This window comes from Promicromonospora sp. NPDC050262 (assembly GCF_040655935.1).
Classification (GTDB): domain Bacteria; phylum Actinomycetota; class Actinomycetes; order Actinomycetales; family Cellulomonadaceae; genus Promicromonospora.
In genome coordinates, this window is sequence record NZ_JBFAKX010000013.1 from 1 (window position 1) to 57,068 (window position 57,068).

General features: G+C 71.2%; 52 protein-coding genes, 2 rRNA genes and 1 riboswitch (1 of these 55 running past the window's edge). Of the genes, 15 read left to right on the forward strand and 39 right to left on the reverse strand.

Going from position 1 to position 57,068, the window contains the following annotated elements; all coding sequences use genetic code 11:
- Positions 1-20 precede the first annotated feature (20 nt).
- The 7 genes from AB0I29_RS18915 to AB0I29_RS18945 form a co-directional block, all read right to left on the reverse strand.
- Positions 21-3,150: ribosomal RNA gene (locus tag AB0I29_RS18915) — 23S ribosomal RNA — on the reverse strand.
- A 543-nt stretch (positions 3,151-3,693) separates the two neighbouring features.
- Positions 3,694-5,216: ribosomal RNA gene (locus tag AB0I29_RS18920) — 16S ribosomal RNA — on the reverse strand.
- The 16S and 23S rRNA genes sit together here, the layout of an rRNA operon.
- Positions 5,217-6,000: 784 nt before the next feature.
- The gene (gene glmS / locus AB0I29_RS18925) at positions 6,001-7,824 is read right to left on the reverse strand and encodes a glutamine--fructose-6-phosphate transaminase (isomerizing) (RefSeq protein ID WP_357484308.1); all 1,824 of its coding nucleotides are present in this window, start codon (positions 7,822-7,824) and stop codon (positions 6,001-6,003) included.
- A gap of 59 nt (positions 7,825-7,883) precedes the next feature.
- Positions 7,884-8,147 carry a hypothetical protein gene (locus AB0I29_RS18930; protein WP_285101660.1) on the reverse strand — a complete coding sequence of 88 codons (264 nt, stop codon included), beginning with the start codon at positions 8,145-8,147 and terminating at the stop codon, positions 7,884-7,886.
- 200 nt (positions 8,148-8,347) lie between these two features.
- Complete coding sequence (gene tyrS, locus AB0I29_RS18935; RefSeq protein WP_357484311.1) at positions 8,348-9,607, reverse strand: tyrosine--tRNA ligase; 1,260 nt, start codon at positions 9,605-9,607, stop codon at positions 8,348-8,350.
- 120 nt (positions 9,608-9,727) lie between these two features.
- Positions 9,728-10,165, reverse strand: a complete 438-nt coding sequence (locus AB0I29_RS18940) for a VOC family protein (protein ID WP_357484314.1) — start codon at positions 10,163-10,165, stop codon at positions 9,728-9,730.
- A gap of 153 nt (positions 10,166-10,318) precedes the next feature.
- Positions 10,319-11,020 (reverse strand): YafY family protein, encoded by a 702-nt coding sequence (locus AB0I29_RS18945; RefSeq protein ID WP_357484317.1) that lies wholly within the window; start codon positions 11,018-11,020, stop codon positions 10,319-10,321.
- 158 nt (positions 11,021-11,178) lie between these two features.
- Here AB0I29_RS18945 and AB0I29_RS18950 point away from each other — a divergent pair, with 158 nt between their 5' ends.
- Positions 11,179-11,772, forward strand: a complete 594-nt coding sequence (locus tag AB0I29_RS18950) for an extracellular solute-binding protein (RefSeq protein WP_357484320.1) — start codon at positions 11,179-11,181, stop codon at positions 11,770-11,772.
- Complete coding sequence (locus AB0I29_RS18955) at positions 11,769-12,641, forward strand: amidohydrolase family protein (protein WP_357484323.1); 873 nt, start codon at positions 11,769-11,771, stop codon at positions 12,639-12,641. Before AB0I29_RS18950 ends, AB0I29_RS18955 begins: the two co-directional genes overlap by 4 nt.
- Here AB0I29_RS18955 and AB0I29_RS18960 read toward each other — a convergent pair.
- Genes AB0I29_RS18960 through AB0I29_RS18975 form a run of 4 tightly spaced genes read right to left on the reverse strand, consistent with a single transcriptional unit; the run spans position 12,631 to position 15,749 of the window.
- Positions 12,631-13,902, reverse strand: a complete 1,272-nt coding sequence (locus AB0I29_RS18960; protein ID WP_357484326.1) for a PP2C family protein-serine/threonine phosphatase — start codon at positions 13,900-13,902, stop codon at positions 12,631-12,633. The genes AB0I29_RS18955 and AB0I29_RS18960 overlap by 11 nt on opposite strands.
- Positions 13,857-14,336 carry a hypothetical protein gene (locus tag AB0I29_RS18965; RefSeq protein ID WP_357484329.1) on the reverse strand — a complete coding sequence of 160 codons (480 nt, stop codon included), beginning with the start codon at positions 14,334-14,336 and terminating at the stop codon, positions 13,857-13,859. Before AB0I29_RS18965 ends, AB0I29_RS18960 begins: the two co-directional genes overlap by 46 nt.
- 31 nt (positions 14,337-14,367) lie before the next feature.
- Positions 14,368-15,081: a GntR family transcriptional regulator gene (locus tag AB0I29_RS18970; RefSeq protein ID WP_285101653.1), complete on the reverse strand. Its 714-nt coding sequence runs from the start codon at positions 15,079-15,081 to the stop codon at positions 14,368-14,370.
- The gene (locus AB0I29_RS18975) at positions 15,078-15,749 is read right to left on the reverse strand and encodes an SGNH/GDSL hydrolase family protein (protein ID WP_357484332.1); all 672 of its coding nucleotides are present in this window, start codon (positions 15,747-15,749) and stop codon (positions 15,078-15,080) included. Before AB0I29_RS18975 ends, AB0I29_RS18970 begins: the two co-directional genes overlap by 4 nt.
- Before the next feature lie 120 nt (positions 15,750-15,869).
- Between AB0I29_RS18975 and AB0I29_RS18980 the strand changes: the two genes are divergently transcribed.
- Both AB0I29_RS18980 and AB0I29_RS18985 read left to right on the forward strand, forming a co-directional pair.
- Positions 15,870-16,325: a hypothetical protein gene (locus AB0I29_RS18980; protein ID WP_357484335.1), complete on the forward strand. Its 456-nt coding sequence runs from the start codon at positions 15,870-15,872 to the stop codon at positions 16,323-16,325.
- Positions 16,326-16,394: 69 nt separating this feature from the next.
- A complete protein-coding gene (locus AB0I29_RS18985; protein ID WP_357484338.1) occupies positions 16,395-16,688 on the forward strand; it encodes a hypothetical protein in 294 nt (97 codons plus the stop codon).
- 55 nt (positions 16,689-16,743) lie between these two features.
- Here the strand turns inward: AB0I29_RS18985 and AB0I29_RS18990 are convergent, their stop codons facing one another.
- Together AB0I29_RS18990 and AB0I29_RS18995 are read right to left on the reverse strand one after the other, a co-directional pair.
- Entirely contained in the window at positions 16,744-17,595 is an 852-nt protein-coding gene (locus AB0I29_RS18990) for a fumarylacetoacetate hydrolase family protein (protein WP_357484341.1), read from the reverse strand.
- A 36-nt stretch (positions 17,596-17,631) separates the two neighbouring features.
- Positions 17,632-18,438, reverse strand: a complete 807-nt coding sequence (locus tag AB0I29_RS18995) for an SDR family oxidoreductase (protein ID WP_357484344.1) — start codon at positions 18,436-18,438, stop codon at positions 17,632-17,634.
- Positions 18,439-18,691: 253 nt separating this feature from the next.
- On the opposite strand from AB0I29_RS18995, the gene AB0I29_RS19000 reads away from it, so the two are divergent.
- From AB0I29_RS19000 to AB0I29_RS19010, 3 genes are all read left to right on the forward strand, one after another.
- Positions 18,692-18,910 (forward strand): hypothetical protein, encoded by a 219-nt coding sequence (locus tag AB0I29_RS19000; RefSeq protein ID WP_357484347.1) that lies wholly within the window; start codon positions 18,692-18,694, stop codon positions 18,908-18,910.
- An 83-nt stretch (positions 18,911-18,993) separates the two neighbouring features.
- Positions 18,994-20,316, forward strand: coding sequence for an MFS transporter (locus tag AB0I29_RS19005; protein WP_285101648.1), 1,323 nt, complete (start codon positions 18,994-18,996; stop codon positions 20,314-20,316).
- Positions 20,317-20,373: 57 nt separating this feature from the next.
- Complete coding sequence (locus AB0I29_RS19010) at positions 20,374-21,351, forward strand: alpha-L-glutamate ligase (protein ID WP_357484350.1); 978 nt, start codon at positions 20,374-20,376, stop codon at positions 21,349-21,351.
- 73 nt (positions 21,352-21,424) lie between these two features.
- Here the strand turns inward: AB0I29_RS19010 and AB0I29_RS19015 are convergent, their stop codons facing one another.
- The 12 genes from AB0I29_RS19015 to AB0I29_RS19070 all read right to left on the reverse strand — a co-directional run bounded on the left by AB0I29_RS19015 (position 21,425) and on the right by AB0I29_RS19070 (position 33,354).
- A complete protein-coding gene (locus AB0I29_RS19015; protein WP_357484353.1) occupies positions 21,425-22,834 on the reverse strand; it encodes a permease prefix domain 1-containing protein in 1,410 nt (469 codons plus the stop codon).
- On the reverse strand, positions 22,834-23,196 hold the full coding sequence (locus AB0I29_RS19020) for a helix-turn-helix transcriptional regulator (RefSeq protein WP_020016599.1): 363 nt from the start codon (positions 23,194-23,196) through the stop codon (positions 22,834-22,836). The genes AB0I29_RS19015 and AB0I29_RS19020 overlap by 1 nt, the downstream gene beginning before the upstream one ends.
- Before the next feature lie 62 nt (positions 23,197-23,258).
- Positions 23,259-23,936: a DNA-3-methyladenine glycosylase gene (locus tag AB0I29_RS19025; protein ID WP_357484357.1), complete on the reverse strand. Its 678-nt coding sequence runs from the start codon at positions 23,934-23,936 to the stop codon at positions 23,259-23,261.
- 40 nt (positions 23,937-23,976) lie between these two features.
- Positions 23,977-24,528, reverse strand: coding sequence for an AAA family ATPase (locus AB0I29_RS19030; RefSeq protein WP_285101644.1), 552 nt, complete (start codon positions 24,526-24,528; stop codon positions 23,977-23,979).
- 107 nt (positions 24,529-24,635) lie between these two features.
- Positions 24,636-26,066, reverse strand: coding sequence for an argininosuccinate lyase (gene argH, locus AB0I29_RS19035; RefSeq protein ID WP_357484644.1), 1,431 nt, complete (start codon positions 26,064-26,066; stop codon positions 24,636-24,638).
- Between the two features lie 44 nt (positions 26,067-26,110).
- Positions 26,111-27,358 (reverse strand): argininosuccinate synthase, encoded by a 1,248-nt coding sequence (locus AB0I29_RS19040; protein ID WP_285101643.1) that lies wholly within the window; start codon positions 27,356-27,358, stop codon positions 26,111-26,113.
- A 52-nt stretch (positions 27,359-27,410) separates the two neighbouring features.
- Positions 27,411-27,929 (reverse strand): arginine repressor, encoded by a 519-nt coding sequence (locus AB0I29_RS19045; protein ID WP_357484360.1) that lies wholly within the window; start codon positions 27,927-27,929, stop codon positions 27,411-27,413.
- Positions 27,929-28,858 carry an ornithine carbamoyltransferase gene (gene argF, locus AB0I29_RS19050; RefSeq protein WP_357484363.1) on the reverse strand — a complete coding sequence of 310 codons (930 nt, stop codon included), beginning with the start codon at positions 28,856-28,858 and terminating at the stop codon, positions 27,929-27,931. The genes AB0I29_RS19045 and argF overlap by 1 nt, the downstream gene beginning before the upstream one ends.
- On the reverse strand, positions 28,855-30,135 hold the full coding sequence (locus AB0I29_RS19055) for an acetylornithine transaminase (RefSeq protein ID WP_357484366.1): 1,281 nt from the start codon (positions 30,133-30,135) through the stop codon (positions 28,855-28,857). Before AB0I29_RS19055 ends, argF begins: the two co-directional genes overlap by 4 nt.
- Positions 30,132-31,082, reverse strand: coding sequence for an acetylglutamate kinase (argB, locus tag AB0I29_RS19060; RefSeq protein WP_285101639.1), 951 nt, complete (start codon positions 31,080-31,082; stop codon positions 30,132-30,134). Before argB ends, AB0I29_RS19055 begins: the two co-directional genes overlap by 4 nt.
- On the reverse strand, positions 31,079-32,260 hold the full coding sequence (argJ, locus tag AB0I29_RS19065) for a bifunctional glutamate N-acetyltransferase/amino-acid acetyltransferase ArgJ (RefSeq protein ID WP_357484369.1): 1,182 nt from the start codon (positions 32,258-32,260) through the stop codon (positions 31,079-31,081). Before argJ ends, argB begins: the two co-directional genes overlap by 4 nt.
- Complete coding sequence (locus tag AB0I29_RS19070; protein ID WP_285101637.1) at positions 32,257-33,354, reverse strand: NAGSA dehydrogenase family protein; 1,098 nt, start codon at positions 33,352-33,354, stop codon at positions 32,257-32,259. Before AB0I29_RS19070 ends, argJ begins: the two co-directional genes overlap by 4 nt.
- 102 nt (positions 33,355-33,456) lie before the next feature.
- Here AB0I29_RS19070 and AB0I29_RS19075 point away from each other — a divergent pair, with 102 nt between their 5' ends.
- The 3 genes from AB0I29_RS19075 (at position 33,457) to AB0I29_RS19085 (ending at position 37,105) form a co-directional block, all read left to right on the forward strand.
- A complete protein-coding gene (locus tag AB0I29_RS19075) occupies positions 33,457-34,440 on the forward strand; it encodes a quinone oxidoreductase (RefSeq protein WP_357484373.1) in 984 nt (327 codons plus the stop codon).
- Positions 34,441-34,849: 409 nt separating this feature from the next.
- Positions 34,850-36,259: a family 43 glycosylhydrolase gene (locus tag AB0I29_RS19080; RefSeq protein WP_357484376.1), complete on the forward strand. Its 1,410-nt coding sequence runs from the start codon at positions 34,850-34,852 to the stop codon at positions 36,257-36,259.
- A gap of 69 nt (positions 36,260-36,328) precedes the next feature.
- Positions 36,329-37,105, forward strand: a complete 777-nt coding sequence (locus tag AB0I29_RS19085; RefSeq protein WP_357484379.1) for a methyltransferase domain-containing protein — start codon at positions 36,329-36,331, stop codon at positions 37,103-37,105.
- Here the strand turns inward: AB0I29_RS19085 and AB0I29_RS19090 are convergent.
- On the reverse strand, positions 37,089-37,520 hold the full coding sequence (locus AB0I29_RS19090; RefSeq protein ID WP_285101631.1) for an SRPBCC family protein: 432 nt from the start codon (positions 37,518-37,520) through the stop codon (positions 37,089-37,091). The two genes, AB0I29_RS19085 and AB0I29_RS19090, sit on opposite strands and share 17 nt — an antisense overlap.
- Before the next feature lie 92 nt (positions 37,521-37,612).
- On the reverse strand, positions 37,613-38,383 hold the full coding sequence (locus tag AB0I29_RS19095; protein ID WP_357484384.1) for a TenA family protein: 771 nt from the start codon (positions 38,381-38,383) through the stop codon (positions 37,613-37,615).
- Positions 38,375-38,467: riboswitch (TPP riboswitch) on the reverse strand. It overlaps the preceding gene by 9 nt.
- 64 nt (positions 38,468-38,531) lie before the next feature.
- On the opposite strand from AB0I29_RS19095, the gene AB0I29_RS19100 reads away from it, so the two are divergent.
- On the forward strand, positions 38,532-39,311 hold the full coding sequence (locus AB0I29_RS19100; protein ID WP_285101627.1) for an LLM class F420-dependent oxidoreductase: 780 nt from the start codon (positions 38,532-38,534) through the stop codon (positions 39,309-39,311).
- Here AB0I29_RS19100 and AB0I29_RS19105 read toward each other — a convergent pair.
- Together AB0I29_RS19105 and AB0I29_RS19110 are read right to left on the reverse strand one after the other, a co-directional pair.
- Complete coding sequence (locus AB0I29_RS19105; protein WP_357484388.1) at positions 39,257-41,083, reverse strand: glycoside hydrolase family 15 protein; 1,827 nt, start codon at positions 41,081-41,083, stop codon at positions 39,257-39,259. The two genes, AB0I29_RS19100 and AB0I29_RS19105, sit on opposite strands and share 55 nt — an antisense overlap.
- Positions 41,084-41,221: 138 nt before the next feature.
- Positions 41,222-42,556: a hypothetical protein gene (locus AB0I29_RS19110; RefSeq protein WP_357484391.1), complete on the reverse strand. Its 1,335-nt coding sequence runs from the start codon at positions 42,554-42,556 to the stop codon at positions 41,222-41,224.
- Between the two features lie 245 nt (positions 42,557-42,801).
- On the opposite strand from AB0I29_RS19110, the gene AB0I29_RS19115 reads away from it, so the two are divergent.
- Positions 42,802-44,043 carry a GDSL-type esterase/lipase family protein gene (locus AB0I29_RS19115; RefSeq protein ID WP_357484395.1) on the forward strand — a complete coding sequence of 414 codons (1,242 nt, stop codon included), beginning with the start codon at positions 42,802-42,804 and terminating at the stop codon, positions 44,041-44,043.
- 222 nt (positions 44,044-44,265) lie between these two features.
- Here the strand turns inward: AB0I29_RS19115 and AB0I29_RS19120 are convergent, their stop codons facing one another.
- From AB0I29_RS19120 to infC, 10 genes are all read right to left on the reverse strand, one after another.
- A complete protein-coding gene (locus tag AB0I29_RS19120; RefSeq protein ID WP_285101620.1) occupies positions 44,266-45,144 on the reverse strand; it encodes an SDR family oxidoreductase in 879 nt (292 codons plus the stop codon).
- Positions 45,137-47,689, reverse strand: coding sequence for a phenylalanine--tRNA ligase subunit beta (gene pheT, locus AB0I29_RS19125; protein ID WP_357484399.1), 2,553 nt, complete (start codon positions 47,687-47,689; stop codon positions 45,137-45,139). Before pheT ends, AB0I29_RS19120 begins: the two co-directional genes overlap by 8 nt.
- Position 47,690: 1 nt before the next feature.
- Positions 47,691-48,758 carry a phenylalanine--tRNA ligase subunit alpha gene (pheS, locus tag AB0I29_RS19130; protein WP_285101616.1) on the reverse strand — a complete coding sequence of 356 codons (1,068 nt, stop codon included), beginning with the start codon at positions 48,756-48,758 and terminating at the stop codon, positions 47,691-47,693.
- A 578-nt stretch (positions 48,759-49,336) separates the two neighbouring features.
- Entirely contained in the window at positions 49,337-49,933 is a 597-nt protein-coding gene (gene thpR / locus AB0I29_RS19135) for an RNA 2',3'-cyclic phosphodiesterase (protein ID WP_285101614.1), read from the reverse strand.
- A gap of 44 nt (positions 49,934-49,977) precedes the next feature.
- Positions 49,978-50,424 (reverse strand): hypothetical protein, encoded by a 447-nt coding sequence (locus AB0I29_RS19140; RefSeq protein WP_357484404.1) that lies wholly within the window; start codon positions 50,422-50,424, stop codon positions 49,978-49,980.
- Between the two features lie 78 nt (positions 50,425-50,502).
- Positions 50,503-51,084, reverse strand: coding sequence for a VanZ family protein (locus AB0I29_RS19145; RefSeq protein ID WP_357484407.1), 582 nt, complete (start codon positions 51,082-51,084; stop codon positions 50,503-50,505).
- A 44-nt stretch (positions 51,085-51,128) separates the two neighbouring features.
- Entirely contained in the window at positions 51,129-51,977 is an 849-nt protein-coding gene (locus AB0I29_RS19150; RefSeq protein ID WP_285101608.1) for an RNA methyltransferase, read from the reverse strand.
- 50 nt (positions 51,978-52,027) lie between these two features.
- Positions 52,028-52,411, reverse strand: coding sequence for a 50S ribosomal protein L20 (gene rplT / locus AB0I29_RS19155; RefSeq protein ID WP_285101606.1), 384 nt, complete (start codon positions 52,409-52,411; stop codon positions 52,028-52,030).
- Between the two features lie 69 nt (positions 52,412-52,480).
- Complete coding sequence (rpmI, locus tag AB0I29_RS19160) at positions 52,481-52,675, reverse strand: 50S ribosomal protein L35 (RefSeq protein WP_020016628.1); 195 nt, start codon at positions 52,673-52,675, stop codon at positions 52,481-52,483.
- A gap of 103 nt (positions 52,676-52,778) precedes the next feature.
- On the reverse strand, positions 52,779-53,870 hold the full coding sequence (gene infC / locus AB0I29_RS19165) for a translation initiation factor IF-3 (RefSeq protein WP_357484413.1): 1,092 nt from the start codon (positions 53,868-53,870) through the stop codon (positions 52,779-52,781).
- A 290-nt stretch (positions 53,871-54,160) separates the two neighbouring features.
- Here infC and AB0I29_RS19170 point away from each other — a divergent pair, with 290 nt between their 5' ends.
- From AB0I29_RS19170 to AB0I29_RS19180, 3 genes are all read left to right on the forward strand, one after another.
- Positions 54,161-54,625 carry a Fur family transcriptional regulator gene (locus AB0I29_RS19170; protein WP_357484416.1) on the forward strand — a complete coding sequence of 155 codons (465 nt, stop codon included), beginning with the start codon at positions 54,161-54,163 and terminating at the stop codon, positions 54,623-54,625.
- A 71-nt stretch (positions 54,626-54,696) separates the two neighbouring features.
- Positions 54,697-56,145, forward strand: a complete 1,449-nt coding sequence (locus AB0I29_RS19175) for a catalase (protein ID WP_357484419.1) — start codon at positions 54,697-54,699, stop codon at positions 56,143-56,145.
- Positions 56,146-56,389: 244 nt separating this feature from the next.
- Positions 56,390-57,068 carry the 5' portion of a glycosyl hydrolase family 18 protein gene (locus AB0I29_RS19180; protein WP_357484422.1) on the forward strand. Its footprint extends 296 nt past the window's final position, so 679 of the gene's 975 nt are visible here — the first part of the coding sequence; its start codon is at positions 56,390-56,392; the stop codon falls past the right edge of the window.

The following is a 57,068-nucleotide window of genomic DNA, read 5'->3' on the forward strand; positions in this document are numbered from 1 at the left end:
TTTTGACTCGTGTGAGTGTGGTTGTGAAGTTATCGGCAGGTTAGTACCGGTCAGCTCCACAGGTCTTCAGTCCCTGCTTCCACATCCGGCCTATCAACCCAGTGGTCTGCTGGGTGCCTCTCACACACAAGGTGTATGGAAACCTCATCTCGAAGCAGGCTTCCCGCTTAGATGCTTTCAGCGGTTATCCCTTCCGAACGTAGCCAACCAGCCATGCTCCTGGCGGAACAACTGGCACACCAGAGGTTCGTCCGTCCCGGTCCTCTCGTACTAGGGACAGCCCTTCTCAAGTTTCCTACGCGCGCAGCGGATAGGGACCGAACTGTCTCACGACGTTCTAAACCCAGCTCGCGTACCGCTTTAATGGGCGAACAGCCCAACCCTTGGGACCTACTCCAGCCCCAGGATGCGACGAGCCGACATCGAGGTGCCAAACCATGCCGTCGATATGGACTCTTGGGCAAGATCAGCCTGTTATCCCCGGGGTACCTTTTATCCGTTGAGCGACGGCGCTTCCACAAGCCACCGCCGGATCACTAGTTCCGACTTTCGTCCCTGCTCGACCTGTCGGTCTCACAGTCAAGCTCCCTTGTGCACTTGCACTCGACACCTGATTACCAACCAGGCTGAGGGAACCTTTGAGCGCCTCCGTTACATTTTAGGAGGCAACCGCCCCAGTTAAACTACCCACCAGGCACTGTCCCTGATCCGGATCACGGACCGAGGTTAGACATCCGAAGCGATCAGAGTGGTATTTCAACAATGACTCCACCCGAGCTGGCGCCCGAGCTTCACAGTCTCCCACCTATCCTACACAAACCGCACCGAACACCAATACCAAGCTATAGTAAAGGTCCCGGGGTCTTTCCGTCCTGCTGCGCGTAACGAGCATCTTTACTCGTAGTGCAATTTCGCCGAGTTCGCGGTTGAGACAGCGGAGAAGTCGTTACGCCATTCGTGCAGGTCGGAACTTACCCGACAAGGAATTTCGCTACCTTAGGATGGTTATAGTTACCACCGCCGTTTACTGGGGCTTAAATTCTGGGCTTCGCCGAAGCTAACCCGTCCTCTTAACCTTCCAGCACCGGGCAGGCGTCAGTCCGTATACATCGTCTTGCGACTTCGCACGGACCTGTGTTTTTAGTAAACAGTCGCTTCTCCCTGGTCTCTGCGGCCCTCCCCGCGTCCCCCAGCAAGTGGGTTAACGGTTCAGGCCCCCCTTCTCCCGAAGTTACGGGGGCATTTTGCCGAGTTCCTTAACCACGATTCTCTCGATCGCCTTAGTATTCTCTACCTGACCACCTGAGTCGGTTTAGGGTACGGGCGGCTAGTCCCTCGCGTCGAGGCTTTTCTAGGCAGCATAGGATCACCAGATTCCCGCATACACGGTCACTATCAGCTCTCACCCTCAATGACACCCGGATTTGCCTAGGTGTCGGGCTACAACCTTGGACGTGGACAACCATCGCCACGCCTGGCTACCTTCCTGCGTCACCCCTGTTAACACGCTTACCTACTACCGGATCAGGTCCCACGCCTCCCCAACGGTCCGGTCCGAAGACCAGTGTGCTGGATTGGGATGGTTAGTATCACCGGACTCGGTATGGGCGGTACTTCGCCGGTAGGAGAATATCAACTCCTTGTCCATCGACTACGCCTGTCGGCCTCGCCTTAGGTCCCGACTTACCCAGGGCGGATGAACCTGGCCCTGGAACCCTTGGTCATTCGGCGGACGGGATTCACACCCGTCATTCGCTACTCATGCCTGCATTCTCACTCGTGTAGGCTCCACCGCTGGATCACTCCGCGACTTCACTGCCCACACGACGCTCCCCTACCCACCCACACACCTGAACACACACCACAAGGGCGCATGCTGGGCTTGCGATCAAACGCAATGTGAGTGCCACGGCTTCGGCGGTGTGCTTGAGCCCCGCTACATTGTCGGCGCGGAATCACTTGACCAGTGAGCTATTACGCACTCTTTCAAGGGTGGCTGCTTCTAAGCCAACCTCCTGGTTGTCTGTGCAACTCCACATCCTTTCCCACTGAGCACACGCTTAGGGGCCTTAGCCGGTGATCTGGGCTGTTTCCCTCTCGACCACGGAGCTTATCCCCCGCAGTCTCACTGCCGCGCTTGCACTTACCGGCATTCGGAGTTTGGCTGACGTCAGTAACCTGGTGAGGCCCATTAGCCATCCAGTAGCTCTACCTCCGGCAAGAAACACGCGACGCTGCACCTAAATGCATTTCGGGGAGAACCAGCTATCACGAAGTTTGATTGGCCTTTCACCCCTAACCACAGGTCATCCCCCAGGTTTTCAACCCTGGTGGGTTCGGTCCTCCACGCCGTCTTACCGGCGCTTCAACCTGCCCATGGCTAGATCACTTCGCTTCGGGTCTAGACCCGGCGACTATAAACGCCCTATTCGGACTCGCTTTCGCTACGGATACCCCACACGGGTTAACCTCGCCACCGAGCACTAACTCGCAGGCTCATTCTTCAAAAGGCACGCCGTCACCCCTACCAAGGAGGCTCCGACGGATTGTAGGCACACGGTTTCAGGTACTATTTCACTCCCCTCCCGGGGTACTTTTCACCTTTCCCTCACGGTACTTGTCCGCTATCGGTCACTAGGTAGTATTTAGGCTTAGCAAGTGGTCTTGCCAGATTCACACGAGATTTCACGGGCCCCGTGCTACTTGGGATCCCCTCCACCAGGCCGCATCATTTCGTCTACGGGACTCCCACCCACTACGGTCCGGTATTCAACCCGGTTCGACTATGACACGACTTTCTTACTGGCCGGAAGACTGTCAGATCTTCCCGGAAGGTCCCACAACCCCGCACACGCAACGCCTGACAGCTTGACACGCATACGGTTTGGCCTCATCCGCTTTCGCTCGCCACTACTCACGGAATATCTCTTCCTGTCGGTACTGAGATGTTTCACTTCCCGACGTTCCCTCCACACGCCCTATACATTCAGGCGCGGGTAACCGAACATGACTTCGGCTGGGTTCCCCCATTCGGAGACCCTCGGATCACAGCTTGTCTGCCAACTCCCCGAGGATTATCGCAGGCTACAACGTCCTTCTTCGGCTCCTAGTGCCAAGGCATCCACCAATGTGCCCTTAAAAACTTCAGCAACACTACAATCACAGAAACCAAGACAACATGCCCCACAACAACCAACCGAACAAGAGCGAACCCTCACCGGCGATCATCACAGAGCAGTCTTGGAAAAATTCAAAGATGCTCGCGTCCACTATGCAGTTCTCAAGCAACGGACGAACCCACCCAGGCAATCCGCACACGCCAACACCGGCAAGCCGGCTGGTCCGCGTACAACCCAGTGACCCGTGTCCTTCCAGAAACACCCAACCCTCCACACCCGCACCCACCGGTTCGAAGAACCACCAGGAGCGCAGCATGAGGCGGCCGGTTGCCTCAGGACCCAACAGTGTGCTTGGCAAGCCCCGCCGGCGTCGACCCCCACGTTCCAACCAGTGACAAGCACCGGCGTACTAGCGTTGGCCACCACCGAAGGCGACTCTTCGTCAATGTTCCACCCATGAGCAACCACCCCAGACGCGTACGGCCTGAGCATGGCCTCTGCCACCAGCACCCACCACCCACAGGGCGGCACGGCATCCCCGGTGTCCGGGGCCTGATGGAGATGAGCTCCTTAGAAAGGAGGTGATCCAGCCGCACCTTCCGGTACGGCTACCTTGTTACGACTTAGTCCCAATCGCCAGTCCCACCTTCGACCACTCCCTCCCACAAGGGGTTAGGCCGTGAGCTTCGGGTGTTACCAACTTTCGTGACTTGACGGGCGGTGTGTACAAGGCCCGGGAACGTATTCACCGCAGCGTTGCTGATCTGCGATTACTAGCGACTCCGACTTCACGGGGTCGAGTTGCAGACCCCGATCCGAACTGAGACCGGCTTTTTGGGATTCGCTCCACCTCACGGTATCGCAGCCCTCTGTACCGGCCATTGTAGCATGCGTGAAGCCCAAGACATAAGGGGCATGATGATTTGACGTCATCCCCACCTTCCTCCGAGTTGACCCCGGCAGTCTCCCATGAGTCCCCGGCATAACCCGCTGGCAACATAGGATAAGGGTTGCGCTCGTTGCGGGACTTAACCCAACATCTCACGACACGAGCTGACGACAACCATGCACCACCTGTGTACGAGTGTCCAAAGAGAACCCCATCTCTGGGGCTTTCTCGTACATGTCAAGCCTTGGTAAGGTTCTTCGCGTTGCATCGAATTAATCCGCATGCTCCGCCGCTTGTGCGGGCCCCCGTCAATTCCTTTGAGTTTTAGCCTTGCGGCCGTACTCCCCAGGCGGGGCACTTAATGCGTTAGCTGCGGCACAGAACCAGTGGAACTGGCCCCACACCTAGTGCCCAACGTTTACGGCATGGACTACCAGGGTATCTAATCCTGTTCGCTCCCCATGCTTTCGCTCCTCAGCGTCAGTAACTGCCCAGAGACCTGCCTTCGCCATCGGTGTTCCTCCTGATATCTGCGCATTCCACCGCTACACCAGGAATTCCAGTCTCCCCTACAGCACTCTAGTCTGCCCGTACCCGATGCAAGCCCACAGTTGAGCCATGGGATTTCACACCAGACGCGACAGACCGCCTACGAGCTCTTTACGCCCAATAATTCCGGACAACGCTTGCGCCCTACGTATTACCGCGGCTGCTGGCACGTAGTTAGCCGGCGCTTCTTCTGCAGGTACCGTCACTCTCGCTTCTTCCCTGCTGAAAGAGGTTTACAACCCGAAGGCCGTCATCCCTCACGTGGCGTCGCTGCATCAGGCTTTCGCCCATTGTGCAATATTCCCCACTGCTGCCTCCCGTAGGAGTCTGGGCCGTGTCTCAGTCCCAGTGTGGCCGGTCGCCCTCTCAGGCCGGCTACCCGTCGACGCCTTGGTAGGCCATTACCCCACCAACAAGCTGATAGGCCGCGAGCCCATCCCCCACCGAAAAACTTTCCAACACCCACCATGCGGCAGATGCTCATATCCGGTATTAGACCCCGTTTCCAAGGCTTATCCCGAAGTGGGGGGCAGGTTGCTCACGTGTTACTCACCCGTTCGCCACTGATCCACCCAGCAAGCTGGGCTTCACCGTTCGACTTGCATGTGTTAAGCACGCCACCAGCGTTCGTCCTGAGCCAGGATCAAACTCTCCGTAAAAGAGAAACATCCACACCCACCCACAAAGGGCGAGCGCGAACAATGATACTGGCCAGACCAAAACCAAACTGGTTAATTGATCCGATCCAAAAACAACCCCCACCGATCCCGACCACACCACCATGCTGGTGATACGACCCGAAACGTGAGAGTCAAATAATTGGCATTGACTATCAAGCACACTGTTGAGTTCTCAAACAACCGACGCACACCGTCAGAGCCGCGACCTTCTCGTTCGCTTCCCTGTCCGGGGCAGTTCCTCAAACTTACCAGGCCCTTTCGGACTTTTCCAAATCCCCGCCGGCCGCAGTGGCCGAGAGAATTCTTCGAGCAACCGAAGGAATTCTGATCCCATTTTTCGCCGACCATGAAAGGCATAAACCTTGATGATCCGCAGAGGAAGGGAACCATCCGAAGCGGACCGCAGTACGAACCGCGCCATCCCCGTTCGGAGGCAACCTCTGTAACTTACCCTACCACGCTCCCCGGCGCAAGCATCCTGGTCAGGATCACTGCAACGAGGCGCCAGTCGGCAAGCCCAACCCAGAACCGAAGCGCACAAAGCCACCTCGAAGATCTGGGATGGTTCCCGCCCCGGGACCGGCCAGTCACGCTCTTCGCGCTCCCTGTCCGTCTCTCCCTGCCGGGCGAACAACGGGAACAGTACACAGCGATCGGTGTCCACGCAAAATCAGCGTGCGCGCGACGTGCGCGGCGGTGCGCGGGGCCCGTCTCACCGACGTCACCGGCGGCGACACGGGCGCCCGCACACGCGGAACCGGCGTCACTCCACGGTGACGGACTTCGCCAGGTTCCGCGGCTTGTCCACGTCGTGCCCCAGGGAGAGCGCAGCGTGGTAGGCCAGCAGCTGCAGCGGCACGGTCAGGAGCAGCGGGTCGAGCTCGCGCTCGTTGCGCGGCACGTCGATGCGCTCCGCCCGCAGCTCGCCCAGGTCCACGCCTTCGTGCGTGACGACCACGAGGGGGCCGCCGCGCGCGGCGATCTCGTGCAGCGCGGCCACGTTCCGGTCGGTCAGCTCGTCGTCCGGCACGATCGCGACCGTCGGCACCTCGGGCGAGATGAGCGCCAGCGGTCCGTGCTTCAGCTCGGACATCTGGTACGCCTCGGCGTGCCGGTAGCTGATCTCCTTGAACTTCTGCGCGCCCTCGCGCGCCACCGGGTATCCCCGCACCCGGCCCACGAAGAACAGGCTCTCGGCCGCGGCGAGCGCCTTCGCGGCCTGCGCGATCCGCTCCTCGCCGTCGAGCACCTGCTCGATCTGAGCCGGCAGGCTCTGCAGCCCGGCCACGAGGCGGCGCCCGTCCGCGACCGAGAGGTCGCGCACCCGCCCGAGCTGGAGGGCCAGCAGGGCGAAGCCCACGAACATCGTAGTGAGCGCCTTGGTGGAGGCGACCGCGATCTCGGGTCCCGCGTGCAGGTAGATCCCGCCGTCGCAGGCCCGGGCGATCGCGGAGCCGACGACGTTGACCAGGCCGATGACCCGGCCGCCCTTGCGCTTGATCTCCTCGACCGCGAGCAGCGTGTCGATGGTCTCGCCGGACTGGCTCACCGCCACGTACAGGGTGTCGGGCTCGATGACGGGGTCGCGGTAACGGAACTCGCTGGCAGCCTCGGCGTCGGCGGGGACGCGGGCCAGCTCCTCGACGAGCGACGCGCCCATCTGTCCCACGTAGTACGCCGAGCCGCAGCCCAGGATCTTGACGCGGCGGACGGCGCGCAGGGCGCGGGCGTCCATCTCGAGCCCGCCCAGGTGGGCGGTCGCGAACCGCTCGTCCAGCCGGCCCCGCAGCGCGCGCTCCACGCTGGCCGGCTGCTCCAGCATCTCCGTGTACATGCGCGGGCGGCCGTCGATCTGGCCGTGCTCGTAGGCGCTGGGGTCGACGTCGACCTCGCGCGCCGTGGTCTGCGTGCGCGTCAGGTCCCGGCGGAACGTGGTGAAACCCGCCGCCGTGACGGTGGCCAGCTCGCCGTCGGCCAGGTGCGCCACCGTGGTGGTGTGGCGCACGAGGGCGGCCAGGTCGGAGGCCACGAACATCTCCTTCTCCCCCACGCCGACCAGCAGGGGGCTGCCGTTGCGCGCCACCACCACCCGGTCCGGGAAGTCCGCGTGGACGACGGCGAGCCCGTAGGTGCCCTCGACGGCGTCGAGCGCGTCGATCACCTTGCCCTCCAGCGTGTCCGCGGCGGACAGGGCGACGAGGTGGGCGAACACCTCCGTGTCGGTGTCGCTCGCGAGCTCCACGCCCTGGCCGGTGAGCCGGGCGCGCAGTGCGGCGGCGTTGTCGATGATGCCGTTGTGCACCACCGCTACCGTGCCGGTCGCGTCCGTGTGCGGGTGGGCGTTCACGTCGGTCGCGGGGCCGTGGGTCGCCCACCGGGTGTGGCCGATCCCCACGCGTCCGGTCATCCGCTTGGGCAGCACCTCGGCGAGGTCCCGGACCCGGCCGGCACGCTTGGTGACCTTGAGCTGGGAGCCGACGACGGCGACGCCCGCCGAGTCGTACCCCCGGTGCTCCAGCCGGCCGAGGGCCTCGACGAGCAGGGGGGCGGCGTTCTGGCCGCCGACGTAACCGACGATTCCACACATGATGGTGCTCCTTCAGGAGTACGGAGGGGCGGGCGGCGCGGCCCGCGGGAGGCGCCGGCTCAGCCGTAGATCATCCGGCGCAGCTGTCGCTCGCTGAGCTGCGGTGCCGCGACGACCCGCTGCTCCAGCTCGGCGGCGATGCGCGCGAAGATCTCGGGGTTCTTCGCGCCGTGGGTCTTCAGCTCGGCGTGCCGGCGCCGGACGACGTCCTCCACCGGTTCGGCGAAGTACGCGACGACGTCGCCGACCACGCGCGCCGCCTCGGCGGGCGTGAGTCCGGTGGTCGCCGCCACCTGGGCGACGAGATCGGGAGACGTCCTCATGCCGCTGAGCGTGGCCCATCCGAGCGGGTAACGACAACTTCTTGCCCGGAATCGGGCAAGATCCGGCTCCGCAGGAGACCAGAGGCGGGCGAAAAGTGTCCGGGCAGACGAAACGGCGGCCGCCCGCTGGTGAGCGGGCGGCCGCCGTCGTGCTCCGGACGTGCCGGTGGAGCGGCCGGGTGGAACCGTCGGTCAGGCGGTCACTCCGAGGCGGCGACCGCCAGGGTCTTCTTGCCCCGGCGCAGCACGGCGTACCGCCCGTGGAGCAGGTCCTCGCCGGCGAGCGCGGCGTCGTCCGACGTCACCTTCACGTTGTTCACGTAGGCGCCGCCCTCCGCGATCGCGCGCCGCGCGGCGCCCTTGGACGCCACGAGCCCCGAGCCCACCAGCAGGTCGGCGACCAGGTCGCCGGCCTTGGCCGTCACGCGCGGCAGCTCGGCCACCGCACCCGCGAGCGTCCGGGCGTCTAGGTCGTCGAGCGAGCCGCGGCCGAACAGCGCCTGGCTCGCCGCGATGACCGCCTCGGTCGCCCCGGCGCCGTGAACCAGGGTGGTCACGTCACCCGCGAGCGCCTTCTGGGCCTCCCGCGCGAACGGCCGCTCGGCCACCTCGCGCTCGAGCTCCGCGATCTCCTCGCGCGACCGGAACGTGAACACCTTGAGGTAGTTCACGACGTCGGCGTCGGCCTGGTTGAGCCAGAACTGGTAGAAGGCGTAGGGGCTGGTCATCTCCGGGTCGAGCCAGACGGAGCCGCCCTCGGACTTGCCGAACTTGGTCCCGTCGGCCTTGGTGATGAGCGGCGTGGTGAGCGCGTGCGCGCTCACGCCCTCGGCCTTGCGGATCAGCTCGACGCCGGCCAGCAGGTTGCCCCACTGGTCGTTGCCGCCGAGCTGCAGGGTGATGCCGTGCCGCCGGTACAGCTCGCGGTAGTCCATGCCCTGCAGCACCTGGTAGCTGAACTCGGTGAAGCTGATGCCCTCGTCCGAGGCGAGCCGCCGGGCCACGATGTCCTTGGACAGCATGGTGCCCATCCGGAAGTGTTTGCCGATGTCGCGCAGGAACTCGATCGCGGACATCGGAGCGGTCCAGTCGAGGTTGTTCACCATGCGCGCGGCGTTGGCGCCCTCGAAGGACAGGTGCGGCTCGATCTGGGCGCGGATGCGCTCCACCCAGCCGGCGACCACCTCGGGCGAGTTGAGCGTGCGCTCGCCCGAGTCGCGGGGGTCGCCGATGAGGCCCGTCGCGCCGCCGACCAGCAGGTAGGGCCGGTGGCCGGCGTCCTGCAGCCTGCGTGCCGTGAGGATCTGGACGAGGTTGCCGATGTGCAGCGACGGGGCCGTGGGGTCGAAGCCCACGTAATAGTCCACGGTGCCCTCCGACAGTGCAGAACGCAGCGCGGCCTCGTCGGTGGACTGTGCCACCAGGCCTCGCCATTGCAGCTCGTCGAGGATGTCGGTCACCGTGGGTGCTCCTTGCTTTCGTGGGACTGCTTCGTGGCGCGCGGCCCGGGCGGGCCGCTCGCCGGGCTCGTCGTGGGCCCGCACGTCATAGTCTGCCCGACGGCGGCGCGGGGCTCGCCCTCATTCCATCCCGCTGCGTTCCGTCCCGCTGCGTTCCGTCCCGCTGCGCTCGCGCGCCTCCGGGCTCACGGGCGTGAACAGGTTCACCAGGGTGCCGTCGGGGTCGCGGACGAGCAGCGAGCGGTTGCCCCACGGCATGGTGGTCGGCGGGGTCACGGTCTCGACCGTGTCGCCGAGCCCGGCGAACAGGGCGTCCACGTCGTCGACGAGGAACTCCACGATCGCCGTGCGATTGGCCGCCGGGGCCGCGGAGCCGGGGCCGAAGAGCTGGACCGTCCGCGTGCTGCCGATGGCGAGGGTGCCCCGGTCGGTGCGTAGCTCGGCGAAGTCGGGCGACGGCCGCTGCGCCGCGGTGCCGGTGACGCGTTCGTAGAAGGCCGTCAGCCGGTCGACGTCGTCGGTGATGAGGCGTACGGAGGCGAGGGTGGCGTGGTGCATGGTGATGGACCTCCAGGTCGCGGGGGGGGGGGGGGGCGGGGGGGGGCCCCCCCCCCCCCCCCCCCCCCCGCGACCAGCCTCCGCCCGCCGCGCGACACCCCTGTGTCGGTGTTTCCGCGCCTGTGTCTCCGCAGTGGACCGGGGAGCGCGCGGTCAGCCCAGGAGCGTCAGGGTGCGCAGGTCACCGTCGGGCACCTGGACGTCCTCCGGCCGGACCACCCGCCGGGGTGCGCGCTCGCTGGTGGCCGTGACCCGGTCGACGCGGTCGAGGCGGAAGGCGCGGATCCCGTCGCGCAGCCGGCACCAGGCCAGCAGGTACCACGCCGTGGACGACCCGACGAAGCCGAGCGGCTCGACGTCGCGCGTGGTCGCGACGCCCGCCCGGTCGGTATACCGCAGGCGCAGGACGCGGCGTGCTGAGATCGCGTCGGTGAGGACGGCGGGGACCGGTGGCACCTGCGGCGGCGCCCCGAGGAGGTGCACGCGTCCGGCGAGGTCGTGAGCGGCGGTCGCGTCGTCGTCCCGCATGGCCGCGAGGATCTTGCGGAGCGCCGTCGCGCCCGCGCCCGCGAACGGCGTCCCGGCCAGGCCGCCGAGCGCGACGGCGACGGCGACCGCCTCGTCGGGGCTGAAGTTCACCGGCGGGAGCGTCCGTGCGCGGTCGAGGCAGTAGCCCCCGGTGCGGCCCGGCTCGGCCCAGACGGGCACACCGGTCTGCTGCAGCGCGCTGATGTCGCGCTCGATGGTCCGCCGGCTGACCTCGAACCGATCTGCCAGCCACGACGCGCTCCGCGGACGCGGCGAGACGGCCCGCAGCTCCTCGACGATCGCGTACATGCGGTCGGTCCGGTTCACCCCGCGAGCCTATGCGGCGTGGGACGGGACCCACCTTCTTCCCAATCCAACGATTATCGATTACTCTCCCCGAGACGTCACTCCACAGTCGTAGGCCGTACGCCCAGGCCAACGCACAGCACCCCCTGGAACGCTGCGGCAACCCGAGAGGATCAACGATGATCAAGCACCGCACCCTGGCGAGCGTGGGCACGCTCACGGCGGCCGCCCTCACCCTCGCCGGCGCCGAGGGCGTGGCCGCCGCCCTGCCCCGGCTGCTGACCGCGGGCGACGCGCCCGACGTCGTGCAGTCGATGCCGCCCACGGTCGACCTGGCGCCCGAGCTGGTGGACCTGTCGCAGTACGACTGGGCCACCGGCGGCCCCCTGGCCGACCAGTACTCGATCGACGGCAAGTACTACATGGCCGGCATCGGCTTCCAGCTGCAGAGCCTGTGGTTCTACAACAAGACCGCCTTCGAGGAGGCGGGCATCACCGAGACGCCGGGCACCGTGGAGGAGCTCACCGCCGCGCTCGGCAAGCTCAAGGACGCCGGCTGGACCCCGATCCAGACGGGCGGCGACTGGATGACCAGCCACTCCCTGCAGGCGGCGGCGCGGTACCCGCTGCGGGTCGCGGGGGTCGAGGCCGTCGTGGTGGGGGCGCGCACCCCGGCCGAGGTCGGCGTCTTCGCCGACGCCGCGGCGGCCGACGTGCCCGAGGACCTGTGGGCCGCGCTCGACGCCGCGCGGTCCGCACCGGCACCGGCATGAGCGCGGGCCTCTCCTCGGGCGGGGCGGTTCCGGACGGGATCGTCGACGCGCACGTGCACCTCTGGGACACCGGCGCGATGCGGATCTCCTGGTTCGCCGAGCGCCTGGGCCTGCCGCGGCGCGTCGGCCCGGACGACCTGGCCCGCGCCACGGCGACGTCCCCGGTACCCGTGCGCGCCGCCGTCGCCGTCCAGGCCGCGGACACCGAGGGCGAGGCACGCTGGCTCGCCGCCTGGGCCGCCGCGCACGGCCCGCTGCCCGGGCCGGTGGTGCTCCAGTACGACGCCCGCCCCGGCGACCCGGCCGCCTGGGCGGGCATGGCCCAACCGCTGCTCGACGACGGCGTTCCCGTCGCCGGCGTCCGGCTCGCCGTGCCGGGCGGGGCCGCCGACCTGTCCGACGTCGCCGGGCTGGACGCCCTGTGCGCCGGGCTCGCCGGCACGGGACGGCTGCTGGAGACGCTCGTGCGCCCCGAGCAGCTCCCCGCCGTCGCGGCCCTGGCCGACCGCCACCCGGCGCTCGACGTCGTCGTCTGCCACCTGGGTCTCGGTACCGGGGCGCCCGACGAGGCGTGGCGCGCCGCGCTGGCGGACGTCGCCGCGCGGCCGCGCGTGCACGCCAAGCTCTCCGGCCTCCACACGGCGGGCCCGGACGACGCCGGCCGGGTCGCACTGATCGCCCGCGCCGCCGTCGACCTGCTCGGGCCGGGGCGTCTGCTGTTCGGCAGCGACTGGCCGGTGTCCGCCCGGGTCGCGCCGTACGCGGAGGTCGTCGGGCGCACCGCCCGCGCGCTCCCCCGGCTCGACGACGCCGCGGTGTCGGCCCTGTGGTCGGGTACCGCCGCGCGCCTCTACGGGATCACCGGTTGACGGGAGCGCCCGGCCGGGCGCTGCACCGCACCATCACGATCGCGACGTCGTCGTCGGCCGTGACGGAGAGCATGCCGCTCAGGGCCGTCTCGACGACGGTCCCCAGGTCCGCGGTCTGCGTTCCCTCGAGCACCTCGGCGAGCTTGTCCAGGCGGGCGCGCAGGCGGTCGTCCCGCGTCTCGATCAGGCCGTCGGTGTAGAGCACCAGCGTGTCACCAGGCCGGAGGTCGGTCACGTGGTCGCGGCGCAGGGTCCCCGGATCCATGCCGAGCAGCAGGTCGTTGCGGATCCGCAGGACCTCCGTCGTGCCGTCGGCCCGGACCAGGATCGGTGGCAGGTGACCCGCGCTGGACCAGCGCACCGTGCGGGCCTCGTCCCCGCCCGGCCGGGCCGGCCGCTCGACGCACGCCACCAGTGCGGTGGCCGTGGCGGAGCTTCCCAGGGCGAGGCCGTCGATGGCGGCGTCGACCCGCTCCAGCACCCGTGCGGGCGTCTCCTGGCTGTCGTACCCGATGGCCCGCACGAGCGACCTGATCTGCCCCATCGCCACGGCGGCGTCCAGGTCGTGCCCGATCACGTCGCCGATCACCACGGTGGTCGCGCCGTCGCGCCGCGTGAACGCGTCGTACCAGTCGCCGCCGATGTTCCGCTCGACGGCGGCGGGCTGGTAGTGCACGACCACCTCCAGGTCGTCCAGGCGCGGCGGGTCGGTCAGCACGGCCCGCTGCAGCGCCAGGGACACCTCGGAGGCCCGGGCCCGCTCCTCCTCGGAGTGCACGGCCCTCAGCCGCAGCGCGTCGTCCTGCACCCGGCGGCGGACGACGTCGCGCAGCGCGGAGGTGACCGTGGTCGACAGGACCACCATGAAGCGGGCATGGTCCGCGTCCCACGGCCGTGCCGCGGTGCCGCGCAGGACGAGCGCGGCGATGACGCCGCTGCCCTGGCCGGACCGCACGGGCTTGACCACCGTGCCCGGGACCACCTGACGCCGACCGGAGCGCAGTGCCCGGACGACCAGGCGCAGCTCGCTGGGCTCCGGCTCGTCCCCGGCCTCCAGGACCACCTCGGGACCGCTCGCGGCGTAGAGGGCGACCCGGGCGACGTCCGGGCTCGCCGCCAGCAGGCCGATCACGGGCTGGGCGAAGGTCCGCAGGTCGGTGAACGTGCCGGGCAGGACGCCGTGCACCTCACCCAGCAGGGCCAGCCGCCGCTGGTTCACGACCGCGCGCGTGGTCTCGGTCGCGATGTCCAGCACGCCCACGACGCGCCCGTCGTCGTCCAGCAGCGGGCTGTAGGAGAAGGTGAAGTAGGTCTCCTCGGCGTACCCGACCGGTTCATCAGCAGGTACAGGTCCTCGTTGAGCGTCGGCTTCCCCGTGGCCAGCACCGTGTCGAACAGCGGACCGATGTCGTCCCAGATCTCGGCCCACACGACCCGGGCCGACGCACCCAGTGCGGCGGGGTGCTTGGCCGTGCCGAGCATGTCCCGGTAGCCGTCGTTGTAGATCAGCGTCAGGTCCGGGCCCCAGACCATCATCACGGGGAACCGCGTGGAGAAGCACAGCCGCACGGCATGCCGCAGGGACTCCGGCCACGTGCTGGGCGGACCGAGCGGCGTGGCCTCCCACGCGACGGTCCGGGCCTCGTGGCCGACGGCGCTGCGTGCCGTCGCCTCCTCGAACCACCCCGATCTCACATGCGAATCGTAACGAGGATGCCTCGCCGGGCTAGCCTTCGGAGGGGGTGAGCCCGGCTTGTCCTGTTTTGCTCTGGAGGCCGTCGGCGTCGGCGTCGAGCAGGGTCCCCGCGGCGTGTGCCTCGAAGAGGGCCGAGGCCGCGTCTGCGTCGCCGCCGTCGAGGACGTCGAGCAGGCTGCGGTGCCAGTCGGCCACCTGGTGCCAGTCGCCGGTGAACTCGGGGTCGCCGAGCAGGTGCATCGAGCGCAGGCTCGGCTCGATGATGTCCCACATGCGCGGCAGGTAGGTGTTGCCACTGGCCTCGATGACCGCGCGGTGGAACCCGAAGTCGAGCTCGCGGAACGCGGGCAGGTCCTGCGCGTCGACCGTGCCGTGCATGGCGACGATGAACTCCTCGAGCCGCGCCCGGGTCTCGGCCGTGAGCCGCCCGCAGGCGAGCCGGCCCGCGAGCGCCTCCAGCGCCACGCGGGCCTGCTTGGCCTGCTGGGCCTCCTCGTCGGAGTGCTTGGTCACGAAGTTGCCCTGGTGACGCACGTGCGTCACCAGGCCCTCGTGCGCGAGCTGCTTGAGCGCGTCGCGCACGGGGGCCTGGCTCACGCGCAGGCGGCGGGCCAGCTGTGACTCCACGAGCTGCTCGCCCGGGGCCAGCTGCGACGACTTGATCATCGACTTGACCAGGTCGTAGATCTGGTCGGACAGCAGCCCGCGCTCGAGGCCCGAGATCCCGCTCAACGCATCAGTCATCCGCCCAGCCTAGCGGCATTATCGACAATCGTTTGTGCACCGGAGCGGTAGGCCGCGAGCCAGGCGTCGGCGATGATCCGTGACCCCGCGGGCGTGGGGTGCACGCCGTCCGGGGCGAGGGCGACGGCGCCCTCCGTCCCGCCGAGCGCGTCCGCGGCGGCCGTGAGCAGGGAGTGCAGTGGCACCAGCGCGGCGCCCGCCTGCTCCGCCAGGCGTGCGACGACCGCCCGCTTGCCCGCGAGGTCGCCGAGCCAGTCGCGCTGCTCCGGCCGCACCGGCAGGAGGAACGGCTCCACGAGAACCAGGCGCGGGCTGCCGGGCACCCGGTCCAGGAGCCGCAGGTAGGTGGCCTCGAAGTCCTCGGCGCTCGTCGGGTCGTCGTTGTCGTAGCGGCGCCACGTGTCGTTGACCCCCACGTACACGCTGAGCACGTCGGGCGCCGTGCCGGCGACGTCGCGGTCCCAGCGGGCCTCCAGGTCGACGGCGCGGTCGCCGCCGATGCCGACGTTGCGCACCTGGGCGCCGGGCAGGTCGGCCGCGACGAGGCTGACGTAGCCGTCGCCGAGCGACCCGGCGTCCGCGCGGTCGCGGCCGGCGTCGGTGATCGAGTCCCCGACGAAGACGAGTCGTTCGGCGGCCTGTCCGGTGGTGATACCGCTGCTGGTCATGAAGCACTCCCTCGTGTGACGAACGGGTCCGACGGTACCGGGCATCGCTCCCGCTGCCAGCCGCGGGTCGAGGACGACCCGCAGTCCGTGACCATCACCGAAGAGGTCGGAGCACTCGCAATGAAGCGACATCTGTCAGCCCTGCTCGCCGCCGCCGTCGCCACGTGCGTCGTCGGCGCGACTACCACCGGCCCGGCCGCCACGGCCGCCCCGCAGCAGACCGGGGCCCAGCACGCGTCAGCCACCACCACCACCGACAAGGGGAACGACAAGCGCCCCGGGAAGGGCCACGGCAAGCCGGGCAAGCCCGGCAAGCCCGGCAAGGGCCCGCACGCGCCGGGCGCGCAGGGCACGATCTACCTCGCCCCGGACGGCGACGACGGCGCCGCCGGTACGAGGACCACACCCCTGGCCACGCTGGAGGCGGCGCGTGACGCCATCCGCGCGCTCCGGACGGCCGGCAACCTCCCGGCCGACGGCGTGACCGTCTACCTGCGGGAGGGCACGTACGAGCGCTCGGCGTCGTTCACCCTCGGCGCCGAGGACTCGGGTACCGCGGCCGCGCCCGTCATCTAGCGCTCCTACCCGGGCGAGACCGCCACGATCTCCGGCGGCAAGGAGCTGCCCTACGACGGCTTCTCCCCCGTGACCGAGCAGGCCGTGCTCGACCGTGTGATCGAGACGTCGGCCCGCGACGACATCCTCCAGATCGACGTCTTCATGATCGACGTCTTCCCCAACACGATGATCGAGCCGAACTCGACGCACGAGGTCACCTTCGGCGCCGTGGACGTCGCGGGCGGCATCCGCGTGGTGCTGCGCGTGGACGGCGAGCCGGTGTGGCGCTACCTCGACGACACGGCGAACAACCCGCTGGCGGCCCCGGGCTACTTCACGGCCTACCGCCAGGGCCCGGCGGGCGAGATGAGCATCTTCTGACCGATGTGTCAGACGCTCAGATCCCTGGAGGGATCTGGGCGTCTGACACGTCCTGCTAGGGGAGGGAGGTGAAGGTGTGGGTCTGCCGGCCCAGGTTCTCGATCTCCAGGGTGACCACGTCGCCGTCCCGCAGGTACGGGAAGCGTCCCGAGAGGGCGACGCCCTCGGGCGTGCCGGTGCAGATCAGGTCGCCCGGCTCCAGCGCCATGTACTGCGAGAGGTGGTGCACGATCGCGGCGACGTCGAAGATCATGTCGGCCGTCGACGAGTCCTGCCGCGGCTCCCCGTTCACGAAGGAGCGCAGCCGCAGCCCGCCCGGGTCCACCTCGTCGGCCGGCACGAGCGCCGGGCCGGTCGGCAGGAACCCCGGGCCGCACTTGCCCTTGGACCACTGGCCCAGGGAGTCGTCGAGCTGCCACGCCCGCTCGCTGACGTCGTCCACCACGGTGTAGCCCGCGACGTGCTCGCGCGCGGCCTCGACGGACGGCAGGTAGCTCGCGCGCCGGCCGATCACGACCGCCAGCTCCACCTCCCAGTCCACCTTCTCGGCGCCGGGCGGCAGCGGCACGGCGTCGTCCGGCCCGGCCACGGTGTTGGGGTGCTTGAAGAAGATGATCGGCAGGCGCGGCGGCTCCGCGCCGGACTCGCGCGCGTGCGCGGCGTAGTTCTGCCCGATGCAGACGACGGCGGCCGGGCGTGCGATCGGCGCCCCGCGGCGCAGCGCACCGGCGCCGTCGAGCACGGGCAGCTCCCCCGCGGCCAGGGCGGCCCGGGTGCGCGCCACGCCGTCGGCGGCGAGGAACGCGCCGTCGACGTCGGCGGTCAGCGGGCGCAGGTCGTAGGTGACGTCGTCAGAAGTGACGGCGGGGATCTCCTGGCCGACGGGGCCCAGGCGGAGCAGGTGCATCGTGTCCTCGTTCTCGGATCGGGTGGGCGGTCACGTTCAGGACTGCTCGGGCGGGCGGACGCGCAGCTCGTGCATGCCGCCGTCGACCGCGAGCGCCGTGCCCGTGGTCGCGGTGGCGAGCGGGCTGGCGAGGTAGCAGACGGCGTGGGCGACGGCCTCGGGGCTCACGAGGCGGCCGGTGGGCTGACGCGCCTCGAGGGCGGCGCGCTCGGCGTCGGGGTCCGCGGCGGCGTCGAGCAGGCGGCCCACCCAGGGCGTGTCGACGGTGCCGGGGTTCACGCAGGTCACGCGGATACCCTCGCGCACGTGGTCGGCGGCCATCGCGAGCGTGAGGGCCTGCACGGCGCCCTTGCTGGCGGAGTACAGGGCACGCTGGGGCAGCCCGGTCCACGAGGCGATCGACGCCGTGTTGACCACGGCGGCATGGTCCGAGGCGCGCAGGTACGGCAGCGCGGCGCGGGTGACGCGCACGATGCCGAGCACGTTCACGTCCAGCACGCGCAACCACTCGGCGTCGTCGTTGTCGGCGACGGTGCCCTGGGCGCCGATGCCGGCGTTGTTGACGACGACGTCGATGCCGCCCAGGCGCTGGGCGGCGGCCTCGACCGCGGCGCGGACGCCGGCGTCGTCGGTCACGTCGGCGACCTCGCCGTGGGCGCCGTCGGGCACGCCGTCGGACGCGCGGTCGATCGAGACGACCTGGGCGCCGCGCCGCAGCAGGGCGGTCACGACGGCGGCGCCGATACCGGACGCCCCTCCCGTGACGATGGCGCGGACGCCGTCGAACTCAAGGGATGTGGTCACGGGTACTCCTCCTGGGAAGCGGCTGCGATGGCGATTCATCCAATCTATAGCACCGATCCGGCCGGAACCGAAGGGGCAGATCACCCATCGGACCCGATAGGATTTGCCCGCTCGGAGCGATACGTCATACCTCTCCCCCGCTCCGGGACCATCCGCTCGACGAGGAGTGCTCCGCCATGTCCCAGGCGGTCCAGCCCGCCCCACCGTCGCACCCGGACCGGGCCTGGTTCACCGAGGCCAGGTTCGGCCTGTTCGTGCACGTCGGGCTCTACTCGGCCGCCGCCCGGCACGAGTGGGTGCTGAGCACGCGCACCTGCGCGGGCTGGCCGACCGGGTCCGGTACGCGCAGCTCCTGCACGACGGCTCCGAGCTGCGTGCCACCCGCACCGACCCGGACCAGAAGGCGTGGAACACCACGCCCGGCGGGCAGCCGCCCGGCACCCTCACGCTGCACCTGCCCACGGCGCGGCCCGACGTCGCCGTGCCGGTGGTCGAGCTGTTCCTGCGATGAGTTCGGTGGCGCCGCGTCGTCGGACGTGGCATGGAAACGAAAAACCATCGGCGAACCGCTGCGGCGTCAGGCAGGGTTGAGCCATGAGCGACGTCGACATGCCCCGCTGGAAGCGCAACGTCGGGCTGTTCCTCGCCGGCCAGACCATCTCCCTGTTCGGGTCGATGGTGGTCATGTACGCGGTGATGTGGCACCTGACCATCGAGACGCGGTCCGGGTCGGTGCTCATGCTGAGCATCGTGTTCGGCATGCTGCCGCAGGCGTTCGTGTCGATCTTCGGCGGCGTCTGGGCGGACCGGCACCACCGCAAGTTCCTGATCATGGGCTCGGACACCGTCATCGCCCTGGCGACTCTCGGGCTCGCGCTGCTCATGGTCAGCGGCGTCGACTCGCTCTGGGTCATCTACGCGGCGCTGGCCGTGCGCTCCGTCTTCGCGGGCATCCAGACGCCGGCGGTCAGCGCGATGATCCCGCAGATCGCACCAGCCGACCAGCTCATGCGCGTCAACGGCATCTTCCAGTCCATCCAGTCGGGCATGATGCTGCTCGCCCCTGCCCTGGCGGCCGTCATCTACGCCTCGTTCGACATCGTCACCGTCTTCTTCGTGGACGTGGTGACCGCCCTGCTCGGCGTCGGGATGCTCGCGCTGGTCGCGGTGCCGCGCCTGGTGCGGTCCGACGCCGGCGAGCCGGTCAGCTACTTCGGCGACCTCGCCGCCGGCGTGCGGTACATCCGGGCGAACGCGCCGGTGCGCTGGCTCATCACGCTGTTCGCGCTGGTGATGTTCCTGGTGGGCGCGCCCAGCTACCTCACCCCGCTCATGGTCACCCGCACGTTCGGCGACGAGGTGTGGAAGCTGACCGCCAACGAGCTGTTCTGGGGCGGCGGCATGCTGCTGGGCGGCATCATCATGGCCACGGTGGGGCCCAGGATCACGCGCCGGGTGCGCCTCATGGTCGGATCGGTGATCGCCACGGGCGTGCTGGTCGCCGGGCTGGGCGTGTCCACGAACATGTGGGTGTTCTTCACGATCGGACTCGTGATCGGCGTGATGTTCGCAGCGCTCAACACGCCGGCGCTGACGATCATCCAGGAGCGCGTGGAACCCGAGATGCAGGGCCGGGTCTTCGGCTTCGTCGGGATCGTGATGACCGTGGCGATGCCACTGTCCATGGTGGTGTTCGGGCCGCTGGCCGACCAGTTCTCCGTGGAGTCGCTGCTGATCCTCGCCGGCGTGCTGCTGGTGGCGGTGCTGGGCGCGATCCTCGCGTTCCCCGGGGCGCGGCGCTCGCTCGCGCAGGTCGACGCGGCGCCCGAGGCACCTGCCGCGACGCCGGAGGATGCTGCCGCCGCGCCGGAGCAGGGAGCGTCGGATGTGCCACAGGACACAGCCGGCCTGCGCTGACGGCGTGAAAGTATTGCTGGGTCCCATAGCCGTCAGCCACGCGTGCGGAAGGTTCCTGTGAGCGCCCCGAAGATCTATGCCCTGCACGAGAACCCCGAGTGGTTCCCCCCGTTCGCCGAGGCCTTCGCGGCCGAGGGCGTCGACTACGTCGAGTGGGTGCTGACCGACGGCGTCCTGGACCTGGACGAGGCGCCGCCCGAGGGCATCTTCTGGTCGCGCATCTCGGCGAGCAGCCACACGCGCGACCACGGCCTGACCAAGGACTACTCGCGCGCGGTGCTGTCCTGGCTGGAGGCGTACGGACGCCGCACGGTCAACGGCCGCCGTGTGCTGGAGCTCGAGGTCAGCAAGGTGGACCAGCTCACCGCCCTGCGCGCCGCGGGGATCGACACGCCGCGCACCGTGGCCGCCGTCGGGCGCGACCAGGTGCTCAAGGCGGCGCAGGGCTTCCCCACGCCGTTCGTCACCAAGCACAACCAGGGCGGCAAGGGCCTGGGCGTGCGCAAGTTCGACTCGTTCGAGGACCTCGCCGACTACGTCGGGTCCGACGAGTACGAGGAGCCCGTGGACGGCATCACGCTGATCCAGGAGTACGTCGTGGCGGCCGACGGCGGCATCACGCGCGTCGAGATCGTGGGCGGCGAGATGGTGTACGCCGTCCGCGGTGACACCGAGCGCGGCGGGTTCCAGCTCTGCCCCGCCGACGCGTGCGTCATCGACCCGGAGACGGGCCGCCCGATCCCGCCGGTCGGCGCGACCATCTCCATGGCGCCCGACGACGACTGGGGCCTGTTCTCCGAGCGCGAGGGCTACGACGACCCGGTCGTGGACAGGTACCTCGCGTTCACCGAACGGCACGGCATCGAGGTGGCCGGCATCGAGAACATCCGGACGGCCGACGGCCGGGTGCTGACGTACGACGTGAACACCAACACGAACTACAACAGCGACGTCGAGCGGGGCACGGCGAAGTCGGGCCCCCGCGAGATCGTCCGCCACCTCGCGAAGGTGCTGCGCGAGACCTACCCGGCGTAACCCGTTGAGTGCTGGATCTTCGCCCTTCTGGCACACGAAAAAGGGCGAAGATCCAGCACTCAACGAAGGGTGGTCAGGCGAAGCCGAAGATCGGGCCGAACGTCACCACCACGATCGCGGCCCAGACGGCGTAGACCGGCAGGTACTGCGTCTGCCAGCGCTCGATCGCGCCGAAGGCGCGCTGCCCGCGGACGAATCCGGTCGCCAGCCACGCCGCCCACGCGAGGTGGACCAGCAGCACGAGGTTGAGCCCGAGCGCCGCGACCTTGTTGGCGGTGAAGCCGAACTCGGCGATGCGGGTGAGCATCGCGGTCAGCGCCACGGCGTCCACCGCGAGCGCCGCCCCGACCAGGACGAGCTGCAGCCAGTCGAAGATCCCGGGCGGCGCGAGCGGGTCACGTGCCGAGATCGAGTACAGCAGCAGGAACAGGACCAGCACGAGGATCGCGTCCATGAGGATGAGCAGGTCCCGGTCCACCGCGGTGAGCGGTCCGTTGACGAGCAGCACCACGAAGATCGCGACGAGCATGACGATCGTCAGGGGCGTGAACACCCGGGTCAGCACCGGGGCGATGTTCTCGACGACGTTCTTCTTGGCCTCCACCAGCCACGCGCCGACCAGGAGCGCGCCGGGCAGGGCGAACGGCAGGAGCCAGTCGCCGAGGAAGGGCTCGAAGTCCACTCCGACCAGGCTGAGCGAGCCGAAGGTGAGCCCGATGAGCAGCCCGCCGCCGAGCGCGATGAGCGCGAGGTAGATGATGAGCTCGCCGGTGAACCGGACGAAGTCCATGCGGCGCGCGCTCGACCGCCACGCCCCGCCCGCGTACACGACACCCAGGAGCAGCCAGAGCACCACGGGCGTGTGGGTGATCGCGAGGAACTCGGTCATGCCGGGTGCGTCGAACTCCCCCGGCTCGAACGGGTAGAGGTTGACCACGAGCGCCAGCGCCGTCGTGACCGCGACCAGCAGGGCGCTCACCCGCCACGGGACGTGCCGCTTCCACACGAAATAGCCCGCCAGGAAGGGCAGGACGGCGAAGACGGCGTTCCGCACGAGCACCAGCTCGTTGCCGGTCGTGGCGGCGAGCAGGACCTTGAGCACGATCCCCGCGCCGACCGCGAGGGCCAGGACGACGGCCAGCTCGCGCCAGCGTCCGCCGTCGCCCGGCTCCTCGGGGACCAGCACGAGCTGCTTCCAGAGCCGGTCGGAGTGCTCGCGAGCGAACTCGCGGGACACCTCGTCGAGGTTGCCCATGCGCTTGACCGCCACGAGGAAGGCCTCCTCGTCCTCCAGCCCGCTCGCGGTCAGGTCGCTGACCTGGCCGCGCAGGTGGTCCTCCATCTCGTCGACGTCGGCCGCCGAGATCGCCCGACGGCGCTGGACGTAGCCGCGCCACAGGTCGATCTGCTCCTCGAGCACGACGTGCTCGGCGGGCTCCGTCTGCTGGGCGGGACCGGCGTCGTTCGCGTTCTGTTCGCTCATCAGGCCCACCCCTCCGCGACGGCGGGGCCTGGCTGGACGTCCTGCCAGACCTGCTTGAGGGCGTCGGAGACGACCGCCCACTGCTGACGGCGCTCCGCGAGCGCCTCCTTGCCCGACGCGGTGATCGCGTAGTGCTTGCGCCGCCGCCCGACGTCGGACGTGCCCCACGTGGCCTTGACGTACTCCAGGCGCTCCAGCCGGTGGAGCAGGGGGTAGAGCATGCCGTCGGTCCACTCCATGCGGCCGCCGGAGAGCTCGTTGACGCGCTTGAGGATCGCGTAGCCGTACGACTCGCCGTCGGCCAGGATGCCGAGGACGAGCGGCGTGGCGGACGCCGCGACCAGATCCTTGTCGATGTGCACCTGCACTCCTATGCCTAGTGCTGCTAGGGATGCCTACCCTAGCAGCACTAGGCATAGGAGAACTAGGTTCGCGCGGGGCGTTGCGTCGTGGGCCGGTTCGCGGCGGGGCGTTTCGTCGCTGGGCGGTAGACCGACACCGTCGGCTCGCCGTCGAGCCAGAAGCGCCACGGGTACAGGTCGGCGCGGCCGCCGTCGCCGCTCACGCCCACGCGCGGCCCGGACAGCACGCTGCCCGACGGCGCCTCGGGCACCTCCAGCACCACCGCACCCTCCGGGTCGGTGACGTCGGCGCCGTCGTCGGCCAGGTCGAGGCCGAGCGCGACCGTGAGGCGGGCGGGGCCGCGCGCCAGGTCGCGCTCGGCGCGCACGACGCCGGAGGCGAGGCGCCTTGTCGTCGCCAGTGCGACGCCGTCGGGCCCGGGACCTGTCACCTCGCCGGCCCGCAGCAGCACCGCGGACGCCGTTCCGTCCGGGCCGCAGACCACGTTGGCGCAGTAGTGCAGGCCCAGGTGCCGGTACACGTAGAGCCGCCCGGGCTCGCCGAACATCGTCTCGTTGCGCCGGCTCGGGCCGCGGAAGGCGTGGGAGCCGGGGTCGTTCGTCCCGTCGTAGGCCTCGACCTCGGTGATCCGCAGCGTGACAGCGCCGTCGGCGGTGCGGCGGGTCAGGGTGGCGCCGAGCAGGTCGCGCGCGACGTCGACCACGGGCCGGTCGAAGAACGGGCGGGCCGGCACGGTCATGGGTGCGTCACTCGGGTTCGCTCCTGGGTCGTCCGCTCCATCAGATCAGCGCGCCGACGCCGTCCACGTGGAGGTCGGCCCGCTCGCGGGTGCGCTCGCGCGCGTAGTGCTCGGCCTCGTCGGCCATCCAGCGCAGCCAGTGCTCGCGCGCCTCCTCGCCGTCGCGCGCCAGGCCGCGGCGCAGCCGCTCGGCGTCGTCGGCCTGGACCCAGATGCGGAACGCGCCCAGGGCGTCCACCTGGCGCGCGCCCGCGCCGCAGCCCTCCACCACCAGGTGGGCCGACGGCGGGACGTCGTGCCACTCGGCCCAGTCGCCCTCGACCCAGTCGTAACGCCGGTAGCGCACCTGCTCCCCCGCGGCCAGCGGGTCCAGGACCCAGCGGCGCAGGTTCTCGGCGCCGCCGTCGGGGCCGGCCGCCCAGCCCTCGTAGAGATCGTCCATGTGGATCACCGGGGCCTCCAGCGCGTCCCCGAGCTGCGCGGCCAGCGTCGTCTTGCCCGACCCGGCGGGCCCGTCGACGCACACCAGACGCGCGTCGACCACCCGGATCCGGCCCAGCACCTCACCCAGCACCCCTGGCGTGACGGTCATCCCACTCCCCTCGGAAAAGGTCTACCCAGCGATTGTGCCCGGAATCCACGTGAGATCCGGGCACGATCGCTGGGTAGACGACCCGCGCCGGCGCGGGACCGGCGTCGTCAGGACTCCGGCTGGGCCCAGAAGCGGAACTCCGTGGCCCGCTCCTTGGCCGCCTCGATCTGCTCCGCGACCCGCGCCGGGGCGGTGCCGCCCACGTTGTCGCGCGAGGCGAGCGAGCCCTCGACGGACAGCACGGAGCGCACCTCGGGGGTGAGGTGCTCCGAGATCTTGGCCAGGTCCTCGTCGGACAGGTCCCACAGCTCGATGCCGCGCGCCTCGCACTCCTGCACGCAGGAGCCCGCGACCTCGTGCGCCACCCGGAACGGCACGCCCTGCTTGACGAGCCACTCGGCGATGTCGGTCGCGAGCGAGAAGCCCTGCGGCGCGAGCTCGGCCATGCGGTCGGTGTCGAACACCATGGTGCGCACCATGCCCGTGAACGCGGGCAGCACCGCCGTGAGCGTCGCCACCTGGTCGAACACCGGCTCCTTGTCCTCCTGCAGGTCGCGGTTGTACGCGAGCGGCAGGCCCTTGAGCGTGGTGAGCAGGCCGGTGAGGTCACCGATCACGCGCCCGGCCTTGCCGCGCGCGAGCTCGGCGATGTCCGGGTTCTTCTTCTGCGGCATGATCGACGAGCCCGTGGAGTACGCGTCGTCCAGCCGGACGAACCCGAACTCCTTGGTGTTCCAGAGGATGACCTCCTCCGCGATCCGCGACAGGTCCACCGCGATCATCGCGGCGACGAAGGCGAACTCGGCCGCCACGTCGCGCGAGGCCGTGCCGTCGATCGAGTTCTCGACCGGCCCGCCCTCCAGGCCCAGGTCGGCGGCCACGGCCGCCGGGTCCAGGCCCAGCGAGGATCCCGCGAGCGCGCCGGACCCGTAGGGCGACTTCGATGCGCGCACGTCCCAGTCGAGGAACCGGTCCACGTCGCGCAGCAGCGGCCACGCGTGCGCCAGGAGGTGGTGCGCCAGCAGGACCGGCTGGGCGTGCTGCAGGTGGGTGCGCCCCGGCATGGGGGCGTTCCCGGCCGCGGCCGCCTGGACGATGAGCTCGTCCACGAGGTCGAGCACCTGCGTGCCCACGGTGCGGGCCTGGTCGCGCAGGTACAGCCGCACCAGCGTGGCGATCTGGTCGTTGCGGGACCGGCCGGCGCGCAGCTTGCCGCCCAGCTCGTCCCCGGCGCGCTCCAGCAGGCCGCGCTCCAGCGCGGTGTGCACGTCCTCGTCGTCGAGCACCGGCAGGAAGGCACCCGAGACGACGTCCTGCTCCAGCACGTCCAGCGCGTCGATCATGCGCGCGAGCTCCGGCTCGGTGAGCAGGCCCGCGGTCGCCAGGGCGCGGGCGTGCGCCCGCGACCCGGCGATGTCGTACTGCGCGAGCCGCCAGTCGAAGTGCGTCGACTGCGACAGCGCGGACAGCTCCGGCGACGGCCCGCCGGCGAACCGGCCGCCCCAGAGGGCGACCTTCGGTCCGGTGTGTTCCCCCACCGTCGCCGACGGCCGGGCGGAGACGTCCTTGCCGTCGCGCTCGCTCACAGCGCGCCCGCCGTCAGGTTCGCCTGGGAACCGAGGTCCACGCCGTTGCCGAACTTCTCGTCGCGCGCGGCGGCGAGCTTGGCGGTGAGGCCGTAGATCTCGATGAAGCCGCGGGCCTGCGACTGGTCGAACGCGTCGCCCTCGTCGTAGGTGGCGAGGTTGAAGTCGTACAGCGACTGCTCCGAGCGGCGCCCGGTCACGGTGGCGCGGCCGCCGTGCAGCACCATGCGGATGTCGCCCGAGACGTACTTCTGGGTGTCGTCCACGAAGACGTCCAGCGACTTCTTCAGCGGCGAGAACCACATGCCGTCGTAGACCAGCTCGCTCCAGCGCTGCTCGACCTGGCGCTTGAACCGGGCCTGCTCGCGCTCGAGCGTGACGTTCTCCAGCTCCTGGTGGGCCGCGATCAGCGCGATCGCACCGGGGGCCTCGTAGATCTCGCGGGACTTGATGCCCACGAGCCGGTCCTCGACGATGTCGATGCGGCCGACACCCTGGGCGCCCGCGCGGCGGTTCATCTCCTGGATGGCCTGCAGCGGGGTGACGGGCACGCCGTCGATCGCCACGGGGATGCCCTGCTCGAAGGTGAGGATGACCTCGTCGGCCACCGGCGGGAACGTCGGGTCGTCCGTGTAGGAGTAGACGTCCTTGGTTGGCTCGTTCCAGATGTCCTCGAGGAAGCCCGTCTCGACGGCGCGGCCCCACACGTTCTGGTCGATCGAGAACGGGTTCTTCTTGGTGGTCGCGATCGGCAGGTCGTGCTTCTCCGCGTAGTCGATGGCCTTCTCGCGGGTCAGCGCGAGGTCGCGCACCGGGGCGATCGACTTGAGGTCGGGCGCGAGCGACGTGGTGGCCACCTCGAAGCGGACCTGGTCGTTGCCCTTGCCGGTGCAGCCGTGGGCCACGGTCGAGGCGCCGAACTCGCGTGCGGCGCGCACCATGTGCTTGACGATCACGGGGCGCGAGATGGCGGAGACCAGCGGGTAGCGGTCGAGGTACATGCCGTTGGCCCGCAGCGCGGGCATGCAGTACTCGGCGGCGAACTCGTCGCGCGCGTCGGCGACGTACGCCTCGACGGCGCCGCAGTCCAGCGCGCGCTGGCGGATGACGTTCATGTCCTCGCCGCCCTGGCCGACGTCGACGGCCACGGCGACCACCTCGGCCCCGGTGGCCTCGGCGATCCAGCCGATGGCGACGGAGGTGTCCAGGCCGCCCGAGTAGGCGAGCACGACGCGTTCAGTCATGATTGACGTTCTCTTTCCGGTGGTGGTGTTCAGGTGCAATTCTTGTGGGTTCTCAGGCGCTGAGCGCGAGGAAGCGATGGGCGAGTGCGGCACCGTCGGCGTCGCGCGCGATCACGAGGATCGTGTCGTCCCCCGCGATGGTCCCCAGCATCCCGGGGAAGACGGAGTGGTCGATGGCCGAGGCCAGCAGGTTGGCCGCCCCCGGCGGGGTGCGGAGCACCACGAGGTTGCCCGACGACTCGGCCGAGACCAGCAGCTCCTTGGCGAGCCGGGCCAGCCGCGCGGACAGGTACTCCTCGCTCGCGTCGGACTGGGCGCTGCGGTCCCCGCCCTCGCCGGGGACCGCGTAGACGAGCGTGCCGTCCGAGCCGCGCACCTTCTCGGCCTGCAGCTCGATCAGGTCGCGCGACAGCGTGCCCTGCGTGACGCTCACGCCGTCGGCCGCCAGGGCATCGGCCAGCTCGGCCTGCGAGTGGATCGCGTTGCGCGTGACGATCGCGGTGATCCGGGCGTGCCGGGCCGCCTTCGTGGTCGCTGTGGTCGCCGTCGTCGCCGGCTGCCGGGTGACCATCAGCCCTGCTCCAGCAGCCAGGCCAGCAGCGCCTTCTGCGCGTGCAGGCGGTTCTCGGCCTCGTCGAAGACCACGGACCGCGGCCCGTCGATGACGTCGGCGGTGATCTCCTTGCCGCGGTAGGCCGGCAGGCAGTGCAGCACGAGCGCGTCCGGGGCGGCGCCCGCGAGCAGCTCCGCGTTCACCTGGTAGTCCCAGAACGGCTTGGCCCGCTCCTCGGCCTCGGCCTCGTCGCCCATCGACACCCAGGTGTCGGTGGCCACGACGTCCGCCCCGGCCACGGCCTCCTTGGCCGACGTCGTCACGGTCACCGAGCCGCCCGTGGTCGCGGCGATCTCGGCCGCCCGGGCGACCACGGCGGCGTCGGGCAGGTAGCCCTCCGGGCCGGCGATCCGCACGTGCAGGCCGGCCGTCGCGCCGCCCAGCAGGTAGGAGTTGCCCATGTTGTTCGCGGCGTCGCCCACGTAGGCGAACGTGGTGCCGGGCAGGCTGTCCAGCCCCCGGTGCTGCGCCACCGTGAGCAGGTCCGCGAGGATCTGGCAGGGGTGGAAGTCGTCGGTGAGGGCGTTGACCACCGGCACGCGCGAGACGGACGCCATCTCCTCGATGCGGTCCTGGCCGAACGTGCGCCACGCGATCGCGGACACCTGCCGGTCGAGCACGCGCGTGGTGTCCACGACGGACTCGCGCACGCCGATCTGGGCGAGCCGGCCGTCCACCACGAGCGGGAACCCGCCGAGCTCGGCGATCCCGGCCGCGAACGACACCTGGGTGCGCAGCGTCGGCTTGTCGGTGATGAACGCGACGGCGCGCGGACCCTCCAGCGGGCGTCTGGCGTACCGGTCGGCGCGCAGGGCGAGGCCGAGCTCCAGGACGGCCTTCTGCTCGGCGGGCGTCAGGTCGTCGTCGCGCAGGAAGTGGCGGGTCATGCGAGATCCTCCGGAAGGGAAGCGAAGAAGCGGGCGGCCTCCGTGGCCTGCTCCGCGGTCAGGATGAGCGGCGGGGCGAGCCGGATCGCGTCCGGCGCCACCGCGTTGACGATCAGTCCGGCCTCCAGGGCGGCGGTGGCCACCTGGGGTGCCACCGGCTCGTTGAGCACGACGGCGAGCAGCAGCCCGCGGCCGCGGACCTCCTTGACGAGCGGGCTGCCGCACATCTCGATCTCCTGGCGCAGCAGGGCCCCGACCTCGCGCACGTTGGTCAGCAGGCCGTCGCGCTCGATCACACCGAGCGTCGCGAGCGCCGCGGCCGACGCCACGGGGTTGCCGCCGAACGTGCTGCCGTGCTGGCCGCGGCCCAGCAGGCGGGCCGCGTCGCCGTACGCGATGACCGCGCCGACGGGGAAGCCGCCGCCGAGGCCCTTGGCGACCGTGACGACGTCGGGCACGATGCCGCCGCCGATCTCCGGCTGCTGGTAGGCGAACCACGAACCGCACCGGCCGACGCCCGTCTGGACCTCGTCCAGCACGAGCAGCGCGCCGTGCGCCCGGGTCAGGCGGCGGGCAGCAGCGAGGTAGCCCGGCGGCAGGGGCCGCACGCCGGCCTCGCCCTGCACGGGCTCGACCACCAGCGCCGCGACCTCGCCGTGCTCGGCGACGGACTGCGGCGTGAACGCGGCCTCCAGGGCGGCGAGGTCGCCGAACGGCAGGTGCTCGACGCCGCCCGGGAGCGGCTCGAACGGCTCGCGGTACGCGGCCTTCGCGGTCAGCGCGAGCGCGCCCATCGACCGGCCGTGGAACCCGCCCTCCAGGGCGAGCACGCGCGTGCGGGAACCCACGCCCGACGACGTCGCGACCCGGCGCGTCATCTTGAACGCCGCCTCGACCGCCTCGGTGCCCGAGTTGGTGAGGAACACGCGCGAGCCCTCCGGCGCCTCGGCCACGCGCAGCAGCGTCTCGGCGAGCGCGATCTGGGCCGGGGTGCCGAAGAAGTTGGAGACGTGCCCGAGCGTGCCGAGCTGGGCGCTGATCGCCGCCGTCAGCGTCGGGTGCGCGTGGCCCAGCGCGTTCACCGCGATGCCCGCGAGCAGGTCGAGGTAGCGCTTGCCGTCGGCGTCCCAGACGTAGGCGCCCTCGCCGCGCACCAGCACGCGCTGCGGCGGGCCGAACGTGTCCATCACCGCGCCCGAGTACCGCTGGGTCCACGCTGCGACGGAGCCGTCGGCCGTCAGGGCCGCGCTCTCGTCGGCCGGGATCACCGTGCTCATGCGTCCGTTCCTTCCTGGGCCTCGAAGGCCTCGGCGTCCTCGGCCGGTGCGGGCCCCGCGACCACCATCGTGCCGTTGCCCCGCGTCGTGAAGACCTCCAGCAGCGCGCTGTGCGGCTGCCGTCCGTCGATGACCGTCGCGGCGCCCACGCCGCCCTCGACGGCGCGCAGGCACGCCTCCATCTTGGGCACCATCCCCGCCTGGAGGGTGGGCAGCAGCTCGGCCAGCTCGGGCGCCGTGATCCGCTCGACGAGCGAGCCCTTGTCGGGCCAGTTCGTGTAGAGGCCCTCGACGTCGGTCAGCACGATGAGCTTCTTGGCGCCGAGCGCCACCGCGAGCGCCGACGCCGCGGTGTCCGCGTTGACGTTGAGCACCTGGGTCGGGTCGTCCTTGTCGGGCGCGATCGTGGAGACCACGGGGATGCGCCCGGCCTCCAGCAGGTCCTCCACGGCGCGCGGGTCCACCTGGACGACGTCGCCCACGAGGCCGACGTCGACGGGCACGCCCTCGACGATCGCGTGCCGGCGCTGGGCACCGAGCAGGCCACCGTCCTCCCCCGACAGGCCCACGGCGACGGGGCCGTGGGCGTTGATCAGGCCCACCAGCTCCCGGCTGACCTGGCCGGTCAGGACCATGCGGACGATCTCCATGGCCTCCGGCGTGGTGACGCGCAGGCCGCCCTTGAACTCCGACTCGATGCCGAGCCGGTCGAGCATGGCGTTGATCTGCGGTCCCCCGCCGTGCACGACGACGGGCCGCAGCCCCACCTGCCGCAGGAACACCATGTCCTGCGCGAAGGCGGCCTTGAGCTCGGCGTCGATCATGGCGTTGCCGCCGTACTTGACCACCACGAGCGCGCCGGAGAACTCCTGCAGCCACGGCAGCGCCTCGACGAGCACCTCGGCCTTCTGGTCGGGCCGCAGCCCGTTCACGATGTCGCTGCTCATGTGCTGTACGCGCTGTTCTCGTGGACGTAGTCGTGCGTCAGGTCGTTGGTCCACAGCGTGATCTCGGCGTCGCCGGCGTGCAGGTCGATGGTGAACGTGACCTCGCGGGCCGCGGCCATGTCGACCTTCTCCGGCGGTTCGTGGGCGCCGCCGGCCTTGCAGACCATGACGCCGTTGACGCTCACGTCGAGCTCGGCCGGGTCGAACGGCGCGACGTCCTCGGGCACGGTGCCGACCTGGGACAGGATGCGGCCCCAGTTCGGGTCGTTGCCGAACACGGCGGCCTTGACCAGGTTGGACCGGCTCACGGCGCGGGCCACGGCCAGCGCGGCGTCCTCGGTGGTCGCGTTCGTGACGGTGATCGCGATGTCGTGGGACGCGCCCTCGGCGTCGGCCACGAGCTGCCGCGCGAGGTCGGCGCAGATCGCGGTGACGGCCTCGGTGAGCGCGTCCAGGTCGGCCGGCACGCCCGAGGCGCCCGACGCCATGAGCACCACGGTGTCCGAGGTGGACATGGCGCCGTCGGAGTCGACGCGGTCGAAGGTGACGCGCGTGGCGGCCCGCAGGGCGGCGTCCGCGTCCGCCGCCGGGACGACGGCGTCCGTGGTCACCACGCACAGCATCGTCGCCAGGGCGGGGGCGAGCATGCCCGCGCCCTTGGCCATGCCGCCCACCGTGAAGGTGCCCGCCGGCGTCTCGACGGTGCGCACCGCCGTCTTGGCCACGGTGTCGGTGGTCATGATCGCGGTGGCGGCCGCCTGGCCCGCGGCGTCGTCCGCGGCGAGCTCCCCGACCGCCACGGGAACGCCCGCGAGCAGCTTGTCCGCGGCGAGCCGCACGCCGATCAGGCCGGTGGAGGCCACCAGCACGTCGATCGCGCCGATGCCGAGCTCCCCGGCGACCTTCTCCGCGGTGGCGTGCGCGTCCTGGAACCCGCCCGGTCCGGTGCACACGTTCGCCCCGCCGGAGTTGAGCACGACGGCGCGGGCAGCGCCGTCCTTCACCGCCTGGCGCGACCACATCACCGGCGCGCCGACCACGCGGTTGCTCGTGAACACCGCGGCGGCGGCGAACTCGGGACCGTCGTTGACGACCAGCGCCAGGTCCGGCCTGCCGGAGGCCTTGAGGCCGGCGGTGACGCCGGACGCCCGGAATCCTTGTGCCGCGGTGACGCTCACGGGGCGACTCCTTCGGTGATGAGGCCTGCGGTCTCCCGCAGGCCGAGGGCGAGGTTCATGGACTGGACCGCGGCGCCCGCGGTCCCCTTGACCAGGTTGTCGATGGCCGTGACCGTGACGACCCGGCGCGCGGCCGCGTCGACGGCCACCTGCACGAGCGCCGTGTTGGCGCCGAGCGTCATCGCCGTGCTGGGCCACTGGCCCTCCGGCAGCAGGTGCACGAACGGTTCGTCGGCGTAGGCGGCCTCCCACGCGGCGCGGACCTGCTCCGGGTCCGCGCCCTGCGCCAGCCTGGCGGTCGCGGTCGCGAGGATGCCGCGAGCCATCGGTACGAGCGTGGGCGTGAAGCTGATGCCCACCTCCGGCGCGCCGGCGGCCCGCAGGTTCTGCTGGATCTCCGGGATGTGCCGGTGCGTACCGCCCACGCCGTACGGCTGGGCCGAACCGAGCGCCTCGCTCGCCAGGAGGTGCGGCTTGAGCGCCTTGCCCGCGCCCGAGTAGCCGTTGGCCAGCACGGCCACGATGTCGGTGGCCTCGACCACGCCCGCAGCGACACCGGGCTGCAGGCCCAGCGTCACCGCCGTGACGTTGCAGCCGGGCACGGCGATCCGGCGCGCGCCGGGCAGCTTGTCGCGCTGGCGGGCGGCCCTGCTCAGGTCGGCGCCGGTCACATCGGCACCGGGCGCCTCGGCGTGGATCAGCTCGGGCATCCCGTACGGCCAGGTCCCGGCGTGCGTCGAACCGTAGAACTGCTCCCAGTCGCTCGCCGACTCCAGCCGGTGGTCGGCGCCCAGGTCGATGACCAGGACGTCGTCCGGGAGCTGGGCCGCGATCTGGCCCGACGCGCCGTGCGGCAGGCCGAGCACCACGACGTCGTGGCCGGCGAGCGTGTCGGGCGTGGTGGGCTCCAGGATGCGGTGCGCGAGGCCGCGCAGGTGCGGCTGGACCTCGCCGAGGCTCGACCCGGCGCTCGCGTGCGCGGTGAGCGTGCCGATCTCGACGAAGGGATGGGCCGCGAGGAGGCGCAGGACCTCTCCGCCCGCGTAGCCGGAAGCGCCCGCGACGGCGACTCGGATGAGCTGGCTGCTGGACATATTCGGTAGTGTACATAGTTATGCAGCCGGGGCGAAACCGGTGCCCGACGACGCCGGGCGGGCCGCCCTCGGGCCCCGCCGCACGCGACGTAGGCTCGGCCCATGCGCGCAGTCGTAGCCCGTGAGGCGGGCGGCCCCGAGGTCCTGTCGTACACCGAGCTCCCCGACCCGGCACCCGGACCGGGGCAGCTCCTGCTCCGCGTCGCGGCCGCGGGCGTGAACTTCATCGACACCTACCGCCGCGCGGGCGTGTACCCGATGGAGTACCCGCACGTGGTGGGCGCCGAGGGCGCGGGCACCGTGGAGGCGGTGGGCGAGGGCGTCACCGGTTTCGCCGTCGGCGACCGGGTGGCCTGGCACGACGGGCCCGGCTCGTACGCGGAGCTCGTCGCCGTCAACGCCTCCGGCGTCGTCCACGTACCGGCCGGGCTCGACCTGACCACGGCCGCAGCACTCCCCCTGCAGGGCATCACCGCGCACTACCTGGTGCGGTCCACGTTCGAGGTGCAGCCCGGGCACGACGTGCTGCTGCACGCGGGCGCGGGCGGCGTGGGCCTGCTGGCGACCCAGCTCGCCGTGGCGCGCGGCGGGCGGGTGGTGACCACGGTCTCCACCCCGGAGAAGGCGGCACTGTCCGCCGCGGCCGGCGCGGCGCACACCATCGACTACGCCGCGATGGACGACATCACCGCCGAGCTGCCCGCGCTCGTGCGCGAGCTGACCGACGGCCAGGGCATGCACGTGGTGTACGACGGCGTGGGCCGGACCACCTTCGAGGCGTCGCTCGCCTCGCTGCGCCCCCGCGGCATGCTCGTGCTGTTCGGCGGGTCGTCGGGCCAGGTGCCGCCGTTCGACCCGCAGCGCCTCAACCGGGGCGGCTCGCTGTTCCTGACGCGGCCCACCATCGCGCACTACACCCTCACGCGCGGGGAGCTGGAGTGGCGCACGTCGGAGGTGCTGTCGTCCGCGGCGTCGGGCGACCTGGACGTGCGCATCGGGGCGACCTACCCGCTCGCCGACGCCGGCGAGGCGCACCAGGCGCTGGAGTCCCGGGCCACGACGGGCAAGGTGCTGCTCGTCCCCTGAGTGGTGGGCGCGGTACGGGGTGCTGCTGGCAGGTGGCGTGACGTCGGCGCTGTGCGTGGCGTCGGCAGTCGGCGCGGTGTCGGCAACGCGCCATCGTATTCGGCAGGTGCCGCTGAGTCGGCACATAGCCCCCGTCATCGGTAGTTGGCACTGAGATCGGCACAGGCCTGTGCCGATCTCAGTGCCAACTACCGAGCTCGCGACGCAAACTGCCGAGTTCGCGACGCAAGCTGCCGACGCCGCCGGGACCGACAGAGCCGACAGGGCCGGGCGAACGGTGCAGGCAGTTGGGCATCGGATCGGTTTAACGTTGGATCCTTTTCGCCCCTGCGCGCACCCAGGCCTTTACACCGATCCGCGCGGTAGCGACAATTCACCCGTCCGGTTCGTTCCAGCTCGGAGGTTCAACGTGGTACTTCCTCGCTTCTCCCGCGCCCTGGCCGCCGGGGCCGCCGTCGCCGCACTGGCGCTCGGCGCCCTCACCACCAGCTCGGCCGCCGCCGCGCCCGCGGACGACGGCGCCACCGCCGCCGCCCCCGCGGACGGCGCGCCCGCCGGTGACGTCTCCGTCCGGACGACGGTGCGGCCGAGCCTCGTGCTCGACCGCGACTTCCCCGACCCCGACGTGTCGAAGTTCGGGAACACCTACTACGCGTACGCCACCAACCAGGGCAAGAACCTGCCCTGGGCCACCGCGCCCGACCCGGACGGGCCGTGGACCTTCCAGTCCGCCGACGCCCTGCCGACCCTCGGCGCGTGGGCCAAGACCGGACGCACCTGGGCGCCCGACGTCTCGCAGCGCGCCGACGGCAAGTACGTCCTCTACTACACGGCGTGGCACACCGCGTCCGGGCGGCAGTGCATCGGCGCGGCGCTGGCCGACTCCCCCGGCGGCCCGTTCGCGCCCGTCGGCAGCGAGCCGCTCATCTGCCCGCTGGAGGCGGGCGGCGCGATCGACGCGTCCAGCTTCGTCGACACCGACGGCACCCGGTACATCCTGTGGAAGAACGACGGCAACGCCATCGGCGCCACCACCTGGATCCACGTGCAGCGCGTGGCCGCGGACGGCCTCACCTTCCAGGGCGGCGCCACCCAGGTGCTGCGCAACGACCGGGCCGACGAGGCCGGCATCATCGAGGCGCCGGTCGTGACCAAGGTGGGCGGCACGTACGTGCTGTTCTACTCGGCGGGCCCGTACAGCACCAACTCGTACGGCACCAACTACGCGGTGGCCAGCTCGATCACCGGCCCGTACACCAAGGCGTTCCGGTTCCTCATGACCACCGACTCGCTCGACGGCGCGGTGTCCGGACCAGGCGGCGCCGACGTGCTGCGGGACGCCGGGGGCGACAAGCTGATCTTCCACGGCCACCGGGACGCGGGCGGCCGCGGCATGTACGTCGCCGACCTCGGCTGGGCGAACTCGAACCCGGTGGTGCGCGGCAGCCGGGTGCGCTACGAGGCCGAGCGCGGCACCCTGAACAACTGCACGGTCCGCGAGAACGCGGCCGGCGCGTCCGACGGCAAGGTCGCCGCCTACATCGACCACGCCGACAGCTGGGTCGACGTCGGCTCGGTCTACGTGCCGACGTCCGGCAGCTACACGCTGCACGTGGGTTACGCCAACGGCTCGGCCGTGACGGCGTCGCACACGGTCACGGTCAACGGGGTGTCCGCCGGGTCCATCAGCTACCCGATCACCGGCTGGGACAACTGGCAGCAGTCCAGCAAGGACATCACGCTGCAGGCCGGCTGGAACACCGTCCGGCTGGGCAAGGGGACGGCGTTCACGGAGCTGGACTACATCGAGGTCGCGTAGCGCGGACGCCGCGGCCCGGCCCGTCGTGATGTATCTTGACATCAAGATACTCGACGGCGAGGAGTTGTGATGGCCGACTGGAACCCCGGTGCCTACCTGCAGTACACGGACGAGCGGTCCCGCCCGTTCACGGAGCTGGTCGCCCGGGTGCCGGGCACGCCCGCCACGATCGTCGACCTCGGGTGCGGTCCGGGCCATCTCACCTCCGTGCTCCGCGCACGCTGGCCCGAGGCGCACGTCACCGGGGTGGACGCCTCCCCCGCCATGATCGACCGGGCCCGCGCCGCCGACCCGGGCACCGAGTACGTGCTGGCCGACCTCAGCACGGACGAGCACACCGCCGACCTCGTCATCAGCAACGCGGCGCTCCAGTGGGTCCCGGGGCACCGCGAGCTCCTCACCACGCTGGCCGACCGCGCCACGCAGACCTTCGCGTTCCAGGTGCCGGGCAACCACGACGCGCCCAGCCACCGGCTCCTGCGTGAGGTCGCCGCCCGCGCGCCGTACGCCGACGTCGTCGGGCCCGTCGAGCGACGGGCTACCGCCGACCCGGCCGAGTACCTGGAGCTCCTGGCCCGGCCGGGCTGGACCGTCGACGCGTGGGAGACCACCTACACGCACGTCCTGCACGGACCGGACCCGGTGCTGCGCTGGATCTCGGCGACCGGCGCGCAGCCCACGCTCCAGGCGCTGGAGGCGAAGGACCCGGCCCTGCGCGCCAGGTTCGAGGAGGAGTTCGGCGCGGCGCTCCGGGAGGCCTACCCCGAGCTCGAGCACGGCACGCCGCTGGCGTTCCGCCGGGTGTTCGCGGTGGCCACCCGGGACGGCGTCAGCCCCGCTGGGTGACCCGGGCCTCGAGCCCGGCCAGCTCGGTGTCGACGTACCGCCGCGTGCGGCCCCGCACCAGGTTGCCGAACAGCCAGGCCAGGGAGCCGGTCTGCGTGATCGCGAGCGTCACGCGGGAGCGGCCGTCGGGCAGGGGCTCGACCAGGTGCTCCGCCTGCGTGGTCAGGCCCGGCGCCTCGCTGATCCACGCGAAGTGGCGCGGCGGGTCCCACTCGTCCATCAGCCAGATCGCGAGCGGCAGCCTGGGCTGCTCGATCCGCACCTGCGTGCCGACGTCCGGCGGGTTGGGCCCGTCGATGATCTCGACCGACGTCATGGACGACGTCCAGTCGGGCATGTGCTCGACGTCGGACAAGACCGCCCAGACGGCCTCGGGCGAGGCGTCGATCTCGGCGGAGGTGCTGTAGCTCGGCATCGGTGCTCCTGTCCTGGAGGGGTGACGCCGGCGGCCGGCGTCACCCCCTAGTCTCGACCTCGGGACACGATCTCGCGCCCGACCGACACGCCTCAGGCGCGGACGGGCGGCGTCGGCCAGGTCGGGGCGGTCAGGCCCTGCTCGAAGAAGAGGTACTCGTGCACCGACGAGATCTCGAACGCCCGCAGCATGCGCTCGCGCTCGTCCGGGGAGACCCAGCGGGCCGCGTCGTCGGCCAGACGGCGGGCCTGCCGGGTCGACTCCTGGAAGGCCTCGTCGCCGTAGGTGCCGATCCAGGCCCCGTACCGGTGCCCCGCCAGGCCGCCGGGGCGGCGTCCGGCCAGGTCCACGAGCACGCTCCCGACATGCGCGTAGAGCCAGAAGCACGGCAGGAGCGCGGCGACCGTCTCGGCGTAGCTGCCCGACGCCGCGGCGTGCAGGTGGCCCGTGTACGCCGCGGTCACGGGGGACGGCACGATCGCGGCGACCTCGCTGGCCGCCAGCCCGGCGTGGGCGCCCAGCCAGTCGCGGTGCAGCGCCGTCTCGACCTCCAGGGCCGTCACGGACGACCGCGCGAGGAAGCCCTGCGCGGCCGGGTCGGGCGCCACCTGCGCGGCCCGCGCCAGGATGCGCGAGTACTCGCGCAGGTAGGCAGCGTCCTGGGCGAGGTAGAACGCGAAGGACTCGGCGGGCAGCGAGCCGTCCCCGAGCGCCCGGACGAACGGCATGTGCTCGACGGCGTCGCGCCAGCCCGCGATGCGTTCCCAGGCCTCCTCGGTGAAGGGGCGGACGGCGGCGGGGCGGGCCGGCTCGGCGACGCCGGCCGGGGTCTCGGTGGAAACGGGGACAACAGAAGTAGTCACGATGGACATCCCTTCGCCAGCATGATCTGGATCAGGTTCGACGGGTGTGGTCTCAGCCCTGGCAGGGCACCCCGTGTCACGTGCGGCAGAGGCTACCGGATCGGGCGGGCCGTAGGCTGCCGGATCGGACCGGTCGTAGGCTGCCGCCATGACAGACCGCCCGATCCGCATCGGTGTCCAGCTCCAGCCCCAGCACGCCGACTACTCCGCCCTGCGTGACGCGGTGCTCCGCGCCGAGGACGCCGGCGTCGACATCATCTTCAACTGGGACCACTTCTTCCCGCTGCGGGGCAACCCCGACGGCAAGCACTTCGAGTGCTGGACCATGCTCGGCGCGTGGGCGGAGCAGACCGAGCGCGTGGAGATCGGCGCGCTCGTGACCGGCATCGGCTACCGCAACCCCGACCTGCTGGCGGACATGGCGCGCACGGTCGACCACATCTCGGGCGGGCGGCTGATCCTGGGCCTGGGCGCCGGCTGGTTCGAGAAGGACTACGACCAGTTCGGCTACGAGTTCGGCACGGCGGGTTCGCGCATCGCGAGCCTGGCCGACGCGATGCCGCGTATCAAGGCCCGGCTGGCGGCCGGCAACCCGGCGCCCTCGCGCGAGATCCCGATCCTGATCGGCGGCGGCGGGGTGCGCAAGACGCTGCGGATCGTGGCCGAGCACGCCGACATCTGGCACGCGTTCGGCGATGTGCCGACCCTGACGAGCAAGTCCGCGATCCTCGACGAGCACGGTGCCGCCGTCGGGCGGGACACCGCCGCACTGGTCGAGCGCTCGGTGCAGGCGCAGGGCTCGCCCGCTCAGGAGGGCGAGGCCCTCGTGGCGGCCGGGGCCACGCTGTTCACCGTCGGGGTGACCGGCCCGGACTACGACCTGTCGACCGTCACGGACTGGGTCGCCTGGCGCGACTCGCGAGGCTGACCCAGCCGCAGCGCGCTGTTGACCAGACCCAGGTGGCTGAACGCCTGGGGTGTGTTGCCGAGGTGCCGGCCGGTGGCCGGGTCGTACTCCTCGCTGAGCAGGCCCAGGTCGTTGCGCACGGCGAGCAGCCGTTCGAACAGGGCGACCGACTCGTCGACCCGGCCGATGCCGTGCAGCGCGTCGACCAGCCAGAAGTTGCACACCAGGAACGTCGCCTCGGCGCCGGGCAGGCCGTCCACCTGGTCGTCGGCCTCGTTGTGGTAGCGCCGCAGCAGCCCGTCCTGGCCGAGCTCGCGCTGCACGGCGTCCACGGTGCCGACGACGCGGGGGTCGTCCCAGGGCAGGAAGCCGACCTGGCCGATCAGCAGCAGCGCGGCGTCGAGCCCGTCCGAGCCGTAGAACTGCGTGAACGTGTTCCGCTCGGCGTCGAACCCGTGGGTGCACACGTCGTCGTGGATCCGGTCGCGCACGGCGCGCCAGCGCTCGACGGGTTCGTCGACCAGGCCGTACTTCTCGACGGCGCGGACGGCCCGGTCGAAGCCCGCCCAGGCCATGACGCGCGAGTGCACGAACGCGCGGCGCGGACCGCGCACCTCCCAGAGCCCGTTGTCGAGGTCGTCCCAGTGCTCCTCGAGGTGCTCCAGCAGGGCCCGCTGCAGCCGCCACACGTCCTGGTCCTGCTCCAGCCCCGCCTCGCGCGCGTGGTGCAGGGCGTCCAGCGTCTCGCCCCACACGTCGATCTGGAGCTGACCGGCCGCGTCGTTGCCGATCCGCACCGGCGCGGACCCCTCGAAGCCGGGCAGCCAGTCGAGCGTGTACTCCGGCAGCCGGCGCCGCCCGTCGAGCCCGTACATGATCTGCAGGTCCGCCGGGTCGCCGGCCACGGCCCGCAGGAGCCACGCCCGCCACTCGCGCGCCTCGTCGATGAAGCCCGTGCCGATCAGGGCCTGCAGCGTGAGACCGGCGTCGCGCAGCCAGCAGTACCGGTAGTCCCAGTTGCGGGTGCCGCCGAGCTGCTCGGGCAGCGACGTCGTGGCCGCCGCCGCGATCGCACCCGTCGGGGCGTAGGTGAGGGCCTTCAGCGTGATCAGCGAGCGGTGCACGGCGTCGGGCCACTGCCCCGTGTAGCTGCAGCCCTCGAGCCAGGAGTGCCAGAACTCCTCGGTGTCGCGCAAGGCCGCGTACGGCTCCACCGGGTCCCGGGTCTCCAGGTGGGACGCGTGATAGTTCAGGACGAACGGCACCCGGTCACCCGGCCCCACGGTGAACTCCGCACGCAGCACCGACCCGTCGCTCACACCCTCACGCGCCATCGGGACCACCGAGTCGATGCGCACGGAGTCCGGGCCCGCCACGGCGCGCAGCGCGTCCCCGTCCTGCGTGATCCAGGGCACGATGTTCCCGTAGTCGAACCGGAGCCGCAGCTCGGTGGTCATGGCGACTTTGCCGCTGACCCCCTCGACGATCCGGACCAGGTCGGCCTCGTCCCCGCGCGGCGGCATCAGGTCGATCACCCGGACCCGCCCCTCCGGCAGCTCCCACTCCGTCTCGAGGATCAGGGTGCCGTCCCGGTAGCGCCGGCTCGTGCAGTCGCCGCCCGACGTCGGGCCCAGCCGCCACGACCCGTGCCGCTCGTCACCGAGAAGCTCCGCGAAGCACGCCGGGGAGTCGAACCTCGGCAGGCACATCCAGTCGACCGATCCGTCCCGGCCGATCAGTGCGGCGGTCTGGAGATCACCGACCATCCCGTAGTCCTCGATGCGACGCGTCACGGGACCACCCTAGGTTCGGCTCGACCCGGTGAACAGCACACGACACGCAGCCACCTCACTCCCACGACGGGTCAGACGTACAGGTCACGGGGGTGACCCGTCCGTCTGACCCGTCAGGCGGGACGTCGGTGCCGAGGCTCAGAACGACGACGCGTCCGCCGCGTACACCCACCGGTAGCCCGGGTACTCGCCCAGCGACCACAGGTAGTCCCTCGTCGGGTCGTACGACAGGTCCTCCGCCCCCACCGTGAGCGCGTTGCCGTGCCGCACGATCGAGCCCGACGGCGCCACGAACGTGTGCAGGTCACCGTCCGAGTTCGGGTCCGAGTGGTCGGAACCGTCGCTCTGCGAGAAGAAGAACTCCCCGTTGATCGCCGTCGAACCCTGCACGCCCTCCAGGTCCGTCCGGTAGGCCTCGTTCGCCTTGATGATCCCGTCCGACGCCGGCTTCAGGTACCGGTTCGTGTAGTCGATCGGCACCCGGATCGTCCTGACCTGCGCGCCCGCGTCGACGTCGGCCGCGCTGCGGTACTCGCTGACGACCACCGAGTCCGGCGTGCTCGTCCGGTCCAGGGAGACCGACGAGTGCTGCAGCTGCGCGTACCCGCCCGCCGTCGAGTCGGTGAACCTCGCCGTCTGCGGCAGCACGTACTTGTAGTCGAAGGCCTGGTACGAACCGTCCGACTGCCGCCCGATCGCCGACGAGTTCCCCGTCGAGACCTGCCACAGGTGGTTCAGGTCGAACACCCGGAACCCGCCGCTCGTGTCCGCCACGTACAGCAGGTTCCCGTACCACATGATGCCGCCCGCATGGACGTTCACGGCCTTGAACGACGGCGCGCTCGCCGTCCCGCTCGGCTCGACCAGCAGGATGTGCCGGTACGGCGGGGCGGAGGCGCTCGCCGACAGGTTCGACACGCTGATGCGGACGCCCTTGTCGATACCGTCCTCGGCGTGGTCGTACCAGCTCACCAGGTTGATCCGCTTGCCGTCGTAGGTGCCCTCGGCGTACGCGTCCGAGCTGGTGGTGATGCCCTGCGGGTACCAGGCGTCCGTGTCCTGGTCGCCGTCGTTCCAGCAGTAGTACGCCGTGCGGTTCGTGACCGACGGGGCGCTGCCGCAGCTCGGGGTGCGGTTGGCGTCGTCGGCCACCGCGCCCATCGTCACGTTGGGCAGCGCCGAGTCGAGCGCGCTGACCAGGGTCGACGACGTCTGCGACAGCGTGTAGCGGAAGTTGCTCGCGGTGAGCGGGGTCGCGGCGGCCGCGAGGGCGGCCTGGTCGGACTGCCCGGCCGGCTCGGACGTGGACGGGCTCGCTGGGGACGGGCTCGCTGGGGACGGGCTCGCTGGGGACGGGCTCGCTGGGGACGGGCTCGCTGTGGACGGGCTCGCTGTGGCCTGGCCCGCGGTGGCGAGCAGGGCGGCCAGCCCGAGGCTCGCGACGGCGAGTGCGGAGCGGCGGCGACGGCGCATGGTGGTCTCCTTGCACGAGGGGACGGTTGCCCGCACACCGTAGGAGCGGACGCGCCCGCAGGCCAGGAAAAAAATCACCCGGTCGGCGATGACAGCGTTGACAGTCGGGTGCCCGGGTCATACGTTCCGTCTGGCGGGCGTTCCGCCTGGCGGGGCGCACGGTGTGCCACGCCACGTACTCGATCAGTGCTGACTCGAGCAACGGAGCGGGTGGACCGATGGTGTTCCGAGACCTTGCACGTACCGTGATCACGCTCGTCACGGCGGCGGGGGTCGCCGTCGGCGGCGGCGTCACCGCCGGCGCCTCCGCGCCCGACGCCGACGAGTGGTCGACGGCGTGGACGCAGTCGCAGCAGCGCAGCTCCGGGCTGAGCCCCGAGACGTTCCAGAACCGGTCGGTCCGGGTCGTGACCCGGCTGACGCAGGGCGGCTCCGCGCTGCGCGTGCGGCTGCAGAACCAGTTCGGCACGGCTCCCCTGGTGGTGAACGCGACCACCGCGGGGCTGAGCGCCGGGGGTGCGGCCGTGCGGCCGGAGACCCTGCGCACCGTCACCTTCGGCGGCTCGCCCATCGTGTCGGTCCCAGCCGGCGGCGAGGTCTGGAGCGACCCGGTGGACCTGGCGACGTCCGCCCTGGACGACCTGGCCGTCAGCTTCTACCTCGCGAACCCGACCCGGATGATGCTCCACGACCTGGCGGGCCGCACCAACTACTTCTCGACGACGGGCGGCGGCAACACCACCGCCGACACCTCGGGTGCCGGCTTCCCCGACACGCACGGCTGGACGTACCTGGTCAGCGCCGTCGATGTGCTCGGCCCCGACGTCGCCGGCACGGTGGTCGCCTACGGCAGCTCGGTGGTCGACGGCGTGGGCGCGGACAACTGCGGCACCGGCTGCCCGGCGCCGGCGGTGTTCCAGCGCTGGACCGACACGCTCGCGCAGCGCGTGGTGGACGAGCTGCCCGCCGGCCGTCAGGTCGCCGTGGTCAACGAGGGGATCGCCGGGACCACGGCGGCGCCCGCGTGCGGAGCCGGCGGCCTGGACGGCGTCTCGCGCCTGGACCGCGACGTGCTCGCGCTCCACCGCGTGCGGGCGGTCATCTACTACTACGGCACCAACGACCTCGCGAACAACTGCAGCGCCGAGACGATCCTGGCGGCCTACCGGGACACGTTCGCCCGCCTGCGGGCTGCCGGGATCCGGGTCTTCGTCACGCCGATCACGCCGCGGCCCGGCTACACCGCCGAGCAGAACGCGCGGCGCGCGGTCGTGAACGACTTCGTCCGGGCGGGCGGCAACTGCTCGGGGACCTGCGACGGCGTGTTCGACCTCGACGCCGTGCTGCGCGACCCGGACAACCCGAACTCCATCTACCCGCCGTACGACACCGGGGACGGGGTCCACGCGAACATCGCGGGGCAGACGGCGATCGCCCGGTCGATCCCGCTGGGCCGGCTCTTGAGCGCTGCGCTCCCGGCACGCTGACGGGCCTGCTGACAAGACGGCCTGCTGACGAGACTGGCCCCGCTGACAAGACGGGCCGGCTGGTCGCGGGGACGCAGCAGCTGCCCGATCGCTCCCGATCCCTCTCGAGACCGCGCCTCTTCGCTTCGAGACCCGAGTTTCTTCGCTTTGAGCCGTCTCAAAGCGAAGAAACTCGGGTCTCGAAGCGAACTTGCGGCCGGGTCAGCCTGGCTGCGTACCCCGTCAGCGGCCCGTGAGGGCCGCGGCCAGTGGGTCACCGCTGCCGGCCGGGAGCACGCGCAGCCGGCGTGCGGTCGCCCCGGCGCCCTGTTCCGCGACGTCAGCGGCCAGCGCCTTGAGCGACTCGGGGGTGTCGTCCGAGACCCGCAGGAACCAGCCCGAGCACGCGTCGAGCTCCCCCGCCGCGATCGCGTTGACCACGTCGGTCACCCGTTCGGCCGGGGTCCACTCCGTGCGGTTCTCGTGCAGCGTCATGCCCGTCGACATGTCGGTCTTCACGACCCCGGGCGCCAGCTCGAAGACGCGGATCCCGTGCGGGAAACCGTCCTCGTGCAGGTTGGCGCCCATCCGCACCAGCGCGGTCTTGCTCGCGTTGTACGCCGAGTGCCCGCCGGCCATCTCGTGCGAGCTCGCACCCGAGGCCAGGTCGACGACCCGGCCCCCGCCGCGCGCGATCATGCCCGGTACCGTGAAGCGGCTGAACAGGAACGGCGCGCGCACGTTGGTCTCGAAGACCGACCACCACTCGTCGGGGTCGGCCTCCCACAGCGGGTGCTCGGACTCGATGGCACCCGCGTTGTTGACCAGGAGGTCGATCGAGCCGAGCGCGTCCTCCGCCTGCCCGACGGCGGCACGTACCGCCGCCGGGTCGGACACGTCGGCGGTGAGCACCGCGGCGGTCGCCCCGGCAGCCCGGACCTCGGCGGCCACGGCCTCGAGCCGCGCCGCGTCCCGCGCGAGCAGGGCGACGTCCAGCCCTGCTCGCGCGAGACCCAGCGCGATCTCCCGGCCGATGCCGCGCGAGGCGCCCGTGACGAGCGCCGTGCGGGCGGGCCCGGGCGCGGCCGCCTCGGACGGGTTCGGCGCGGCCGTGTCAGCCACGCAGCACCGCGCCCACCTCGGCCGACGCCGACTCCACGACGGCGTCGCGCACCGCGCGGACCTCCTTCGCCGACAGCGTCCGGTCCGCCGCACGCAGCCGCAGTGAGTATGCGAGCGACTTCTTGCCCTCGCCCACCTGCTCCCCCGTGAAGACGTCGAACAGGGCGACGTCCTCCAGGAGCTCGCCGGCCCCGGCGACGATCGCCGACCGCACCGCCTCGGCGGGCACCCCGCCGTCGACCACGAAGGCGAAGTCCTCCTTGGCCGCGGGGAACGCGGACACCGGCGTGGCGACGACGGGCTCGCCCGACGCCGCACCGACCAGGACGGTCAGGTCCACCTCGAACGCCGCCGCCCGCGCGGGCAGACCGAGCGACTCGACGACCTTGGGGTGCAGCTCGCCGGCGTGGCCGACGAGCGTCCCGTCCGCGAGCTCGAGACGCGCGCAGCGTCCCGGGTGCCACGGCATCCGCTCGGGATCGGCGGAGACGACGACGTCGACCCCCGCGCGCTCGGCCACGAGGCGCGCCGCCTCCAGGGCGTCCTCCCAGCCGGCGGCACGGCCCGGGCCCCACCAGCCGGCGAGCTCGCGCCTGCCGGTCAGCACACCGGCGACCCGGCGCGGCTGGTCGGGGACCGCCGCCGCGAGTGCCGCGAGCTGCTCGTCGGTGGGCCGCACGCCGCCGGGCAGCGCCGGTGCCACGGGGGTTCCGTCCACCGGGGTGGTGACCAGCCCGATCTCGTAGACCGCGAGGTCCGTGAGCCCGCGGGACACGTTGCGCCGCACGGTGTCGAGCAGCGTGACGAGCAGGTTGGACCGCATCAGCGGCTTGTCGTCCGCCATCGGGTTCGCGAGGCGGAGCGAGACACGGCGCTGGTCGTCGGCCGGCAGGCCGAGCGCGTCGTACTCGGCCGTGCCGACGAACGGGTAGCTGAGGGTCTCGACGAACCCGGCCTCGGCCAGGGCGCGCGCGACCGAGCGGCGCGTGCGCTGCTCGGCGGTGAGCCCGCGACCACCCGTGGCCGCCGGGAGGATCGACGGGATCTCGCCGTAACCCTGGATGCGCACGACCTCCTCGACCAGGCCGGCGGGCTCGGTCAGGTCGGGCCGCCAGGACGGCGGCGTGACCGTGAGCACCGCCCCGCCGGCGCCCTCGACGGTGGCGCCGATCTCCTCGAGCGTGCTGCGTACCTGCTCCGGGGTGTACTCGACGCCCGAGAGCCGGGTGGGCTCGGTGACCTTGAGCGCGATGGGGGCGGGCGTCCCGGTCTCGTCGAGGTCGCTCACGGCGGCGTCGGCCGTGCCGCCGCCGAGCTCGACCAGCAGGTCGACGACGCGCTGCGCCGCGACGGCGGGCAGAAGGGGGTCGACACCGCGCTCGAACCGCTTGGCGGCCTCGCTCGAGAGCTTGTGCCGGCGGGCGGTACGGGCGACCGTGATCTGGTCGAAGTGCGCCGCCTCGACGAGCACGTCGGTGGTGGTCGCGCTGACCTCGGACGACGCTCCGCCCATGACGCCGGCCAGGCCGAGCACGCGGCTGCCCGCGCCGTCGGGCGAGTCGGTGATCAGCAGGTCCTCGGCGTCCAGGGCCCGGTCGACGTCGTCGAGCGTGGTGAGCCGCTCGCCCGGGACCGCCCGGCGGACCACGATCGGCGCCGAGACCTGTGCCAGGTCGTAGGCGTGCAGCGGCTGCCCGAGGTCGAGCATCACGTAGTTCGTGATGTCGACCGCCAGGGAGATGGACCGCATGCCGGAGCCCTCGAGGCGGTGCTTCATCCAGGCAGGCGTGGGCGCGGAGGGGTCGATGCCCCGCACGATGCGCGTCACGAAGCGGTCGCAGCCGACCACGCCGTTGATCGGCGCGTCGTCCTGCACCCGCACCTCGAACCCGTCCGCGGTGGCCGCCGGCTCGGTACCGGTGGCCAGGCCGTGGTCGGTGAACTTGGCACCCGTGGAGTGGGCGTACTCGCGCGCCACGCCGCGGTAGCTGAACGCGTAGCCGCGGTCGGGGGTCACGTTGATCTCGAGGACCTCCTCCCCGAGGCCGAGGAGCGCGATCGCGTCCTGGCCGGGGGTGAGGTCCTCCTCGGCGAACCCGTTCCGCGTCAGCACCAGGATGCCGTCGTGGTCCTCGCCGATCCCGAGCTCCCGGACGGAGCAGATCATGCCGTCGGACACGTGCCCGTAGGTCTTGCGGGCGGCGATCGGGAACGGGCCGGGCAGCACCGTGCCGGGCAGCGAGACCGCGACGTAGTCGCCCACACCGAAGTTGTGCGCGCCGCAGACGATGCCACGCGCGCCCTCGTCGTCGTTGTGCTCGGGTCCGACGTCGACCCGGCACCAGTTGATGGTCTTGCCGTTCTTCTGCGGCTCGGGGGTCATCTCGAGGACGCGACCCACCACCAGGGGGCCGGTCACGGCCGCGCCGTGGATCGCCTCTTCCTCCAGGCCGACCTTCACCAGGTCGGCCGCGAGCTGCTCGGCGGTCAGGTCCGCGGGCAGCTCGACGTGGTCAGCGAGCCAGTCCTTCACGATGAGGGGCACTTCAGATCTCCGTCCCGAACTGGGTGGAGAAGCGCACGTCGCCCTCCACGATGTCGTGCATGTCCGCGATCGAGTGGCGCAGCATGAGCGTGCGCTCGATGCCCATGCCGAACGCGAAACCCGTGTACTCCTCCGGGTCCACGCCCGCGGCGCGCAGCACGTTCGGGTTGACCATGCCGCAGCCGCCCCACTCGATCCAGCCGGCGCCGCCCTTCTTCTGCGGGAACCACAGGTCCATCTCGGCGGACGGCTCGGTGAACGGGAAGAACGCCGGGCGCAGGCGCGTCCTGGCCTCCGGCCCGAACATCGCCCGGGCGAAGGCGTCCAGGGTGCCCACGAGGTTGGCCATGGTGAGCCCCTTGTCGACGGCGAGGCCCTCGACCTGGTGGAACACCGGCGTGTGGGTCTGGTCGAGGGCGTCGGTGCGGAACGTCTTGCCGGGGCACGCGATGTACAGGGGCACGCCACGCTCCAGCAGGGAGCGCGCCTGGACCGGAGAGGTGTGGGTGCGCAGCACGAGGTTCGAGTCGGCGCCATCCTGCCCCGCCACATAGAACGTGTCCTGCATCTGGCGGGCCGGGTGGTCCGGGCCGAAGTTCAGGGCGTCGAAGTTGAACCACTCGGCCTCGACCTCGGGGCCGTCGGCGATCTCCCAGCCGAGGCCCACGAAGAAGTCGGCGATACGCTCCTGGACCAGCTCGATCGGGTGCCGGGCGCCGGTCGTCGAACGCCGCACCGGAAGGGTGACGTCGACCGTCTCCTCCAGCAGCACGTGTGCGTCGCGCTCGGCCTCGAGCTCCGACTGACGGGCGGCGATCGCCTGGTTGATCCGGCCGCGCCGCGGGCCCACGAGCTTGCCGGCCTTCGCCTTGTCGGGTCCCGGCAGCGCGCCGATCCCCCGGTTGGCGAGGGCCAGGGCGCTGCGGTCCCCCGTGTGCTGCGTGCGGACGACCTTCAGCGCGTCGAGGTCGCCGGCCTTCGCGATCTCGTCGAGAGCGGTCTTGACCGCGGCGTCGAGTGCCGCCTCGTCGAGCGGATCGATGGGTGCCTTCTCATCGGGCGTGGACATGCTTGCCTTCCTGGCGGATTCGGGAGCCGGCCCGGTCCCTGCGTGGGGACCCGTGCCGGCATCTGAAGTCTAGGTGCCCGCCAGGGCTCAGGACGCGTTGTCCACAGGGCAGCTCAGTGCCCGCGCGCAGCGCTCGCCGCACGGCCCGTGGCGGGCCGCATAAATCGGCGGGTCAGTGGCTGCATGGCGCCATCATTCCATGCCCCGTCGCGACCGGGCAACGCGATTCGGTGGGCGCACCCCCATCCGCTTGGCACACTTTTTCTCCGTGTCGGTGAGGAGGCATAGCCTCGCACCGCACCGGCGAGCCATTCTGCCCGTTTAGGGCGTTTGATCTCGGATCACCACCCAAGGAAGCTCTTGTTGACGATCGGTGGCGCATCGCGAACCAGTGCGTTAATGTAGAACGCATGTTCGAGTCCGGGTCCACGGTGAGCGGGACGTGTCGGCCGTTGCCACGGCCTCTTCCCTGGCGTGTCCGGCCCACCGGGCGGCGGCACCTCGAACAGCCATGTCCCCACGGCCGGGGCGGCCCTGGTCCCGGCCGTGGGGACGGCACCCGACCTCCTCGGGGCCCGTCAGCCCTCGAGCGTCCAGGTCTCCACGACCTCGTACCGCGGACCGCCCTGGGGCCCCTCCCCCGGGTGGGACTCGACGAGCGCGAACGAGTCTGCCGTCCACGCCGGTCCGGCGTACACGGAGAGCGCCTGGGCGGCGGGCTCCAGCGCCGACCGCGGCTCGGCCCCGGCCCGCTTGCCCCAGCGGTCCCGGCCGCGCGGCGGCTTCACCTGCCCGGCGCGGGCACGGGCCACGGTGACGTGCGCACGGTGCGGTTTCACGTCGTCGGGCACCTCGCGAGGGGACGCCGCCAGACAGTCGGTCGCCAGGTCCTTCAGGGCCTCGGTCCCGCCGTCGACGCCGATCCACAGGACGCGCGCCCCGAACGACCCGGCACCACGCAGCCTCAGGTCGATGGGCCCGTGCTTCCGCGCGACGTCGGACAGGTCGTCACGCAGCTCGGGGACCGTCCCCTCCGGGAGGTCCGCGTAGAACGCGAGGGTGATGTGGAGGCTCTCGCGGGGCACCCACCGCGGCGAGGCAGGTACGCCATCGATCGCGAGCCCGAGATGGTCAAGAACGCTCTGGGGCGGGATGACCGCCGTGAACAACCGCACCTGACGATCCTAGGGGCGGGCCCCCGCTGCAGGGAGCCCATTTCTCACCGACGACGACGGCGGCGCGTTACGGCCCACGCGACCACGGCGGCCGCGAGCACGAACGCGATCTGGCCCCCGAGGACGATCCGGTTCACGTCGACCGCGGGCACCCAGCGCACGCCCTGGTCGTCGACGACGAGGGCACCTGCCGGCTCGGCGCGCCGGCCAAAGCCGAACCCGCCGCCGCCACCCTCCCCGAGCGCGCCGGCTTCGCCGTCCGCCTCGGCGTCGGCCTCGGTGGCCGGCCCGGCCTCGCCGCCCTCGGCGTCACCGGCCTTGGCGTGGTGGCCACCCGGCTCGGTGCCGCCCCCGCCGCCCGAGCCCCCGCCGGTCGCCACGCGGGCGGCCGGGATCACGAGGGTCCCGTCGCGCTCGACCGGATCTCCGTACACCTGCCGCACGCCGAACGCTCCGGTCAGGGCCTCGCTGATGCGGTTCAGATCAGGCATGTACCTCATCTGCCCCACGGTAGGTGACCACGTCGCGAGGCGATACAGCAGGAGCAAGAGTCACCCGCTCGGGCGTCCTCAGCGCCCGCCGAACGGCGCACGGTCCGCCCACCACCTCCGGGAGCACAGCGCCGCCAGCAGCCCGCCGGTTACGTTCACCAGCACGTCGTCCACGGACGTCACCCGTCCGAGCCCCAGCGCGTACTGGAGCACCTCCACGGTCACCGCCACCCCGAGGAGCACGACGGCGACCCGGGCGAGCACCGCCACGGTGCGCGGCCCGGGCCGCGGCTCGGCGCGCTCGCGCGAACCGGCGCGCCTGCCCGACCCCGGCACGAGCCGGAACCGCACCGGCAGGAAGAAGCCGAGCGCGGCGAGGACCAGCAGGTTGCCGCCCACCTGCACCACCGCGGCGGGGACGGGCCCCGAGAGCTGGTCCGCAAGGTCCTGGAGGGGGACGAGCGAGAGGCCGCGCTCCCCGGCGGGCCGGGGCGTGAGGATCATCCACACCCACGGCGCCGTGCCGACGACCATGCCGACCTCCGCGACGGAGTGCCGCCAGGCACGGTCGTGCGGGACGCCCCGCAGGCGCCGGATCCGCACGAGCAGGCGGATCGCCAGGACCGCGCCGAGCAACGCCGGCACAGCCGGGCGCAGCACGTGGCCCCACGCGCCCCAGACGTCGGCGGCGGCGTCGGGCAGCCTCAGCGCTGCGCCCTGCCGCTCGCGTACAGGCAGACCGTCGCGGCGGTCGCGAGGTTGAGCGACTCCGCCCTGCCGCGGATCGGCACGCGCACCACGGCGTCGGCCAGGGCCCGGTCGGCTTCCGGCAGGCCCCACGCCTCGTTGCCGAACACCCAGGCCGTAGGCCCGGCGAGGTCCGGGGCGGTGCCGCTGCCGGCGTCGTCGAGCAGGTCGTCCAGGTCGAACGGGCCGGTGCCGTCGGCGGCGAGGACCTGGCACCCGGCGGCACGCAGCTCCGCCAGCGCGGCGTCCAGCGGGAGGCCCGTCACTACGGGCAGGTGGAACAGCGACCCCGCGGTGGAGCGCACCACCTTGGGATTGTGCACGTCCACGCTCTCCCCCGCGAGCACGACGAGGTCGGCACCGGCGGCATCCGCGGCGCGGATCACAGTGCCGGCGTTCCCCGGGTCCCGGACCGTGGCGAGCACCGCGACCAGGAGCGGCCGGCCGGCGCGCTCCGGGTCCCGCCCGTCGAGCGCCTCGCGCAGCGAGGGCGCGGCGGAGCGGACGACGGCGAGCACACCCTGGGCGTCGGCGCTCATCCCGTCGAGCACCTCCGGGGTACCGACGTGCAGGAACACCCCGGCCGCGCGCGCGTCGTCGACGATCTCGGTGTAGCGCGACGCCGCCGACGGCGTCAGGTAGACGTCCCGGACCGACGCCGAGGCGTGCCGCACGACCTCGCGGACGCCCTGCGGCCCCTCCACCAGGTACAGGCCATGCCGGGAGCGCGCCGAACGCCCGGACAGTGCCCGTACCTGCTTGACCCGGTCGGCTCGCGGATTCGCGAGCGTCACGTCAAGCGGCACGGGTGCCTCCGAGGAGGACACTGTCCGGGCGTCCGGTGAGATGCTCAACCTCAGGCAGCGGCCGGGGCGTTGACGTCCGCCGGCAGCGCGTCCTTGGCGACCTGGACGAGGGCGTTGAACGCCGCCACGTCGTTGACCGCGAGCTCGGCGAGCATGCGGCGGTCGACCTCGACACCAGCGGCCTTGAGGCCCTGGATGAGGCGGTTGTAGGTCAGGCCCTCCGCGCGGGACGCAGCGTTGATGCGCTGGATCCACAGCTTGCGGAAGTCGCCCTTGCGCGCCTTCCGGTCACGGTAGGCGTAGACGAGCGAGTGGGTGACCTGCTCCTTCGCCTTCCGGTAGAGGCGCGAGCGCTGGCCGCGGTAACCGGCGGCGCGCTCGAGGGTCGTACGGCGCTTCTTCTGGGCATTGACTGCCCGCTTCACGCGTGCCACGTGAGACTCCTTGTTACTTCGGGGCTGGAAGGGTTCCGGGCGGCGCGCGTCAGGCGCGCGCCGCGGGGGTCACTTACCGAGCAGCTTCTTGATCTTCTTGACGTCGGCAGGCGCGACGACCTGGTCCACGGCCAGACGACGCGTACGGCGGCTGGACTTGTGCTCGAGGTAGTGGCGGGCGTTGGTCTGCTCGCGCATGACCTTGCCGCTACCCGTGACCCGGAACCGCTTCTTGGAGCCGGAGTGCGTCTTGTTCTTCGGCATGACTGCCGTCTCTCCTCATGTCGGTCGACCGCTGCTGGAACGGCGACGTGTACCTGGGCCGGTCAGCCGGCCCGGTGTCGTGGTGGTCTTGGGGACCTCGGCCTCAGCCGGCCTTGCGCGGCGCACGCGGCTTGGGAGCCACGGGCTTCGGCACCGGCTTGGGGGCCGGGGCCGGCTTGGGAGCTGCCTTGGCGGCGGGCTTCGCTGCCGGCTTGGAGGCAGCCTTTGCCGCGGGCTTCGCGGCCGGCTTCGCCGCTGCCGGGGCAGGCGCCTCGACGGCGGGCTCGGCCTCGGCGACCGGCTCGGCCTCGGCGACCGGCTCGGCCTCGGCGACCGGCTCGGCCTCGGCGACCGGCTCGGGCTCAGGCTCCGGCTCGACGACGGGCTCCGGCTCGGCCTCGACGACCGGCGCCTCGACGGGCTCCGGAGCGGCCGCGATCGCGGGCTCCTCGACCACGGTCTCGACCGTCTCGTCGATCTGGTCCTCGACGGGCTCCGCGTCGCCGGCCTCGTCGACCGCACGTGCCTGGGCCTTGGCCTCGGACTTGGTCATCCGGCCCGCGTTCACCTCGGCCGCGCGCTTGCGCTGCTCGACCTTGGCGTCCGCCTTCTTCTTGACCGGCCCGAGGACCATGGTCATGTTGCGGCCGTCCTGCTTGGGCATGGACTCGACGAAACCGAGATCGGCGACATCCTCCGCCAGGCGCTCCAGCAGGCGACGACCCATCTCCGGGCGCGACTGCTCGCGGCCGCGGAACATGATCATGACCTTGACCTTGTCGCCGGCCGAGAGGAACCGCTCGACGTGGCCCTTCTTGGTGCCGTAGTCGTGCGGGTCGATCTTGAGGCGGAAACGGATCTCCTTGAGGACCGTGTTCGCCTGGTTGCGCCGGGCCTCTCGCGCCTTCATGTCGGACTCGTACTTGAACTTGCCGAAGTCCATGAGCTTGGCGACGGGCGGGCGGGCGTCCGGCGCGACCTCGACGAGGTCGAGGTCAGCGTCCTGGGCGAGCTTCAGGGCGACCGCCGTGGCAACCACGCCGACCTGCTCCCCGCCAGGACCGATGAGTCGGACCTCGGGGACACGGATCCGGTCGTTGATGCGAGGCTCGGTGATGGTGATGCTCCTAAGAAGTCGTTGATGGACCACCAGGAACGGGAAATGGCCCCCGCCCTGAACACAGGTGGAGGCCATCACGAGGAAAGGACACGCTGGCCCGGCAGCAGCACCGCCGGCCCTTCGTGTCCGACCAAGGACCCGGACTCTGTCGGCACCTTGCGGTGCACCGTCGTGACTCGGGTGGGATGGAATCCACTTTGCGCACCCGGCTCACACCGGGTCGGTCGTCCCTGAACGATACCAGGAGGAGGAGAGCACCCGCCACGTGGCGGGGTGTGAGGTCGGCCGCTCCCCGTTTTCGCCGGGCGAAAGCTGTTGCCCCGCTCAACTGGAATGATTCCAGTTTAGGGCCTAGGCTGCTGGTCATGACGTCCACCGCCTCCGCCGCCGCCTCGCCAGAGGAGCTCCTCCGCGGCGCCGGCCTGCGCGTGACCGCCGCCCGCGTGGCCGCGTTGCGCGCCGTGGGCGAGAACCAGCACGCCACGACCGACGCCGTCCTGGGCTCGGTCCGCTCGGAGCTCGGCACCGTGTCCGTGCAGGCGGTCTACGACGTCCTGCACGCGCTGACCGACGCGGGCCTCCTGCGCCGTATCGAGCCCGCCGGGCACCCCGCCCGCTACGAGCGGCGCACCGGCGACAACCACCACCACATCGTCTGCCGCTCCTGCGGCGCCATCGGCGACGTGGACTGCACGGTGGGCCACGCGCCCTGCCTCACCCCGAGCGACGACCACGGGTTCGTGGTCGAGACCGCCGAGGTGACGTACTGGGGCCTGTGTCCCGACTGCCGCGGCAAGGCACCCGGCGCGGATCCCGCCACGCAGCCCTGACCGCACAGACCTTCCAGCCCCGCTGGAACCCCGCAAGAACCCCCGCTAGCAGCAGAGGAAGGCACGTCTGAATGACCACTCCCTACACCACCACGCAGACCGGTACCCCGGTCGCCAGTGACGCGCACTCGCTGACCGTCGGCGCCGACGGCGCCACGGTCCTCCACGACCGCTACCTGGTCGAGAAGCTCGCCCAGTTCAACCGCGAGCGCATCCCGGAGCGGATCGTGCACGCCAAGGGCGGCGGCGCCTTCGGTGAGTGGGAGATCACCGGTGACGTGTCGCAGTACACGCGTGCGGCGGCCTTCCAGCCGGGTGCGAAGGGCGAGGTTGCCCTGCGCTTCTCGTCCGTCGCCGGCGAGATGGGCTCCCCCGACACCTGGCGCGACGTGCGCGGCTTCGCGCTGCGCTTCTACACGACCGAGGGCAACCTCGACATCGTCGGCAACAACACGCCGGTGTTCTTCATCCGCGACGCGATCAAGTTCCCGGACTTCATCCACTCGCAGAAGCGCCTGCCCTGGTCGGGGCTGCGCGACGCCGACATGCAGTGGGACTTCTGGACCCTGTCGCCGGAGTCGGCCCACCAGGTCACCTACCTCATGGGCGACCGCGGCCTGCCGGCCTCGTGGCGCGAGCTGAATGGCTACGGCTCGCACACCTACCTGTGGACCAACGCCGCGGGCGAGAAGTTCTGGGTCAAGTACCACTTCATCTCCCGCCAGGGCGTCAAGTTCCTGAGCGGTGAGGAGGGCGAGAAGATCGCCGGTGCGGACGCCGACTACTACCGCCGCGACCTGTACGAGGCGATCGAGCGCGGCGACAACCCGGTCTGGGACATCAAGGTCCAGGTCATGCCGTACGAGGACGCGAAGACGTACCGGTTCAACCCGTTCGACCTGACCAAGGTCTGGCCGCACGCGGACTACCCGCTGATCCACTTCGGCCACTTCACGCTGAACCGCAACCCGAAGAACCACTTCGCGGAGATCGAGCAGATCGCGCTGTCCCCGGCCAACCAGGTCCCGGGCACCGACATCTCGCCCGACAAGATGCTGATGGCCCGCGTGTTCTCCTACCCGGACGCGCAGCGCTACCGCGTGGGCACCAACTACCAGTCGGTGCCGGTGAACCAGCCGCACGCCGCGCCGGTGCACAACTACTCGCAGGACGGCTCGCAGCGGCACCACTTCAACGAGGTGGGCACGCCCAACTACGCGCCGAACTCGTTCGGCGGCCCCGTCGCCGACCCGGCCCGCGGGCACGACGGCGCCTGGGAGTCGGACGGCGAGCTGGTACGCACGGCCGCCACGCTGCACAGCGAGGACGGCGACTTCGTCCAGCCGGGCACGCTCTACCGCGAGGTCTACGACGACGGCGCCAAGGCCCGTCTGCTGGAGACCCTGACCGGCCAGGGCCAGTCGATCACCGTCGACGAGATCCGCGAGCGCTTCTTCCAGTACTGGACGAACGTCGACGAGGAGCTCGGCGCCAAGCTGCGCGCCGCCGTCGCCTCCTGACGCTCCCCCGCACGACGCGGAGGCCGGGCTCCCCACCGGGGAGTCCGGCCTCCGCCGTCCCCGGCCCGACCCGGCCCGGCCCGGCCTGGCCCGGCCTGGCCCGGCCCGGCCCGGCATGAGGGATATCCCCATGGTCAGGCCGCCCTCCTTGTCCGACGGCGGAGGCGCCGCCTACGGTCCCAGGGGTGCCCGGAGCGCTTCGGCGGAGCACCGCACGAGACCGCCCGGAGAAAGGGAGTCACCGATGTCCCGATCGCTCGTCCGACTCGGCGCCGCACTGACGGCCGGCCTGCTGGCGCTGACCGCCGCGGCGGGCCCCGCGGCCACCGCCCTGGAGCAGGAACCGGCGCAGGAACCGGCGCGGGAACCGGCGGCCGCACAGGCCGCCGACCACCGGGTCATCGCCTTCTACCAGACGATCTACGAGACCGGCTCGGACGGGGTGCGCCGCTACGTGGACCCCAAGCCGCTGCTCGGCTCGGTCACGGACGTCAACGTGGGCGCGATCCACCTGAACGCCGACGCGTCCCTCACTGTCAACGACATCCCGGCCGACCACGCCGAGCTCGGCGTCATGTGGGACGACCTGGCGACGATGCAGGACCAGGGGGTCACGGTCAGCGCGTTCCTCGGCGGCGCCGCGCCCGGCACCTACCGCTACCTGCGGGAGGACTTCGACCGGCTCTACCCGGTCCTGCGCGACTTCCTGCGCGCCTACGACCTCGACGGCGTGGACCTCGACATCGAGGAGACGTTCTCGCTGGCGGACACGGTCCACCTGGTCGACGCGCTGCGAGCCGACTTCGGCCCGGACTTCGTGGTCACCCTGACGCCGGTCGCCACCGACATGGCGGGCCGAACGAGCTTCTCCGGTGGTTTCTCCTACGCGGAGCTGGAGCGGCAGGCCGGCGACCGGATCGACT

Coding starts and splice junctions, on each gene's coding strand:
- argB (WP_285101639.1), bottom strand. CDS start 31,082: ATGAGCAGCGACATCGTGAACGGGCTGCGGCCCGACCAGAAGGCCGAG.
- AB0I29_RS19025 (WP_357484357.1), bottom strand. CDS start 23,936: ATGACCGTGCCGGCCCGCCCGTTCTTCGACCGGCCCGTGGTCGACGTC.
- AB0I29_RS19040 (WP_285101643.1), bottom strand. CDS start 27,358: ATGACTGAACGCGTCGTGCTCGCCTACTCGGGCGGCCTGGACACCTCC.
- AB0I29_RS18970 (WP_285101653.1), bottom strand. CDS start 15,081: ATGACTGATGCGTTGAGCGGGATCTCGGGCCTCGAGCGCGGGCTGCTG.
- AB0I29_RS19110 (WP_357484391.1), bottom strand. CDS start 42,556: ATGCGCCGTCGCCGCCGCTCCGCACTCGCCGTCGCGAGCCTCGGGCTG.
- AB0I29_RS19005 (WP_285101648.1), top strand. CDS start 18,994: ATGAGCGACGTCGACATGCCCCGCTGGAAGCGCAACGTCGGGCTGTTC.
- AB0I29_RS19085 (WP_357484379.1), top strand. CDS start 36,329: ATGGCCGACTGGAACCCCGGTGCCTACCTGCAGTACACGGACGAGCGG.
- AB0I29_RS18930 (WP_285101660.1), bottom strand. CDS start 8,147: ATGAGGACGTCTCCCGATCTCGTCGCCCAGGTGGCGGCGACCACCGGA.
- AB0I29_RS19015 (WP_357484353.1), bottom strand. CDS start 22,834: ATGAGCGAACAGAACGCGAACGACGCCGGTCCCGCCCAGCAGACGGAG.
- AB0I29_RS18975 (WP_357484332.1), bottom strand. CDS start 15,749: ATGACCAGCAGCGGTATCACCACCGGACAGGCCGCCGAACGACTCGTC.
- AB0I29_RS19140 (WP_357484404.1), bottom strand. CDS start 50,424: ATGCCTGATCTGAACCGCATCAGCGAGGCCCTGACCGGAGCGTTCGGC.
- AB0I29_RS19070 (WP_285101637.1), bottom strand. CDS start 33,354: ATGTCCAGCAGCCAGCTCATCCGAGTCGCCGTCGCGGGCGCTTCCGGC.
- AB0I29_RS18995 (WP_357484344.1), bottom strand. CDS start 18,438: ATGAATCGCCATCGCAGCCGCTTCCCAGGAGGAGTACCCGTGACCACA.
- AB0I29_RS19075 (WP_357484373.1), top strand. CDS start 33,457: ATGCGCGCAGTCGTAGCCCGTGAGGCGGGCGGCCCCGAGGTCCTGTCG.
- AB0I29_RS19030 (WP_285101644.1), bottom strand. CDS start 24,528: ATGACCGTCACGCCAGGGGTGCTGGGTGAGGTGCTGGGCCGGATCCGG.
- AB0I29_RS18955 (WP_357484323.1), top strand. CDS start 11,769: ATGAGCGCGGGCCTCTCCTCGGGCGGGGCGGTTCCGGACGGGATCGTC.
- pheS (WP_285101616.1), bottom strand. CDS start 48,758: ATGTCCACGCCCGATGAGAAGGCACCCATCGATCCGCTCGACGAGGCG.
- AB0I29_RS18980 (WP_357484335.1), top strand. CDS start 15,870: ATGAAGCGACATCTGTCAGCCCTGCTCGCCGCCGCCGTCGCCACGTGC.
- AB0I29_RS19090 (WP_285101631.1), bottom strand. CDS start 37,520: ATGCCGAGCTACAGCACCTCCGCCGAGATCGACGCCTCGCCCGAGGCC.
- AB0I29_RS18950 (WP_357484320.1), top strand. CDS start 11,179: ATGATCAAGCACCGCACCCTGGCGAGCGTGGGCACGCTCACGGCGGCC.
- AB0I29_RS19100 (WP_285101627.1), top strand. CDS start 38,532: ATGACAGACCGCCCGATCCGCATCGGTGTCCAGCTCCAGCCCCAGCAC.
- AB0I29_RS18940 (WP_357484314.1), bottom strand. CDS start 10,165: ATGCACCACGCCACCCTCGCCTCCGTACGCCTCATCACCGACGACGTC.
- AB0I29_RS19175 (WP_357484419.1), top strand. CDS start 54,697: ATGACCACTCCCTACACCACCACGCAGACCGGTACCCCGGTCGCCAGT.
- rpmI (WP_020016628.1), bottom strand. CDS start 52,675: ATGCCGAAGAACAAGACGCACTCCGGCTCCAAGAAGCGGTTCCGGGTC.
- AB0I29_RS19045 (WP_357484360.1), bottom strand. CDS start 27,929: ATGGTCACCCGGCAGCCGGCGACGACGGCGACCACAGCGACCACGAAG.
- glmS (WP_357484308.1), bottom strand. CDS start 7,824: ATGTGTGGAATCGTCGGTTACGTCGGCGGCCAGAACGCCGCCCCCCTG.
- AB0I29_RS19055 (WP_357484366.1), bottom strand. CDS start 30,135: ATGAGCACGGTGATCCCGGCCGACGAGAGCGCGGCCCTGACGGCCGAC.
- AB0I29_RS18990 (WP_357484341.1), bottom strand. CDS start 17,595: ATGCACCTGCTCCGCCTGGGCCCCGTCGGCCAGGAGATCCCCGCCGTC.
- argF (WP_357484363.1), bottom strand. CDS start 28,858: ATGACCCGCCACTTCCTGCGCGACGACGACCTGACGCCCGCCGAGCAG.
- infC (WP_357484413.1), bottom strand. CDS start 53,870: ATGGCCTCCACCTGTGTTCAGGGCGGGGGCCATTTCCCGTTCCTGGTG.
- AB0I29_RS19170 (WP_357484416.1), top strand. CDS start 54,161: ATGACGTCCACCGCCTCCGCCGCCGCCTCGCCAGAGGAGCTCCTCCGC.